The sequence below is a fragment of the Duganella sp. GW821-FHT07F09 genome, assembly GCF_059418705.1.
Genome location: NZ_JBWKQJ010000004.1, coordinates 57,672 through 112,661 on the forward strand (window position 1 = coordinate 57,672; position 54,990 = coordinate 112,661).

The 54,990-nt window shown below is 65.4% G+C and carries 55 protein-coding genes, 1 tRNA gene and 2 pseudogenes (1 of these 58 cut by a window edge); 39 read left to right on the forward strand and 19 right to left on the reverse strand.

All coding sequences use genetic code 11. The annotated features are described in order from the left end of the window. From AC07P1_RS11810 to AC07P1_RS11820, 3 genes are all read left to right on the forward strand, one after another. Window positions 1-975 carry the 3' portion of an NADH:flavin oxidoreductase/NADH oxidase gene (locus AC07P1_RS11810; protein WP_494696001.1) on the forward strand. It extends 126 nt beyond the left edge of the window, so the window shows 975 of its 1,101 coding nt (coding positions 127-1,101); the start codon falls outside the window, past its left edge; the stop codon is at window positions 973-975. A 195-nt stretch (window positions 976-1,170) separates the two neighbouring features. Next, window positions 1,171-2,343, forward strand: coding sequence for a Fic family protein (locus tag AC07P1_RS11815; protein ID WP_494696002.1), 1,173 nt, complete (start codon window positions 1,171-1,173; stop codon window positions 2,341-2,343). Window positions 2,344-2,569: 226 nt separating this feature from the next. After that, the gene (locus AC07P1_RS11820; RefSeq protein ID WP_494696452.1) at window positions 2,570-3,574 is read left to right on the forward strand and encodes an alpha/beta hydrolase; all 1,005 of its coding nucleotides are present in this window, start codon (window positions 2,570-2,572) and stop codon (window positions 3,572-3,574) included. 20 nt (window positions 3,575-3,594) lie between these two features. Here AC07P1_RS11820 and AC07P1_RS11825 read toward each other — a convergent pair whose 3' ends face one another. Further along, a complete protein-coding gene (locus tag AC07P1_RS11825) occupies window positions 3,595-4,488 on the reverse strand; it encodes a LysR family transcriptional regulator (RefSeq protein ID WP_494696003.1) in 894 nt (297 codons plus the stop codon). A 163-nt stretch (window positions 4,489-4,651) separates the two neighbouring features. Here AC07P1_RS11825 and AC07P1_RS11830 point away from each other — a divergent pair, with 163 nt between their 5' ends. The 5 genes from AC07P1_RS11830 to paoC (AC07P1_RS11850) all read left to right on the forward strand — a co-directional run bounded on the left by AC07P1_RS11830 (window position 4,652) and on the right by paoC (AC07P1_RS11850) (window position 10,225). Further along, window positions 4,652-5,851, forward strand: coding sequence for an MFS transporter (locus tag AC07P1_RS11830; protein WP_494696004.1), 1,200 nt, complete (start codon window positions 4,652-4,654; stop codon window positions 5,849-5,851). A gap of 148 nt (window positions 5,852-5,999) precedes the next feature. Continuing rightward, complete coding sequence (locus tag AC07P1_RS11835) at window positions 6,000-6,389, forward strand: cyclophilin-like fold protein (protein ID WP_494696005.1); 390 nt, start codon at window positions 6,000-6,002, stop codon at window positions 6,387-6,389. A gap of 50 nt (window positions 6,390-6,439) precedes the next feature. Further along, window positions 6,440-7,081, forward strand: a complete 642-nt coding sequence (gene paoA / locus AC07P1_RS11840) for an aldehyde dehydrogenase iron-sulfur subunit PaoA (RefSeq protein WP_494696006.1) — start codon at window positions 6,440-6,442, stop codon at window positions 7,079-7,081. Continuing rightward, window positions 7,078-8,031, forward strand: a complete 954-nt coding sequence (locus AC07P1_RS11845; RefSeq protein ID WP_494696007.1) for an FAD binding domain-containing protein — start codon at window positions 7,078-7,080, stop codon at window positions 8,029-8,031. The genes paoA (AC07P1_RS11840) and AC07P1_RS11845 overlap by 4 nt, the downstream gene beginning before the upstream one ends. A gap of 4 nt (window positions 8,032-8,035) precedes the next feature. Next, window positions 8,036-10,225, forward strand: coding sequence for an aldehyde oxidoreductase molybdenum-binding subunit PaoC (gene paoC, locus AC07P1_RS11850; RefSeq protein WP_494696008.1), 2,190 nt, complete (start codon window positions 8,036-8,038; stop codon window positions 10,223-10,225). A gap of 9 nt (window positions 10,226-10,234) precedes the next feature. Here paoC (AC07P1_RS11850) and AC07P1_RS11855 read toward each other — a convergent pair whose 3' ends face one another. Beyond that, complete coding sequence (locus AC07P1_RS11855) at window positions 10,235-11,149, reverse strand: LysR family transcriptional regulator (protein WP_494696009.1); 915 nt, start codon at window positions 11,147-11,149, stop codon at window positions 10,235-10,237. 150 nt (window positions 11,150-11,299) lie between these two features. Here AC07P1_RS11855 and AC07P1_RS11860 point away from each other — a divergent pair, with 150 nt between their 5' ends. After that, window positions 11,300-12,319: a zinc-dependent alcohol dehydrogenase family protein gene (locus AC07P1_RS11860; protein WP_494696010.1), complete on the forward strand. Its 1,020-nt coding sequence runs from the start codon at window positions 11,300-11,302 to the stop codon at window positions 12,317-12,319. A 48-nt stretch (window positions 12,320-12,367) separates the two neighbouring features. Here the strand turns inward: AC07P1_RS11860 and katG are convergent, their stop codons facing one another. After that, on the reverse strand, window positions 12,368-14,611 hold the full coding sequence (katG, locus tag AC07P1_RS11865) for a catalase/peroxidase HPI (protein WP_494696011.1): 2,244 nt from the start codon (window positions 14,609-14,611) through the stop codon (window positions 12,368-12,370). A gap of 140 nt (window positions 14,612-14,751) precedes the next feature. Then, the gene (locus tag AC07P1_RS11870; protein WP_494696012.1) at window positions 14,752-15,129 is read right to left on the reverse strand and encodes a winged helix-turn-helix transcriptional regulator; all 378 of its coding nucleotides are present in this window, start codon (window positions 15,127-15,129) and stop codon (window positions 14,752-14,754) included. Window positions 15,130-15,225: 96 nt separating this feature from the next. Here AC07P1_RS11870 and AC07P1_RS11875 point away from each other — a divergent pair, with 96 nt between their 5' ends. Together AC07P1_RS11875 and AC07P1_RS11880 are read left to right on the forward strand one after the other, a co-directional pair. Continuing rightward, complete coding sequence (locus AC07P1_RS11875) at window positions 15,226-15,633, forward strand: DoxX family protein (protein WP_494696013.1); 408 nt, start codon at window positions 15,226-15,228, stop codon at window positions 15,631-15,633. Between the two features lie 11 nt (window positions 15,634-15,644). Further along, window positions 15,645-16,391: an SDR family NAD(P)-dependent oxidoreductase gene (locus AC07P1_RS11880; RefSeq protein WP_494696014.1), complete on the forward strand. Its 747-nt coding sequence runs from the start codon at window positions 15,645-15,647 to the stop codon at window positions 16,389-16,391. Between the two features lie 4 nt (window positions 16,392-16,395). Here AC07P1_RS11880 and AC07P1_RS11885 read toward each other — a convergent pair whose 3' ends face one another. After that, window positions 16,396-17,445, reverse strand: coding sequence for an NAD(P)-dependent alcohol dehydrogenase (locus tag AC07P1_RS11885; protein WP_494696015.1), 1,050 nt, complete (start codon window positions 17,443-17,445; stop codon window positions 16,396-16,398). Window positions 17,446-17,614: 169 nt separating this feature from the next. Between AC07P1_RS11885 and AC07P1_RS11890 the strand changes: the two genes are divergently transcribed. Continuing rightward, window positions 17,615-18,544 (forward strand): AraC family transcriptional regulator, encoded by a 930-nt coding sequence (locus AC07P1_RS11890; protein WP_494696016.1) that lies wholly within the window; start codon window positions 17,615-17,617, stop codon window positions 18,542-18,544. A 19-nt stretch (window positions 18,545-18,563) separates the two neighbouring features. Here the strand turns inward: AC07P1_RS11890 and paoC (AC07P1_RS11895) are convergent, their stop codons facing one another. From paoC (AC07P1_RS11895) to paoA (AC07P1_RS11905), 3 genes and pseudogenes are all read right to left on the reverse strand, one after another. Next, window positions 18,564-20,774: an aldehyde oxidoreductase molybdenum-binding subunit PaoC gene (gene paoC / locus AC07P1_RS11895; RefSeq protein WP_494696017.1), complete on the reverse strand. Its 2,211-nt coding sequence runs from the start codon at window positions 20,772-20,774 to the stop codon at window positions 18,564-18,566. Then, window positions 20,771-21,722, reverse strand: a pseudogene (locus AC07P1_RS11900) (FAD binding domain-containing protein). The gene paoC (AC07P1_RS11895) and the pseudogene AC07P1_RS11900 overlap by 4 nt, the downstream one beginning before the upstream one ends. Then, window positions 21,719-22,357, reverse strand: coding sequence for an aldehyde dehydrogenase iron-sulfur subunit PaoA (gene paoA, locus AC07P1_RS11905; protein ID WP_494696018.1), 639 nt, complete (start codon window positions 22,355-22,357; stop codon window positions 21,719-21,721). The pseudogene AC07P1_RS11900 and the gene paoA (AC07P1_RS11905) overlap by 4 nt, the downstream one beginning before the upstream one ends. 215 nt (window positions 22,358-22,572) lie before the next feature. Between paoA (AC07P1_RS11905) and AC07P1_RS11910 the strand changes: the two are divergent. Both AC07P1_RS11910 and AC07P1_RS11915 read left to right on the forward strand, forming a co-directional pair. Beyond that, window positions 22,573-22,818 (forward strand): annotated as a pseudogene (locus AC07P1_RS11910) (AraC family transcriptional regulator); the annotation flags it as partial. A 22-nt stretch (window positions 22,819-22,840) separates the two neighbouring features. Continuing rightward, window positions 22,841-23,479 (forward strand): AraC family transcriptional regulator, encoded by a 639-nt coding sequence (locus AC07P1_RS11915; protein ID WP_494696019.1) that lies wholly within the window; start codon window positions 22,841-22,843, stop codon window positions 23,477-23,479. Window positions 23,480-23,501: 22 nt separating this feature from the next. On the opposite strand, the gene AC07P1_RS11920 is transcribed toward AC07P1_RS11915, so the two are convergent. Both AC07P1_RS11920 and AC07P1_RS11925 read right to left on the reverse strand, forming a co-directional pair. Beyond that, window positions 23,502-24,227, reverse strand: coding sequence for a helix-turn-helix transcriptional regulator (locus AC07P1_RS11920; RefSeq protein WP_494696020.1), 726 nt, complete (start codon window positions 24,225-24,227; stop codon window positions 23,502-23,504). After that, window positions 24,206-25,147, reverse strand: a complete 942-nt coding sequence (locus AC07P1_RS11925; RefSeq protein WP_494696021.1) for an NAD(P)-dependent alcohol dehydrogenase — start codon at window positions 25,145-25,147, stop codon at window positions 24,206-24,208. The genes AC07P1_RS11920 and AC07P1_RS11925 overlap by 22 nt, the downstream gene beginning before the upstream one ends. Window positions 25,148-25,279: 132 nt before the next feature. On the opposite strand from AC07P1_RS11925, the gene AC07P1_RS11930 reads away from it, so the two are divergent. The 5 genes from AC07P1_RS11930 (at window position 25,280) to AC07P1_RS11950 (ending at window position 30,434) form a co-directional block, all read left to right on the forward strand. After that, window positions 25,280-25,888 (forward strand): TetR/AcrR family transcriptional regulator, encoded by a 609-nt coding sequence (locus AC07P1_RS11930; RefSeq protein WP_494696022.1) that lies wholly within the window; start codon window positions 25,280-25,282, stop codon window positions 25,886-25,888. Window positions 25,889-26,035: 147 nt separating this feature from the next. Then, window positions 26,036-26,677, forward strand: coding sequence for a M17 family peptidase N-terminal domain-containing protein (locus tag AC07P1_RS11935; protein WP_494696023.1), 642 nt, complete (start codon window positions 26,036-26,038; stop codon window positions 26,675-26,677). A 148-nt stretch (window positions 26,678-26,825) separates the two neighbouring features. After that, the gene (locus tag AC07P1_RS11940; RefSeq protein WP_494696024.1) at window positions 26,826-28,343 is read left to right on the forward strand and encodes a family 43 glycosylhydrolase; all 1,518 of its coding nucleotides are present in this window, start codon (window positions 26,826-26,828) and stop codon (window positions 28,341-28,343) included. 180 nt (window positions 28,344-28,523) lie between these two features. Beyond that, complete coding sequence (locus AC07P1_RS11945; protein WP_494696025.1) at window positions 28,524-29,321, forward strand: SDR family NAD(P)-dependent oxidoreductase; 798 nt, start codon at window positions 28,524-28,526, stop codon at window positions 29,319-29,321. Window positions 29,322-29,357: 36 nt separating this feature from the next. Then, window positions 29,358-30,434: an alkene reductase gene (locus tag AC07P1_RS11950; protein WP_494696026.1), complete on the forward strand. Its 1,077-nt coding sequence runs from the start codon at window positions 29,358-29,360 to the stop codon at window positions 30,432-30,434. Here the strand turns inward: AC07P1_RS11950 and AC07P1_RS11955 are convergent. After that, a complete protein-coding gene (locus tag AC07P1_RS11955; RefSeq protein ID WP_494696453.1) occupies window positions 30,413-31,348 on the reverse strand; it encodes a LysR family transcriptional regulator in 936 nt (311 codons plus the stop codon). The two genes, AC07P1_RS11950 and AC07P1_RS11955, sit on opposite strands and share 22 nt — an antisense overlap. 111 nt (window positions 31,349-31,459) lie before the next feature. Here AC07P1_RS11955 and AC07P1_RS11960 point away from each other — a divergent pair, with 111 nt between their 5' ends. The 14 genes from AC07P1_RS11960 (at window position 31,460) to AC07P1_RS12025 (ending at window position 43,318) form a co-directional block, all read left to right on the forward strand. Then, a complete protein-coding gene (locus AC07P1_RS11960) occupies window positions 31,460-32,446 on the forward strand; it encodes a 2Fe-2S iron-sulfur cluster-binding protein (RefSeq protein ID WP_494696027.1) in 987 nt (328 codons plus the stop codon). 25 nt (window positions 32,447-32,471) lie between these two features. Then, entirely contained in the window at window positions 32,472-33,524 is a 1,053-nt protein-coding gene (gtdA, locus tag AC07P1_RS11965) for a gentisate 1,2-dioxygenase (RefSeq protein WP_494696028.1), read from the forward strand. 87 nt (window positions 33,525-33,611) lie between these two features. Then, window positions 33,612-34,313, forward strand: a complete 702-nt coding sequence (locus AC07P1_RS11970; protein WP_494696029.1) for a fumarylacetoacetate hydrolase family protein — start codon at window positions 33,612-33,614, stop codon at window positions 34,311-34,313. A 2-nt stretch (window positions 34,314-34,315) separates the two neighbouring features. After that, the gene (locus tag AC07P1_RS11975) at window positions 34,316-35,569 is read left to right on the forward strand and encodes an aromatic ring-hydroxylating dioxygenase subunit alpha (RefSeq protein ID WP_494696030.1); all 1,254 of its coding nucleotides are present in this window, start codon (window positions 34,316-34,318) and stop codon (window positions 35,567-35,569) included. Beyond that, the gene (locus tag AC07P1_RS11980) at window positions 35,566-36,045 is read left to right on the forward strand and encodes an aromatic-ring-hydroxylating dioxygenase subunit beta (protein WP_494696031.1); all 480 of its coding nucleotides are present in this window, start codon (window positions 35,566-35,568) and stop codon (window positions 36,043-36,045) included. Before AC07P1_RS11975 ends, AC07P1_RS11980 begins: the two co-directional genes overlap by 4 nt. 10 nt (window positions 36,046-36,055) lie before the next feature. Further along, entirely contained in the window at window positions 36,056-36,370 is a 315-nt protein-coding gene (locus tag AC07P1_RS11985) for a non-heme iron oxygenase ferredoxin subunit (RefSeq protein ID WP_494696032.1), read from the forward strand. Window positions 36,371-36,396: 26 nt separating this feature from the next. After that, window positions 36,397-37,563, forward strand: a complete 1,167-nt coding sequence (locus AC07P1_RS11990; RefSeq protein WP_494696033.1) for an ABC transporter substrate-binding protein — start codon at window positions 36,397-36,399, stop codon at window positions 37,561-37,563. 11 nt (window positions 37,564-37,574) lie between these two features. Continuing rightward, window positions 37,575-38,495, forward strand: a complete 921-nt coding sequence (locus AC07P1_RS11995) for a branched-chain amino acid ABC transporter permease (protein ID WP_494696034.1) — start codon at window positions 37,575-37,577, stop codon at window positions 38,493-38,495. Further along, window positions 38,495-39,514 (forward strand): branched-chain amino acid ABC transporter permease, encoded by a 1,020-nt coding sequence (locus AC07P1_RS12000; RefSeq protein WP_494696035.1) that lies wholly within the window; start codon window positions 38,495-38,497, stop codon window positions 39,512-39,514. The genes AC07P1_RS11995 and AC07P1_RS12000 overlap by 1 nt, the downstream gene beginning before the upstream one ends. Continuing rightward, window positions 39,511-40,263, forward strand: coding sequence for an ABC transporter ATP-binding protein (locus AC07P1_RS12005; protein ID WP_494696036.1), 753 nt, complete (start codon window positions 39,511-39,513; stop codon window positions 40,261-40,263). Before AC07P1_RS12000 ends, AC07P1_RS12005 begins: the two co-directional genes overlap by 4 nt. Next, window positions 40,260-40,982 (forward strand): ABC transporter ATP-binding protein, encoded by a 723-nt coding sequence (locus AC07P1_RS12010; protein ID WP_494696037.1) that lies wholly within the window; start codon window positions 40,260-40,262, stop codon window positions 40,980-40,982. Before AC07P1_RS12005 ends, AC07P1_RS12010 begins: the two co-directional genes overlap by 4 nt. Window positions 40,983-41,002: 20 nt before the next feature. Beyond that, window positions 41,003-41,647 carry a maleylacetoacetate isomerase gene (gene maiA, locus AC07P1_RS12015; protein ID WP_494696454.1) on the forward strand — a complete coding sequence of 215 codons (645 nt, stop codon included), beginning with the start codon at window positions 41,003-41,005 and terminating at the stop codon, window positions 41,645-41,647. A 73-nt stretch (window positions 41,648-41,720) separates the two neighbouring features. Continuing rightward, window positions 41,721-42,821: a porin gene (locus AC07P1_RS12020; RefSeq protein WP_494696038.1), complete on the forward strand. Its 1,101-nt coding sequence runs from the start codon at window positions 41,721-41,723 to the stop codon at window positions 42,819-42,821. A 32-nt stretch (window positions 42,822-42,853) separates the two neighbouring features. Then, the gene (locus tag AC07P1_RS12025; RefSeq protein ID WP_494696039.1) at window positions 42,854-43,318 is read left to right on the forward strand and encodes a cache domain-containing protein; all 465 of its coding nucleotides are present in this window, start codon (window positions 42,854-42,856) and stop codon (window positions 43,316-43,318) included. A 13-nt stretch (window positions 43,319-43,331) separates the two neighbouring features. On the opposite strand, the gene AC07P1_RS12030 is transcribed toward AC07P1_RS12025, so the two are convergent. Then, window positions 43,332-44,222 (reverse strand): LysR family transcriptional regulator, encoded by an 891-nt coding sequence (locus AC07P1_RS12030; protein WP_494696040.1) that lies wholly within the window; start codon window positions 44,220-44,222, stop codon window positions 43,332-43,334. Window positions 44,223-44,327: 105 nt separating this feature from the next. On the opposite strand from AC07P1_RS12030, the gene AC07P1_RS12035 reads away from it, so the two are divergent. Beyond that, the gene (locus AC07P1_RS12035) at window positions 44,328-45,494 is read left to right on the forward strand and encodes a mandelate racemase/muconate lactonizing enzyme family protein (protein WP_494696041.1); all 1,167 of its coding nucleotides are present in this window, start codon (window positions 44,328-44,330) and stop codon (window positions 45,492-45,494) included. A gap of 145 nt (window positions 45,495-45,639) precedes the next feature. Here the strand turns inward: AC07P1_RS12035 and AC07P1_RS12040 are convergent, their stop codons facing one another. Both AC07P1_RS12040 and AC07P1_RS12045 read right to left on the reverse strand, forming a co-directional pair. Next, on the reverse strand, window positions 45,640-46,938 hold the full coding sequence (locus tag AC07P1_RS12040) for an ATP-binding protein (RefSeq protein ID WP_494696042.1): 1,299 nt from the start codon (window positions 46,936-46,938) through the stop codon (window positions 45,640-45,642). Continuing rightward, on the reverse strand, window positions 46,935-47,672 hold the full coding sequence (locus tag AC07P1_RS12045; RefSeq protein ID WP_494696043.1) for a response regulator: 738 nt from the start codon (window positions 47,670-47,672) through the stop codon (window positions 46,935-46,937). Before AC07P1_RS12045 ends, AC07P1_RS12040 begins: the two co-directional genes overlap by 4 nt. A gap of 162 nt (window positions 47,673-47,834) precedes the next feature. Here AC07P1_RS12045 and AC07P1_RS12050 point away from each other — a divergent pair, with 162 nt between their 5' ends. Genes AC07P1_RS12050 through AC07P1_RS12065 form a run of 4 tightly spaced genes read left to right on the forward strand, consistent with a single transcriptional unit; the run spans window position 47,835 to window position 50,606 of the window. Then, complete coding sequence (locus AC07P1_RS12050) at window positions 47,835-48,551, forward strand: cytochrome c biogenesis CcdA family protein (protein ID WP_494696044.1); 717 nt, start codon at window positions 47,835-47,837, stop codon at window positions 48,549-48,551. A gap of 2 nt (window positions 48,552-48,553) precedes the next feature. Further along, window positions 48,554-49,093 (forward strand): thioredoxin family protein, encoded by a 540-nt coding sequence (locus tag AC07P1_RS12055; RefSeq protein ID WP_494696045.1) that lies wholly within the window; start codon window positions 48,554-48,556, stop codon window positions 49,091-49,093. 29 nt (window positions 49,094-49,122) lie between these two features. Then, entirely contained in the window at window positions 49,123-50,142 is a 1,020-nt protein-coding gene (locus AC07P1_RS12060; protein WP_494696046.1) for an alpha/beta fold hydrolase, read from the forward strand. A 38-nt stretch (window positions 50,143-50,180) separates the two neighbouring features. Continuing rightward, window positions 50,181-50,606, forward strand: coding sequence for an organic hydroperoxide resistance protein (locus tag AC07P1_RS12065; protein WP_494696047.1), 426 nt, complete (start codon window positions 50,181-50,183; stop codon window positions 50,604-50,606). A 255-nt stretch (window positions 50,607-50,861) separates the two neighbouring features. Here AC07P1_RS12065 and ligK read toward each other — a convergent pair whose 3' ends face one another. Genes ligK through AC07P1_RS12080 form a run of 3 tightly spaced genes read right to left on the reverse strand, consistent with a single transcriptional unit; the run spans window position 50,862 to window position 53,772 of the window. Next, window positions 50,862-51,575, reverse strand: a complete 714-nt coding sequence (gene ligK, locus AC07P1_RS12070) for a 4-carboxy-4-hydroxy-2-oxoadipate aldolase/oxaloacetate decarboxylase (protein ID WP_494696048.1) — start codon at window positions 51,573-51,575, stop codon at window positions 50,862-50,864. Window positions 51,576-51,586: 11 nt separating this feature from the next. Next, a complete protein-coding gene (locus AC07P1_RS12075) occupies window positions 51,587-52,615 on the reverse strand; it encodes an amidohydrolase family protein (protein WP_494696455.1) in 1,029 nt (342 codons plus the stop codon). Between the two features lie 38 nt (window positions 52,616-52,653). Next, complete coding sequence (locus AC07P1_RS12080) at window positions 52,654-53,772, reverse strand: 4-oxalomesaconate tautomerase (protein ID WP_494696049.1); 1,119 nt, start codon at window positions 53,770-53,772, stop codon at window positions 52,654-52,656. A 118-nt stretch (window positions 53,773-53,890) separates the two neighbouring features. Between AC07P1_RS12080 and AC07P1_RS12085 the strand changes: the two genes are divergently transcribed. Next, window positions 53,891-54,142, forward strand: coding sequence for a helix-turn-helix domain-containing protein (locus AC07P1_RS12085; RefSeq protein WP_494696050.1), 252 nt, complete (start codon window positions 53,891-53,893; stop codon window positions 54,140-54,142). Window positions 54,143-54,169: 27 nt separating this feature from the next. On the opposite strand, the gene AC07P1_RS12090 is transcribed toward AC07P1_RS12085, so the two are convergent. Both AC07P1_RS12090 and AC07P1_RS12095 read right to left on the reverse strand, forming a co-directional pair. Then, window positions 54,170-54,246 (reverse strand) — tRNA-Pro (locus tag AC07P1_RS12090). A 238-nt stretch (window positions 54,247-54,484) separates the two neighbouring features. After that, on the reverse strand, window positions 54,485-54,772 hold the full coding sequence (locus AC07P1_RS12095; protein ID WP_494696051.1) for a hypothetical protein: 288 nt from the start codon (window positions 54,770-54,772) through the stop codon (window positions 54,485-54,487). Window positions 54,773-54,990: the final 218 nt, after the last annotated feature.

A 54,990-nucleotide genomic window follows, 5' to 3' on the forward strand; every position in this document is an offset into this window, starting at 1 on the left:
GGAAATCTTGCGCTGTCCGGCGCCGGTCTGCTGATTCTCGAAGCCACCGCCGTCGCGCCCGAGGCGCGCATTTCTCCCGCCGACCTGGGCTTGTACTCCGATGAAAACGAGCAGGCGCTGGCCCGTGTGCTCGAGGCGGTCCGCAAGCATTCGGACATGCCGGTCGGCATCCAGTTGGGCCACGCCGGACGCAAGGCTTCCTGCGCCGCGCCATGGGACGGCGGGGCGCAAGTGGCGCCGGACGCGGGCGGCTGGACCACCGAGGCGCCGTCCGCAGTGCCGTACGCGGATACGGACCGTCCACCCGTGGCGCTCGACGCCACCGGCCTGGCGCGCGTGCGCGAGGCGTTCGCGCACACCGCGCGGCGCGCCGCCCGGCTGGGGCTGGACATGGTCGAGGTGCACGGCGCACACGGTTATCTGCTGCACCAGTTCCTGTCGCCGCTGTCCAATCAGCGCACCGACCAATACGGCGGCTCGCTGGAGAACCGCATGCGCTTCCCGCTGGAGGTGTTCGACGCGGTGCGCGCCGCCTTCCCGGCGGACAAGCCGGTCGGCGTGCGCATCTCCGCCACCGACTGGGTCGAGGGCGGCTGGGACCTGGCCCAAAGCGTGGCGTTCTCCAAGGCGCTCGCCGCGCGCGGCAGCGCCTATGTGCACGTGTCGAGCGGCGGCTTGTCGGCACAGCAGAAGATCGACGTGGGGCCGGGCTACCAGTTGCCGTTCGCGCAGGAGATCAAGCGCCAGGTCGAGGTGCCGGTCATCGGCGTCGGCATGATCACCACGCCGGAACAGGCCGAGACGGCGATCCGCGACGGCAGCGCCGATCTGGTGGCGCTGGCGCGCGGCATCCTGTACGACCCGCGCTGGCCTTGGCACGCCGCCGCCACGTTGGGCGCGCAGGTCAAAGCGCCCAAACAGTATTGGCGTTCGCAGCCTTCGGCGTACAAGAACTTGTTCGCGACCGGGAAGTGATTTAACTCGAAGTGGCCGTGACCCATGGCGCGCTTGAGATAAGCGACGACGGCCGGTGGCGATCCGCTGGGCGTAACAAAAAAAGCGGCAAGAAAAGCGGCAAAAAAAGCGGCGTGAAATAGTGGAAATGCCGGAAAATACGCCTATAATCAAAGGCTTGCGGTGCAGTCAAACCGGCAAAAAAAGCGGCAAAAAATGTATGATTCGCCACATCAGTTTGAGCCTTTGTTGCTCAGCGCTCGCCAACTGGAGGAAGTCGCTCCTGCAGGCGAGCGTGTGGTGATGGCTTCCGTCAAGCTGACCTCGGTGGCGCATGAAACGACAAGGGCGTCATTGCGCGAGCTTGTCAGGCAAATGAATTCGTTTTACAGCAATCGCATTGAGGGCCAGAGCACCCATCCCGGCAATATCGAAAAAGCCCTGCGCAACGATTTTTTAAATACGCCGGAGGAGGCGCGCTTGCAGCGCATCGCCATCGCCCACATTGATGCGGAGAAAGAACTGGAAGAATGGGCCGGGCAGACTCCGGCGTTGACATCAGCATTTTTGATCGATGCCCATCGTGCGATATATAAGCGGCTGAAAGCGGAAGACCGGCGTTCCGACGAAGGGGAAGTAATCATCCCTGGACAGGTCCGGGATCGCGAGGTGAAGGTGGGCAGGCACGTCGCACCAACGGCGGCGTCGCTGCCCGCATTTTTGAAGAGGCTGGATGACGTGTACGGATCGTCGCGAGGTTGGGAGCGTGTCCTGATCAACGCGGCATGTTCCCATCATCGCGTGGCGTGGGTCCATCCTTTTTTGGACGGTAATGGACGTGCGGCGCGGTTGCAAACGCACTGCGCCCTGTGGGGGCTATCCGCAGGTCTGTGGTCGCCGAGTCGCGGTTTCGCCAGGTCCACCAGAGCTTACTACGCCGCGCTGCATAACGCGGATTCTCCACGAATGGGCGCTTTGGATGGTCGCGGCAATCTCAGCGCATTGGGTCTGCTGGAGTGGGTTCAGTACTTTCTTGCGATTTGTGAGGATCAGGTTTCGTTCATGTCCAAAATGCTCGCGCTGGACGGAATAAAACAGAGGATCGAAGCGCTTGTTACGCTTCGATCCGCGCAGGATAAGAGCATCAGACGCGAAGCGATACTCCCGCTCTGCCATATTTTTGCGCTGGGACCGGTCTCCAGGGGCGAATTCTCCCAGATGACCGGCATGGGTGAGCGCAACGCCCGAACGCTGCTCTCGAAGCTACTCGAGGATGGATTGGTCGTCAGCGACTCTCCGTACGGGCCTGTGCGTTTCGGTCTGCCGTTGGACGCGCTCGGCATACTTTTCCCGAATCTCTATCCCGAAGCGGACCTGCCGCTGCATTAGTCTCCGGTCGATTCATGCGCGCCGTGCATAAAGGCATTCGGGTTCGCGGTCTATATTCCGGTCCTGGTTGAGATTACAGTCGTGTCATCGACGATTACTCAAACAGGAGCACGGCATGAACGATATCGACACCCCGATCGACCACGGCACCGAAGAAAACGAAGGCCTCGATCTGAGCCGCCGCAACATGGTGAAGCTGACCGGCGCCGGCGCGGCCGCGCTGGCGATGACGTCGGTGATCGGCGGCGCGGCGCTGGCGCAGGACATGTCCAACGGCGCCGATAACTTCTACACCAGCGACAAGGTGACCGTGCAGAAGGTCGCCTTCAGGGACCAGTATCAGATGAAGGTCGGCGGCAATCTGTTCATCCCGCGCACCCTGCATCGCAACGCCAAAAGCGCGGCCATCGTCGTTGGCCATCCCATGGGCGCGGTCAAGGAGCAAAGCGCTAATCTGTATGCGACCAAGATGGCGGAGCTGGGCTTCGTGACGCTGTCCATCGATTTGCCCTTCTGGGGCGACAGCGAAGGCAAGCCGCGCAACATGGTGTCGCCGGAGATGTACGCGGAGGCGTTCAGCGCCGCCGTCGATTTCCTCGGCACGCAGCCGTTCATCGACAACAACCGGATCGGCGTGCTGGGTGTGTGCGGTAGCGGCAGTTTCGTCATCAGCGCGGCCAAGATCGATCCGCGCATGAAAGCGATTGCCACCGTCAGCATGTATGACATGGGCGCGGTCAACCGCAACGGCCTGCGGCACGCGCAGAGCGTCGAGCAAAGGAAGCAGATCATCGCCGAGGCGGCGCAACAGCGCTATGTGGAATTCAAGGGCGGCGAGACGCGCTACACCGGCGGCACCACCCATGTGCTGAACAGCGAGACGCATCCGATCCAGCGCGAGTTCTATGACTTTTACCGCACCAAGCGTGGCGAGTTCACGCCGAAAGGTTCGTCGCCGCTGTTGACGACGCATCCGACGTTGAGCAGCAACGTCAAGTTCATGAACTTCTATCCGTTTAACGACATCGAGACGATCTCGCCGCGTCCGATGTTGTTCATCACCGGCGACCAAGCGCACTCGCGCGAGTTCAGCGAGGAGGCATACAAGCTGGCGGCCGAGCCTAAGGAGATCGTCATGATTCCGGGGGCGGGACACGTTGACCTGTATGACAGGACCAGGCTTATTCCATTCAATAAGCTGGCCAACTTCTTTACGCTGCATTTGAAATAGGGACGCTGCGGCTCGGCGTATCAACCTTGGTAGCGCAGCGCGTCGATGACCAAGGTGAAGGCGCGCGATGGATGGCGCCTCGACAGATAGTAGGCGTGCAAACCGGGGAACGGCCGGCACCACTCCTTCATCACGCTGACCAGCCGCCCGTCCCGGACGTATGGCTCGGCGAATTCCGCCGTCACAAACGCCAGACCGACACCGCTTACCGCCGCGTTGAGCATTTGATAGGCGCTGTTGAAAACGGCCTGGCCGCTGACCTTCACTTCGATGGGCCGGTCGCCGTCGCACAGCTCCCATGCATACACGCCGCCGTTGGACGACAGGCGCAAGGTGACGCAGTTGTGCTGTAGCAGCTCCTGTGGCGAGGTCGGGATGGCGCGCCGCTTGAAGTAATCCGGCGATCCCACGATCGCCATCGGCGCGTCGGCCGTCAGGCGCACGGCGATCATGTCCTGCTCGACCTGGTCGCCCCAGCGTACCCCGATGTCGAAGCGCTCGGCCACGATGTCGTGCATCCGGTAGTCGGAGTTGATCTCGATGCGCAGGTCGGGGTATTGCGGCAGCAGGTGGGCCACGCGCGGCCACAGCACGCTGTCGATGATGTGATCGATGGCGGTGATGCGGATCAAACCCGCTGGACTGCCGCCAAGGTCGCTGATGGCGGCGATCTCCGCCTCGATCTCGGCGAAACGCGGCGCCACGGTCTCCATCAGCCGCTCGCCGGCCTCGGTCGGGGCGACGCTGCGGGTCGTGCGGGCCAGCAGTTGCACGCCCATGCGCGCCTCCAGCCCGCGCACGATGTGGCTCAGCCCCGACTGCGACATGCCCAGTTTGGCGGCCGCGCGCGTGAAACTGCGCTCGCGCGCCACCTCGAGGAACACAAGAATGTCGTTGATGTTTTCGCGGGCCATGGGGTCGCTTCCGGGTGGGGTGATCTTGCATTCTAGCAGTTGGACCGCGTCGCCCGGATGGCTGCGATTGATGATTTTCCTGCATAAACCCTAGCAAAACCGCATGGCGTGCGGGCCCGTCAATGCCGCTACCATGCCCGATTGGATTGGAAAGACAAGAACAATGGATATCGCCAGCAACTCCCTGCCCAAGCAGTCCTTCACCGGCCAACCCGCCTGGAGCGCCGTCGGCGCGATGGCCATGTGCGTGGCGCTGCTGATCGCCTCCGAGTTCATGCCCGTCAGCCTGCTGACGCCCATCGCCAGCGACCTGGGCGCCACGCAAGGCATGGCGGGGCAGGCGATCTCCATCTCGGGCCTGTTCGCGGTGGTCACCAGCCTGCTGATTCCGGCCATCGCCAGCCACTTCGACCGCCGCCACGTACTCATGGCGCTGACCGGCGTGATGCTCGCGTCGCTGGTGCTGATCGCCTGCGCGCCCAATTTCGCCGTATTGATGGTGGCGCGCTCCCTGTTGGGCATCACCGTGGGCGGATTCTGGGCCCTGGCCACGGCGACGGTGATGCGCCTGGTTCCAGCCGAGTCAATTCCCAAGGCACTCGGCTTGATGTACACGGGTAATGCGGTGGCGGCGGCGTTCGCCGCGCCCATCGGCAGCTACTTCGGCGCCATCATCGGCTGGCGCGGTACGTTCTGGGCGTTGGCGCCGTTCGTCGTCGCCAACCTGGTGTGGCAGTGGATCAGCTTGCCGTCCATGCCGCCGCAGGCGGCCAATCCGGTCGGCAAAGTCCTCGGGTTGCTGAAGCGCCCGAATGTGGCGTTCGGCATGGCCGGGGTGATGCTCTCGTTCGCCGGCGCGTTCGCCACGTTCACCTACCTGCGGCCCTTCCTGGAGACCTACACCGGGGTGACGGTGCCGCGGTTGTCGATGCTGCTGCTGGGCCTGGGGGCGGCCGGTTTTCTCGGCACCTACGCCGCGACGGTCATGCTGGGCAGCCATTTGTATGGCTTGTTGCGCTGGCTGCCGCTGGCGCTGGGCGCCGTCACCCTGGCGTTGCTGGCCGTCGGCCATGTGTTCTGGGCGGTGGCGCTCGCGCTCGTCGCCTGGGGCGCGCTGAACGCGGCGATTCCGGTGGCGTGGTCGACGTGGCTGAGCAAAGGCATCGCCGACGAGCCGGAGAGCGGAGGCGGCCTGCTGGTGGCGGCGATCCAGCTGGCCATCATGCTCGGCGCCGCGCTTGGCGGCGTGCTGCTGGACCACCTGTCGATCACGGCCACCTTGATCGGCGGCGCGCTCATGCTCGGGATGTCTTCGATCATCGTCGGCGGCGGCGACCGGCTCAAACCACGCGGGACCGCCTGATGCGCCGGCCTACATAGCTCGTTCCGCCGCTTTTATTGCCCGATCCTGCGCCGGCCGGTCCTTTTAATAGGCGGCGGGCCACCTCGGCACTAGAATCCATCCAAGGACCCAGATGCGACCGCATACACTATTTTTTTCATTGATGACTATGACGATGGCACTTATGGCGGCCGCTCCCGTGCACGCCCAACAAATCCGTATGACCGTGGACGGGCAGGTCGTCGCCGCGACCTTGGCGGACAACCCGACCACGCGCGACTTCATCTCCAGGTTGCCGCTCACGCTGACGCTCGGCGATTATGCCGGCACCGAGAAAATCGTCTACCTCGATCGCAAGCTCTCCACCGCCGGCGCGCCCGCCGGCGCCACGCCGACGGTGGGAACCATCGCCTACTACGCGCCGTGGGGCAACCTGGCCTTCTACTACAAGGATTTCGCCTACTCGCCGGGACTGATCCCGCTGGGGCGCATCGACACCGGCCTGGCCGTGTTCAAGCGCGCAGGCGACATCAAAGTAAAGATCGAGCTGGCCGAATAGCGCCGCCCCGTATTTCCACGTTTTTTCACCTGAACACAGATCGGAACCCCATGGACAATTCCAGCGAGATCAAGATAACCCGGCGCGAGCTGCTGATCGCCGGCGCGGTGTCGGCGACGGCGGTGGCAGTGCCCCTGGCGCATTCCCAGGAGCGCGTGGCCACCGATTTCAGCAACGCCCCCTTCATCACCAAGGTATCGTTGCGCGTCAACGACAAGCCGCACACGCTGCACCTGGATACGCGCACCACCTTGCTCGACGCCCTGCGCGAACACCTGCACCTGACCGGCACCAAGAAGGGCTGCGACCACGGTCAGTGCGGCGCCTGCACGGTGATGGTCGATGGCCGCCGCATCAACTCCTGCCTCACCCTGGCGGTGATGCACGAGGGCGCGCAGGTCACCACCATCGAAGGCGTGGGCCAAGAGGACAAGCTGCATCCGATGCAGGCGGCGTTCATCAAGCACGACGGCTATCAATGCGGCTACTGCACGCCAGGACAAATCTGTTCGGCCATCGCGGTGCTCGATGAAATCAAGCAGGGCATCCCGAGCCATGTCAGCCCGTCGCTGACAGTGCGTCCGTTGCTCAGCGCCGACGAAATCCGCGAGCGCATGAGCGGCAATATCTGCCGCTGCGGCGCCTACGCCAACATTCTCGACGCCATCGTCGAAGTGGGAGGTGCGGCATGAAGGTCTTCACCTATCAGCGCGCCGGAACGCCGGTGGAGGCGGCCGTCGCCGCGGCCACGGTTCCAGGCGCCCGCTTCATCGCCGGCGGCACCAATCTGCTGGATCTGATGAAGCTCGAGATCGAAACGCCGGCGCATCTGGTCGATGTCAATGGCCTGGGTCTGGACAAGATCGAGCCGACCGCCGACGGCGGCCTGCGCATCGGCGCGCTGGTGCGCAACACCGAACTGGCGGCCGATGCGACGGTGCGGCGCGACTACGGCGTGCTGTCGCGCGCCTTGCTGGCGGGCGCCTCGGCGCAGCTGCGCAACAAGGCCACCACCGCCGGCAACCTGCTGCAGCGCACCCGCTGCCCTTATTTTTACGACACCAACCAGGCATGCAACAAGCGCAGGCCGGGCAGCGGCTGTTCCGCCATCGGCGGTTTTAGCCGCTCGCACGCCGTCATCGGCGCCAGCGACGCCTGCATCGCCACCCATCCGAGCGACATGGCCATCGCCATGCGCCTGCTCGACGCACAGGTCGAGACGGTGCGGCCCGACGGCGCCGTGCGCACGATTCCGATCGCCGACTTCCATCGCCTGCCCGGCGCCACGCCGCACATCGAAACGGCGCTGCTGCCGGGTGAATTGATCACCGCCGTCACCTTGCCCAAGCCGCTCGGCGGCCAGCACCTGTACCACAAGGTGCGCGACCGCGCCTCGTACGCGTTCGCGCTGGTGTCGGTGGCGCTGGTGGTCCAGCGCGACGGCAGCGGACGGGTGGCGGTCGGCGGCGTCGCCCACAAGCCGTGGCGGGTGGAGGAGGCCGACCGCCTGCTGCCGCGCGGCGCCGGCGCGGTCGCCGAGCGCCTGCTGCAAGGCGCGCGCACGACCGAGGAAAACGCCTTCAAGATCCCGCTGGTGCAACGCACGCTCGCCGCCATGCTGGCCGACGCGAAGAAAGGGTAATGCCATGAAATTCGATAAAGCCGCCACCACCAACCCGATCGACCAGCTCAAGGTCGTCGGCCGCCCGCACAACCGCATCGACGGCGCGCTTAAGACCACCGGCGCGGCCACCTACGCGTATGAGCAGCACAAGGCCGCGCCCAACGCAGCCTATGGCTGCGTCATCGGCGCGGCCATTGCCAAGGGCCGCATCGAGTCGATGGACCTGGCCGAGGCGCGCCGCGCACCCGGCGTGATCGCCATCGTCACCGCCGAATCGGCGGGCAAGTTAGGCAAGGGCAATTTCAACACCGCCAAGCTGCTGGGTGGGCCGGACATCGAGCACTATCACCAGGCCATCGGGCTGGTGGTGGCCGAGAGCTTCGAGCAGGCCCGCTCGGCCGCGCAACTGGTCAAAGTCAAGTACACCGAACAAAAGGGGAAGTACGACCTGGCCGCCGTCAGGGGTTCCGCCACCTTGACCAAGGATGCCCCGCCGGCCATCGGCGATTTCGCCGGCGTTTACGCCGACGCGCCGGTGCGGCTGGACGCCGAGTACACCACGCCCGGCAACACGCACGCGATGATGGAGCCGTACGCGTCGATCGCGGCGTGGAAGGGCGACCAGCTCACCGTGTGGACCTCGAACCAGATGATCGACTGGACCCGCACCGACCTGGCCACCACCTTGGGCATACCCAAGGAGAAGGTGCGCCTGGTGTCGCCGTTCATCGGCGGAGGCTTCGGCGGCAAGTTGTTCCTGCGTTCGGACGCCGTGCTGGCCGCGCTGGGGGCGCGGGCCGCCAAGCGGCCGGTCAAGGTGGCGTTGAGCCGCCCGTTCATCGCCAACAACACCACGCACCGGGCCTCGACGATCCAGCGCATCCGCATCGGCGCCACGCGCGACGGCGCCATCACCGCGATCGCCCACGAGACGTGGACCGGCAACCTGCCCGGCGGCAGCCCGGAGGACGCGGTGCAGCAAACCCGCCTGCTGTACGCCGGCGCCAACCGCTTGATGGCGACACGTATGGCGCTGCTCGATCTGCCCGAAGCCAACGCCATGCGTGCGCCGGGCGAGGCGCCCGGCCTGATGGCGCTGGAGATCGCGATGGACGAAATGGCCGAGAAGCTGAAGATCGATCCGGTGCGCTTCCGCATCATCAACGACACCAAGGTCGATCCGGAAAAGAAGGACCGGCACTTTTCGCAGCGTAGCCTGATCGAATGCCTGCGCACCGGCGCCGAGCGTTTCGGCTGGAAGAACCGCCAGGCGCGGCCGGGCAAAACGCGCGACGGCCGCTGGCTGGTCGGCATGGGCGTGGCGGCCGCCTTCCGCAACAATCTGTTGCTGAAGTCCGGCGCGCGCGTGCGGCTCGACCGCGCCGGCCGCGTGACGGTGGAAACCGACATGACCGATATCGGCACCGGCAGCTACACCATCATCGCCCAGACGGCGGCGGAGATGCTGGGCGTGGGCATGGACAAGGTGAGCGTGCGCCTGGGCGACTCGGCGTTCCCGGTGTCGTCGGGTTCCGGCGGCCAGTTCGGCGCCAACTGCTCGACCTCCGGCGTCTACGCGGCCTGCGTCAAGCTGCGCGAGGCGGTGGTCCAGCGCCTGGGCCTGGGCGCCGGCGAGGCGCTGTTCGCCGACGGCCAGGTGCACGTCGGCGCGCGCTCCGCGCCGTTGGGCCGGGCGGCGGAAAGTGGCGAGATCGTCGCCGAGGACAGCATGGAGTTCGGCGACCTGGATAAGAAATTCCAGCAATCGACGTTCGGCGCGCATTTCGTCGAGGTGGGCGTCGACGCCGCCACCGGCGAGGTCCGCGTGCGGCGCATGCTGGCCGTGTGCGCGGCGGGCCGCATCCTTAATCCCAAGACCGCGCGCAGCCAGGTGATCGGCGCGATGACGATGGGCGTGGGTTCGGCCCTGATGGAGGAGCTGGTGGTCGACAAGCGCGCCGGCTTCTTCGTCAACCACGACCTGGCCGGCTACGAGGTGCCGGTGCATGCCGACATCCCGAAGCAGGAGGTCATCTTCCTCGACGAGACCGACCCGCTGTCGTCGCCGATGAAGGCCAAGGGCGTCGGGGAGCTGGGTTTGTGCGGCGTCGGCGCGGCGATCGCCAACGCCGTCTACAACGCCACCGGCGTGCGGGTAAGGAATTATCCGGTCACGCTGGACAAGCTTCTTCCAGGCCTGCCACCGGTGTAAATCCCCACGTCATCCGGCCTCGGACCCGTGGGCGCGGATGTAATCGATGAACGCGCGCAGCTTGGGCGTGACGGTGCGGCGGTTGGGGTAATACAGCGCCAGGCCGGGAAACGCCACCGCGAAATCCGCCAGCACCACCTCCAGCGTGCCCGCATGGATATTGCGCGCGACAAGGGAGCGTGGCAGCCTGAATAGGCCAACTCCCTGCTCGGCGGCGTGGATGCAGGCGACGACGTCGTCCAGTATCAGGGGGCCGCGTATGGAGACCACGCGGCGCTCGCCGGCGACGTTGAACGCCCATTCGTCCAGCAGCATGTCGGCCTGGCGGAAGACGATGCACGGCATGTGGCCGATGTCGTGCGGCAGTGAAGGACGGCCGTAGCGCGCCAGCAGCGACGGCGCGCCGACCACCACATTCGGTTCCTCGCCGTTGAGCGGCACGGCGACCATGTCCGCCTGCACGAACGAGCGCGGACGCACGCCGGCGTCACAACCCTCGGCGACGATGTCGACCAGCCGGTCGTCGCCGATCAACTCCAGCCGCAGCCCGGGATGGGCTGCCAAAAAGCCGGCCACGTAACGCTCGGTCAGCATCGGCACGCTCGGCCTGGGAACGCTGATGCGCAGCACGCCGGTGACCGAGCTTCCCAGGCTGCGCGCCGATTCTATCCCTTGCAGCAGCTGCTGTGCGGCCGGCCGCACCTGCATCAGCAGCCGCTCGCCGGCCTCGGTCAAGGCGACGCTGCGGGTCGTGCGCACCAGCAGCGCCACGCCTATCCGGTCCTCGAAAACCCGGATCGCCTGGCTGACGGCCGATGGCGTGACGCCCAGGCGCCGCGCGGCGGCACGGAAACCACCTTCCTCCGCGACCGCCAGAAACACCACCACCCCGTCCAGATCGTTACGTCCAATTGTGTAGTTCATCTGTGCAGCATGCTGGCGTAACGGCCGGATGTCAACATTGGATCGGGTGATTGTTTAGCTGTTCTACACAGCTTGATCGCTTGAGACCGGATTGTTTGCGCCGGCCGGATCGGTGAGACTACGATTTTCCACACCGATCAAGGAACCATCATGACTTCAGCAAGCAACGATTCGCGCGTCTACCGTATCGAGAAAATCCGCGTCGGCGTCGACGGCCTGGTGGCCGGCATCGCGCCTGTCCCCACCGTCGGCCCGGGCGAAGTGCTGGTGCGCGTGCGCGCCACGTCGCTGAACTTCCGCGACCTCGCCATCCTGGACGGCAACTACATCGTGCCGGTGCCGCTGGGGCGCATTCCGGTGTCCGATGCGGCGGGCGAGATCGCCGCCGTCGGCGCGGGCGTCACGAAGCTCAATGTCGGCGACCGCGTCACCAACGCCTTCTTCCCCGAGTGGTTGGAGGGACCGTTCGTCGGTCACTACGCCGGTTACTCGGCCGAGCTGGAAGGTTGGCTGAGCGACTATCGCGTGGTGCCGGCCGAAACGTTGACCCGTTTCCCGGATAGCCTGGGCTTTGAAGAAGCGGCGACCTTGCCTTGCGCCGGCGTGACCGCGTGGACGGCATTGAAGGGCGTGCGTCCCGGCGAGACCGTGGTCACGCAGGGCACCGGCGGCGTATCGCTGTACGCGCTGCAGCTGGCTAAGGCGATGGGCGCGCGCGTGATCGCCACCACCTCCAGCGACGACAAGGCCGTGCAACTCAAGGCGATGGGCGCTGACGACACCATCAACTACAAAACCGAGCAGGATTGGGCGCAACGGGTGCGCGATCTGACCGGCGGCAGGGGCGCCAACCGCGTCATCGAAGTGGGTGGCCCGGGCACGTTCGCCCAGTCGGTGAAGGCGATCGCGGCGGGCGGGCAGGTGTCGATGGTCGGCATCCTGGCCGGCATGCAGGGAGGCGTGGACTTCATGTCCATGTTCATGAGCCAGGCGCGCTACCAGCCGGTCGCCATCGGCAGCCGCGAGGACCTGGACGATCTCGCGCGCTTCGTCGTGCGTCACGGAATACGTCCGGCGATCGATAGCAGCTGGGATTTCGACGACGCCAAAAGCGCCTACGCGCGTCTGCTGACGCGCAGCGTGTTCGGCAAGGTCGTGATCACACACTGACCCCGCCGGAAGCGCCCACCCCGGACGCGCATCCGGGGTGGGCCGCTTTTAGACCAACCCGGTGCCCAGGTTCATCACCTTCGTCCATGCTGCCACGAAGTCGCCGATGAACTGCTGCTGGCCATCGGCGCTGCCATACACCTCGGCGACGGCGCGCAACTGCGCGTTCGAGCCGAACACCAGGTCGGCGCGGCTGGCGGTCCATTTGACGGCGCCGGTTTTACGGTCGCGGCCTTCGAAAGCGTCCGCCGCGCGCGAGGTCGGCGCCCACACCGTAGACATGTCGAGCAGGTTGACGAAGAAGTCGTTGCTCAAAGTGCCGATGCGCGTGGTGAACTCACCCTGCTTGGAAGACGCCACGTTCGCGCCCAGCACGCGCAGGCCGCCCACCAGGGCGGTCAGCTCCGGCACCGTCAAGGTCAGCAACTGCGCACGGTCGACCAGCATCGCCTCCGCCGGCACGGCATAGCGCTCCTTCTGGAAGCTACGGAAACCATCGGCGAACGGCTCCATCGGTTCGAACGATTCGGCGTCGGTCTGCTCCTGCGTCGCGTCGGTGCGGCCCGGCGTGAACGGCACCGACACCGAGGCGCCGGCCTGCTTGGCCGCTTGCTCGATACCGGCCGCGCCGGCCAGCACGATCAGATCGGCCAGCGATACGCGCTTGCCGCCGGCGTTGAACGCGCCCTGGATGCCTTCCAGCTTGGCCAGCACCTTGCCCAGTTGCTCCGGCTGGTTGACCGGCCAATCCTTTTGCGGCGCCAGGCGCACGCGCGCGCCGTTCGAGCCGCCGCGCAGGTCCGAGCCGCGATAGGTCGAGGCGGACGCCCATGCCGTCGACACCAGCTCCGACACCGTCAGGCCCGAGGCCAGGATCTGCGCCTTGAGCGCGGCGATGTCCTGCGCGTCGACCAGCGGATGGTCGACCGCCGGCACCGGGTCTTGCCAGATGAAGTCTTCGGCCGGCACCTCCGGGCCGAGGTAGCGCGCCTTCGGTCCCATGTCGCGGTGGGTCAGCTTGAACCAGGCGCGCGCGAAGGCGTCGGCGAATTCGGCCGGGTTGGCCAGGAAGCGGCGCGAGATCTTTTCGTAGGCCGGGTCGAAGCGCAGCGACAGGTCGGTCGTCAGCATCGTCGGCAGCAGTTTTTTCGACGGGTCGTGCGCGTGCGGGATGGTCGCCTCGGCGCCTTTGGCGACCCACTGGTGGGCGCCGGCCGGGCTCTTGGTCAGTTCCCATTCAAAGCCGAACAGATGCTCGAAGAAGTCGTTGCTCCACTGCGCCGGCGTCTTGGTCCAGGTCACTTCCAGGCCGCTGGTGATGGTGTCGCCGGCGTTGCCGGTGCCGAACTTGTTGTGCCAGCCGAAGCCCTGGGCGGCGATGTCGGCGCCTTCCGGTTCGGCGCCGACGTTGTCGGCCGGGGCCGCGCCGTGGGTTTTGCCGAAGCTGTGGCCGCCGGCGATCAGGGCCACGGTTTCCTCGTCGTTCATCGCCATGCGGGCGAAGGTGTCGCGGATGTCGCGCGCCGCCAGCACCGGATCGGGATTGCCGTCCGGGCCTTCCGGATTCACGTAGATCAGGCCCATCTGCACCGCGCCCAGCGGGTTCTCCAGGTTGCGGCTGTGGACGTCGCCGTCGGCGTCGTCGTCGGTCACCAGCACGCCGCCGGCCTTGGCGACGCCTTCGCTGCCGTGGGCGTAGCGCACGTCGCCACCGAGCCAGGTGGTCTCGCGGCCCCAGTAGACGTCCTGGTCCGGTTCCCACGTGTCGACCCGGCCGCCGCCGAAACCGAGCGTCTTGAAGCCCATTGTTTCGAGCGCGACGTTGCCGGTCAAAATCATCAGGTCGGCCCACGAGATCTTGCGGCCGTATTTTTGCTTGACCGGCCAGATCAGGCGGCGCGCCTTGTCCAGGCTGACGTTGTCCGGCCAGCTGTTGAGCGGAGCGAAACGTTGCTGGCCCCGGCGCGCGCCGCCACGGCCGTCGCCGGTGCGGTAGGTGCCGGCGCTGTGCCAGGCCATGCGGACGAACAGGCCGCCGTAGTGGCCGAAATCGGCCGGCCACCAGTCCTGCGAATCGGTCATCAGCGCGGCCAGGTCTTGCTTGACGGCTGCCAGGTCGAGACTGTTGAATTCCTTGGCGTAATCGAAGTTCGCGCCCATCGGGTCGGACTTGGTCGAGTGCTGCAGCAGCAGGTCCAGCCGCAACTGGTCGGGCCACCAGTCGGCGTTGGCGGTGCCGGCGCCGGTGGCCTGGCTGAACGGACATTTGGCTGCGTGATTCTCGGTGCTCATTCGGGGACTCCTCATCGTTTAGGGGAAAAACAACGCCATCATATTCCCGTTCGGAGGAGATTGCTTGAAAGATCGAAATATTAGCTGGACAAGCGGGCGCGCGCGGTGTAGGGAAATTCCGATGCGCCTGTCAGCCCATGCTAAACCTCTTTCGCCTGCCTGCCGCGCGCCGGCTTGGCCGGCACGCTGTTGCCGTATTCGCTCCACCAGGCCATCAGCGCCTGCATCGTCGGTCCCAGGCCGCGCGCCTTGTCCGTCATCTCATATTCCACGCGCGGCGGCACCTCGGCGAACACGGTGCGCGTCACCAGGCCGTCCGCCTCGAGCTCGCGCAGTTGCGCCGTCAACATGTGTTGCGTGATGCCCGGGATTGCCTTGCGCAGTTCGCCGAAGCGGTAGACGCGCTGGTTCAGCAGCCACATGATCTCCAGTTTCCACTTGCCCGACAACAGCGCGAAAGCGCGCCGCATCTCCTCGTGCATGTTGATTTCGACGCCTCCAATAGTCTGCTTTTCCATACTAAGCCTCGGTTTTTCATCCTACTTGCGGACTTTCATCTTAGGCGACATCCTTGCGCCAGTCGATACCGGACGCACTTTTTTCAGGGAAAAATCATGACCGAAATTTATCTGTATTGGATCAGCACGGCCTTGCTATCGCTGCTGTATCTCGCCTCCGCCATCACCCACGTCACCAAGCGCGCTTGGGTGCGCGAGGCGATCACCGGCTTCGGCTATCCGGGCTATCTGCTGCCGGTCCTCGTCGTGGTGAAGTTGCTCGCGGTACTGGCGATATTGCCGCGCTTCAGCGTCGCGCTCAGCGATCTGGCCTACGCCGGCATGTTCTATCACCTGTTGCTGTCGGCGCTGGCGCACATCGGCGTGCGCAAGCCCGCCGGCGCGGTGCCGGCGGCGGTGGGCCTGGTGCTGCTGGTGCTGTCGTTCGCCACGCAGAACGCCGCCCGCGATATGCCTTCCCCTTATGCGCCGCCCATGCCGGCGCATCAATTCAACCCTAACTAAAGGAGTTTTACATGGACCGACTCAAAGGAAAAGTAGCCATCGTCACCGGCGCGGGACGCGGCATCGGCCGCGCCACGGCCAGGCTGCTGGCGGCCGAAGGCGCGAAAGTGGCCGTGCTGTCACGCACCGCCGAAAACGTCGAGCGCGTGGTCGCCGACATCGAAGCGGCCGGCGGCACGGCGCTGGCGCTGGTCTGCGATATCGCCGACCCTGTCCAGCTCAAGGCGTCGGTGGACAAGGCCGCCGCCACGTATGGCGGCATCGATATCCTGGTGAACAACGCGTTCGATCCTTCGGCCGTCACGTCCTCGATACTGGATTTATCGGTTGAAAAACTGCAGCGGAATTTCGAGATGGGACCGATCTCTTATCTGCGCACCATGCAGGCGTGCCACCCGTACCTGAAGGCGAGCGGGGAAGGGCGTGTGATCAACTTCGGTTCGATGGCCGGCGTGGTCGGCCTGGTCGGTTATGGCCCGTACAACATGGCCAAGGAAGCCGTGCGGGCGCTGACCCGCTCGGCCGCCCGCGAGTGGGGCGCCGACCAGATCACCGTGAACAACGTGCTGCCGGTCGCCGACACGTGGGGCGCGGCGGCGAACAACGTCCCGCCGCCGGCCAACGCGCTGGGCCGCTACGGATCGCCGGAGGAGGACATCGCGCCGGTGGTGCTGTTCCTCGCCAGCCGCGACGCGCAGTTCATCACCGGCTACAGCCTCACGCCCGACGGCGGCATGATCATCGACAGCGCGCGCTAGGACCTCAGGCCGCCAGCGTGGCGGTATCGATCACGAAGCGGTAGCGGACGTCGCCCTTGAGCATGCGCTCGTAGGACTCGTTGATCTGGTCCGCCCGCACCAGTTCGATGTCGGCGACGATGCCGTGCTCGGCGCAGAAGTCCAGCATCTCCTGGGTTTCCGGGATGCCGCCGATCATCGAGCCGGCGATCGCGCGCCGCTTCATGATCAGGTTGAAGACGTTGGGCGACGGATGCGGCGTCGCCGGCGCGCCCACCAGGGCCATGGTACCGTCGCGCTTGAGCAGCACCAGCAAGGCGTCGAGGTCGTGCGGCGCCGCCACCGTGTTGAGGATGAAGTCGAAGCTCTTGGCGTGGGCCGCCATGTCGTCTGCGTTTTTCGAGACGACCACCTCGTCGGCGCCCAGCTGGATCGCCGCCTCGCGCTTGGCGTCCGAAGTGGTGAAGGCCACCACGTGGGCGCCCATCGCGTGGGCCAGCTTGATGCCCATGTGGCCCAGGCCGCCAATGCCAACCACGCCGATTTTCTTGCCGGGACCGGCGTTCCAGTGGCGCAGCGGCGAGTAGGTGGTGATGCCGGCGCACAGCAGCGGCGCGACGGCGGCCAGTTGTTCCTCCGGATGGCGCACCTTGAGCACGTAGCGCTCGTGCACGACGATCTTTTCCGAGTAGCCGCCCAGGGTCCAACCCGGCGCGTCCGGCGTCGGGAAGTTGTAGGTGCCGACCATGTTGTCGCAATAGTTTTCCAGGCCGTCGTCGCACTCGGCGCAATGCTGGCAGCTGTCGACCAGGCAGCCGACGCCGACCAGGTCGCCGACCTTGTGGCTGGTGACGTGGGCGCCGACCGCCGACACCCGGCCGACGATTTCGTGGCCAGGCACGCATGGATACTGCGTGCCGGCCCATTCGGCGCGCACCTGGTGCAGGTCCGAGTGGCAGATGCCGCAAAAGGCGATGTCGATCAGGACGTCGTGGGCGCCGGGCGCGCGGCGGGTGATGGCCAGCGATTCGAGCGGCTTGTCGGCGGCGTGGGCGCCGTAGGCTTGTACTTGCATGGGAAGACTCCTTGGTGCGTTTGAACAGATGGTCATTTTCCGGATCCGGGCGTTCGATCGGTAGCCCGTTTCGCCGGATTTCTTGCCTGATCCCGCAGCCGCCCGGTCTTTTGGTAGTCAGCGGCCCGCCCGGGAAGCTAGAATTCGTGCAAGGAGGAAGTGAGTGGAAATGACAGCGACAGACAACACGGCGGCGCCGCGCGGCGCCCATCACCCGGCGCTGACCCGCATCATTGAAAGTCGGGTGAGCGGCACCGGCGACTACGAGACGGCGATTCCGAATCTGCGCTTTTTCCGGCGCGACGAGGTTGCGCCGCCGACGATTTGCATGGTCGAGTCGAGCATCGTGTTCGTCGCCCAGGGGGCGAAGCGCCTGTGGGTCGGTGGCGAGGGATATACGTATGACAGCTCGCGGCTGCTGGTGACGTCGCTGGACCTGCCCGGCGGTTCGGAGGTGCTGGCGGCCAGCGCGCAGCAACCATGCATGGGGCTGGCGTTGAAGCTTGATATGCGCGTGCTCGCCGAGCTCATCGCCCAGGGCGGCTTGCCGGCGCCGGACGGGGCGACGGCCGGCGCCGGCATCGGCATCGGCGCGGCGACGGCCGATATCCTCGCGCCCCTCGAACGGCTGCTGGCGCTGCTGGACGACCCGCAGGCGATTCCCGTCATCGCGCCATTGATCCAGCGGGAGATTTATTATCGGCTGCTGCGGGGCGACCAGGCGGCGCGCCTGCGGCGGATCACGGCCGTGGACAGCCAGGGGCATCGGATCACGAAGGCCATCGAATGGCTGAAATCAAATTTCGCGCAGTCGTTGCGCGTCGAGGACCTGGCGGCGCGGGTGCAGATGAGCGCGACGACGTTCCACCAGCATTTTCGGCAGCTGACCGCCATGAGTCCTTTGCAGTACCAGAAGTGGCTCAGGTTGAACGAGGCGAAGCGCTTGATGCTCAACGAGGATCTGGACGCCGCCAGCGCGGCCTACAAGGTGGGCTACGAAAGCCCGTCGCAATTCAGCCGCGAGTACAGCCGCCTGTACGGCTTGTCGCCCAAGCGCGACATCATGGTGATGCGCGGCCGGGCCACCGAGGGAGCGTAACCCTGGTGGCCGTTGCGCTTTACGCCACCTTCGGTAACTTGCCGATCAACTTATCCAGTGTGATCGGATACTCCCGCACCCGTATTCCGGTGGCGTTGTACACCGCGTTGGCGATGGCCGCCGCCACGCCGCTGATCCCCAGTTCGCCCACGCCCTTCGCCTTCAAAGGTCCGGCGGTGGCGTCGGCTTCGTCGAGGAAGATGGCGTCCAGGTGCGGAATGTCGGCGTGCACCGGCACCTCGTAGCCCGCCAGGTCATGGTTGACGAAGTAGCCGACACGCTTGTCGATCACCATGTCCTCCATCAGCGCGGCGCCGGCGCCCATCGTCATGCCGCCGATGATCTGGCTGCGCGCCGTCTTGGGATTGATGATGCGCCCGGCCGCGCACACTGCCAGCATGCGCCGGATGCGGATCTCGCCGGTGTAGGCGTCCACCGCCACTTCGGCAAAGTGTGCGCCGAAGGTCTGCTGCGCGAAGCGCTGGGCCAGGTCGCCGTACTCCATCTTGTCCTCCCCAACCAGCTCGCGTTGGCGCGCGGCGGACTGCAAGGCCACGCTGCGTCCGCCCCATTTGACCTGGCCTTGGACGAAGGTGGCGTCGGCCACGTTGAAGCCCAACTGTTTCGCCACCGCCTCCCGCAACTGGACGCAGGCGGCGTAGACGCCGGCGGTCGACGAGGCCGCGCCCCACTGGCCGCCGGAACCGGCCGACTCCGGAAAGCGCGAGTCGCCCAGGCGCACCACCACCTGGTCCAGCGCCACGCCCATCATCTCGGCGGCGGTCTGCGCGATGATGGTGTAGCTGCCAGTGCCGATATCGGTCATGTCGGTTTCCACCGTCACCACGCCGCGCTTGTCCAGCCGCACGCGCGCGCCCGAGGCCATGACGGGCGCGCCACGGATGGCGGCGGCGACGCCGTAGCCGATCAGCCAGCGCCCGTCGCGCCGGCTGGCGGGACGTTCGGGACGCCGGCTCCAGCCGAAACGTTCGGCGCCGGTGTTCAGGCAGGCGATCAGCTGGCGCTGAGAGAACGGACGCTTAGGGTCCTCCGGATCGACCTGCGTATCGTTGCGGACCCTGAATTCGATCGGGTCGATCTTCAGCTTTTCGGCCAGTTCGTCCATGGCGATTTCCAGCGCCATCATGCCCGGCGCCTCGCCCGGCGCGCGCATCGCGCTGCCTTCGGCCAGGTCCAGCTGCGCCAGTTTCAGTTGCGTCATGCGGTTGGCGCCGGCGTACAGCAATCGGGTGGGGGCGGTGGCCGCCTCCGGGCGTCCGCCGGCGATATTGCCCGACCAGCTCTCGTGGCCGATGGCGACGATGTCGCCCGCCGCCGTGGCGCCGATGCGGATGCGCTGTATCGTCGCCGGCCGGTGGGTGGCGTTGTTGAACATGAGGGGACGCTGCAGCGCCACCTTGACCGGACGCTTCGCGGCGCGGGCGCCCAGCGACGCCAGCACGGCGTCGCACAAGATCGTGCCCTTGCCGCCGAAGCCGCCGCCGATGTACGGCGACACCAGGCGTATGTCTTCAACCGCGATGCCCAGCGTTTTGGCCAGGTCGCGCCGGCCCCAGTTGACTTGCTGGATCGCCGTCCACAGCGTCAGCTGGTCGCCGTTCCAGGCGGCGACGGTGGCGTGCGGCTCCATCATCGCGTGGGCCTGGTCCGGTGTGGTGTAGGTGGCGTCGAGCTTGACCGCCGCGCCGGCGTAGGCGCCGGCGAAATCGCCGATGCCCGTTTGCGCGGGCGGCCTGAACTTGCCCGGTTTCGGCGGCTGCGCCCCGTCCCGCGCCGCCTCCAGGTCGAAGGCGCCGGCGCTGCGCGTGTAGCGCACGTTGATCAAGCTGGCCGCCGCCCGCGCCTGCTCGAAGGTCTCGGCCACCACCAGCGCGACCGCCTGGTGATAGTGGTCGACGGCGGGACCGGCCAGCGCGCGGTCGGCATAGAACTCACCCTTGTCGAGCTTGCCGGCGTTCTCGGCGGTGACCACCGCCAGCACGCCCGGCGCGGCCTTGGCGCGGGCGATGTCGATGCCGTCGATGCGGCCTTTGGCGATGGCCGCGCCCAGCACATAGCCGTAGGCCGCGCCGGGCGCCGCCGCGTGCTGCTCGTAGGCATAGGTCGCGGTGCCGGTGACCTTGAGCAGGCCTTCGACACGGTCGACCGGTTTGCCGACCACGCGCAACTGGTCGATGGGATTGGTGGTGGCGGGTTTATCGAATTTCATGACTTGGCCTTTCCGCCATCGGCGATGATCGATTGCAGCGTGCGTTCGGCCAGGGCGACCTTGAACGCGTTCTCTTTGGTGGGGGCGGCCTTCCCGAGCAGGCTCGCGATGACGGCGCGGGCGCCTTGGGGCAGGGCGGCGTCTCCCGCCGCGCTGCGCCAGGGCTGGTGCGCCACGCCGCCCAGCGCCACGCGGCCGTTACCGTCGGGTTGGGCGATCGCCGCCACCGACACCAGCGCGAACGCGTAGGAGGCGCGGTCGCGCACCTTTTGATAGTGGTGGCGTCCGCCGACAGGTGCCGGCAGCACCACCGCCGTAATCAGTTCGCCCGGTTGCAGTGTGTTCTCCAGGTGGGGTGTGGCGTCCGGCGGCCGGTAAAAGTCGGCGATGGGAATCCGGCGGCCGGCGCCGTCGGCCCGCACCGTCTCGACGACGGCGTCGAGGGCGCGCATGCCGACCGCCATGTCGCTGGGGTGGGTGGCGATGCAGGCGTCGCTGGCGCCGACCACGGCGAGCTGCCGGCTATAGCCGCCGATGGCGGAGCAGCCGCTGCCCGGCTGGCGCTTGTTGCACGCCTGGTTGGTGTCGTAGAAGTAGGGGCAGCGGGTGCGCTGCAGCAGGTTGCCGGCCGTGGTGGCCTTGTTGCGCCGAGGCCCCGGCCAGCAGCGCGCGCGACAGTACCGCGTAGTCGCGCCGCACGGTCGCGTCGGCGGCCAGGTCGGTGTTGCGCACCAGCGCGCCGACGCGCAGGCCGCCCTCGGGCGTCGGTTCGATCCGGTCCAGGCCGATGCCGTTGACGTCGATCAGGTGGGCCGGCGTTTCGATTTCCAGCTTCATCAGGTCGAGCAGGTTGGTGCCGCCGGCGATGAAGCGGGCGCCCGGGTTGCGCGCCGCCGCCTCGGCCGCCTCGGCGGGATTGCGCACGCGCTGATAGGTGAACGCTCTCATGCCTTGCCCTCCGCCACTTCGGTGATCGCCTCGATGATGTTGGAGTAGGCGCCGCAGCGGCAGATATTGCCGCTCATGCGCTCGCGCAGTTCGTCCGCCGTGACCACGGGGATGGTGGTCAGGCTCGCGCTGACATGGCTGGGCACGCCGCGTTTGATTTCATCCAGGGCGCCCACGGCCGAGCAGATCTGTCCCGGCGTACAGTAGCCGCACTGGAAGCCGTCGTGCTTGACGAAGGCCGCCTGCATTGGATGCAGTTTCGCCGGCGTCCCCAGGCCCTCGATGGTGGTGATCCGGTCGCCATCGTGCATCACGGCCAGGGTCAGGCAGGAATTGACGCGGCGGCCGTTGACCATCACCGTGCAGGCGCCGCACTGGCCGTGGTCGCACCCCTTCTTGGTGCCGGTCAGATGCAAATGCTCGCGCAGGGCGTCGAGCAGGGTGACGCGCGTGTCGAGTTCCAGTTGGCGCGTTTTGCCGTTCACTTCAATCGAGGTTGTGGTCATCGACGGGGCGCTGGCGGTGGTGGCGGTGGCGCCGTGCGCGGCGCCCGGCACCATGGTCGCGGCCACGGCCGTGGAACTGGAGACCAGGAAAGTGCGTCGTGTTACGTCGGGGCCGATAAGGTTTTTCATTGGCGAACTCCGGTGGCCGGTGGCGGAAACGCGTTCGGGCGTGATTGCCTGATCGCGCAGACCAGTGTGACGGCTCACCGGGCTGAACGGTATCCCGTTCCTCTAGATTGATTGCCTGATACTCTGCCCCCGCATGTTCCGCTAGCCAGTTGCCACCCGCACTCGGTATCATCGAAACGAAAACAGGGAGGATCACTTTGTCATCTGGCTCATCAGTGGAGAAATCGGTCGACACGCTGTGCGACGAGCTGGCGCGCAAATGCGCGCCGTTCGCGTTGGCGAAGGAAAATCCCACCGTCATTCCCCAGCTGACGTTGTACCGCCACACGGCCGCCACGCAGCCGCTGCCGATCACCTACACGCCCAGCATCGCGCTGGTGGTGCAGGGGAGCAAGCATGTGCATCTGGGGACCAACACCTTCGTCTACGACCGCTCGCGGTTCTTGCTGACTTCGATCGAGCTGCCGGTGACCAGCCAAGGTGATGGAGGCGAGCGAGGCGGTGCCGTATATGTGTCTGCGGCTGGGGCTGGACATGCGGCTGGTGGCCGATGTGATCGCCGGCACCGAACCCGGCGTTGCAGGCACGGGGAGCGATTCGTTCGGCATGGAAACAGGCGAGGCGACGGCCGACATCATCGGCGCCTTCGGCCGGCTGGTCGACGCGCTGCATACGCCCCGCGACGCGCGTTTCCTCGGTGAACTGCTGCAGCGTGAAATCATTTACCGGGTGTTGCAAAGCGAGGCGGGAAGCCGGCTGCGCGCGATCGCCACCAGTGGCGACCACAGCCACCGGACCGCCAAGGCGGTGGCCTGGGTCCGGGCCAACTTCACCCAGGCTTTGCGGGTGGAAAATCTGGCGGCGGTGGCCGGCATGGGGGTGTCGACCCTGCATCACCATTTCCGCCGGCTCACGTCGATGAGTCCGCTGCAATATCAAAAGCAGTTGCGCTTGCAGGAGGCGCGCCGCCGCATGCTGACCGACGGCCTGGACGCGGCCAGCGCCGCTTTCGAGGTCGGCTATGAAAGCGCCAGCCAGTTCAACCGGGAATACAGCCGCGTGTTCGGGCTGTCGCCGATGCGCGACGTGCGGGCGCTGCGCGACCATGGCGGCGCGCTATGAATAAGTAGCGCGGCCGGCGCCGTCACGCGCAATCGGACCGGTGGCAATGCAGCTTGGCCCGCGTGTGCCATTCCTTGACCAGCTGCCGGCGGCTGGCCTCGTAGCGCTCGTCCAGGAATTCCGCCTTCACGACGCGTGCGGCGTGGAACATGTGGAAGTCGCCCAGCGACTCGCACCAGGCGGCGATGAAGCGTTGCGCGTCGATGAAGCCGAGGATGATGGGCCAGATGACGCGTTCGGCCGCGTTGCCGTCCTCGCCGGTGTAGAGGACGCGCATTTTGCGCTGCTCGCGGATCGCCTCGCGCACGCGCGCCAGGTCGAGGCCGGCGGGATTGTCCGGCTGCCGGCTGATATACAGCGTATTGTCGTTGAGGGCGCGCCGCATGTCCGGCGGCAGCACCGCGTCGATCTTGGCCAACGCGTTTTGCACCGCGTGCGCCAGGCCGTCGTCGGTCTGGCGGCTGACCCACTGTGCGCCGGCCACCAGCGCCTGGATCTCCTCGGCCGTGAACGACAGCGGCGGCAGCAAAAATCCCGGCCGCAGGATGTAGCCGACGCCGGGTTCGCCGTCGATATCGGCCCCCATGCTTTGCAAGGTGACGATGTCGCGCCGCAGGGTGCGGATCGATATGCCGACCTCGCGCGCCAGCACGGCGCCGGCCACCGTGCCACGGTGGCGGCGGAGAACCTGCATGAGGTCGAATAGTCTTTTGCTTCGTGACACGGTCACTCCATTTTGACGAGGCATTTGCCGCCGGTTTTCAGCCCGGCCTCCAGCTCCGCGATCAGCGCGGCGGCCGCCTCCAGCGGCACCACGCGGCCGATCGGCAGGCGCAATTTTCCTTCCGTCGCGGCGCTCGCCAGCTTGTCGAGCGTGTCGAACCTTGGCGCGCCGACGATGGGCTTGAGGCGGCGGTTGAACAGCGCGCGGATGAACTTGCTCGGCGTCGGATGCAGGTCCAGGAAGGCGCCTGTCTTGTTGAGCAGACCCATGGCTTGCTCGACGGTCAATTTTTCGGCGGTGTCGATGACGACATCGTAGCGCTCCCCGATCGCCGACAGGTCGATGGCGCGGTAGTCGTACACGGTTTGCACGCCGAGCGCGCGCATGCGCTCGATATCCGCCGCGCCGCAACTGCCGGCCACGGTGGCGCCATGCATGCGCGCCACCTGCACGGCCGCTTCGCCCACGGCGCCGGCGCAGCCGTTGATGAACACGCGCTGGCCGGCGGCCAGCTTGGCCTTGTCCATCAAGCTGCCCCAGGCCGTCATGCCCGGCGTGCCGAGGCAGGCGGCGTCCTCGAAGGACACGCCGTCGGGTTTTTTGGCCACGAATATTTCCTTGGTGATCAGCGCCTGGCCCAGCGCGCCGCTTTCCTTGAAGCGCGACAGGCCGAAGACGGCGTCGCCGGGCTGGAGGCGCGTCACGTCCGGGCCGACTGCGATGACCGTGCCCGAGAAATCGAAGCCCATGGCGCGTGGAAATTTTTGTCCTGTCATCATCTTCATCACGCCTTGGCGTAGTTTCCAGTCGATCGGATTGATCGCGGCGAAGTGGACCCGTATCGCGACCTCGCCCTTGCCCGGCGTGCCCAGGTCGAAATTTTCAAGCCGCATCAGTTCAGGGCCGCCGTACTGGTGATACTGGAGTCGTTTCATCGTGCTCATGGTGGAATCTCTTGTGTAGTGGAAAGAGATCCAGTGTAGAGCGCCATGGTGCCAGATTATGGCACCATTGTTGGCCACGAGTCGATCCGGAAAATCATAGACGACTGGTCTAGTTGTGCTATAGTGGCGACCATGGGCACAACAACCACCTCCGACAACGTCGATGTTCGCGGGAACATCCTTGCCACCGGCCAGCGCATCATGGCGGGCAAGGGCTTTTCGGCCGTCGGCCTGAACGAGATCCTGGCCACGGCCGGGGTGCCCAAGGGATCCTTCTACCATTATTTCGGTTCGAAGGACGCGTTCGGCGAAGCGATGCTCGAAGCGTACTTCGAGGACTATCTGGCCGACATGGACGCCACGCTCGGCCAGTCCGGTTTGACGATGGCGCAGCGCCTGACGAATTACTGGCAGACGTGGCAGAACTCGCAGTCGTTCCACGATTGCCAGGGCAAGTGCCTGGCCGTCAAGCTGGGCGCCGAGGTGGCGGACTTGTCCGAGGCGATGCGCTTGTCGCTGAAACGCGGCACGGCCGGCATCGTCGGCAGGCTGGCCGGCGCGATCGAGGACGGCGTGGCCGACGGCTCGCTGTCCATCGACGGCGATGTCGAGGAAACGGCGCACAGCCTGTACCAGCTGTGGCTGGGCGCCAGCGTGATGGTGAAGATCGTGCGGGAGACCACCCCGTTCGAGTCCGCGCTGCGGACGACCAGGCAGATTTTGCATTTACCTGCGGCTTGAGCGGGGCATAGAGCCGCCGAGCTATTCAAGCGGATCGGTTACGCACCAAGCAGCACGTCCGGTTTTTCCCGTCCCTGTCTTTTGGAGGGTTCGGTGCGGCGCGTCGCGGCGGTAAGATCGGACCTTCGCCGATATCGAGACCGAGACATGACCGCCACCGACCACGCCGCAGCTTCCGCTCCCGTACGCCTGCCGATCGGCACCGCCGATGGCGTCGTCTTCGACGTGGTCGCCTGGGGGCCGGCTTATGCCGATGTCGACTTCAGCGTCGCCTGCATGTTCGAGCACGAAGTCGGTGGCGCGCCCATCGCCGGAGGATTGCTGGGACTGGACCAGGCGCTGGGCGGCCATTTGACCCGCATGCGCGCCGCCGGCGCCTTCCGTGCGCAGCCGATGGAAACCATGCTGATCGCGTCGCCCCCGCCCGCCATGATCCCGCGCGCGGTGCTGGTGATCGGGTTGGGCGATCCGGCCACGCTCGATGCGGAACGGCTGCGCCAGGCCACCCGCGTCGCCATGCGCGAAGCGATCCGCCACGGCGCCCGTTCGATGGCCTTCGCGCCCAGCGTGCTCGACGCCGGCCACACCGACAACGCCGCGCTCGACATGCCGGCGGTGATGTTGGACGGCATGCTGAGCGCCTTGCGCGCCGAACTGGCGCTGGCCACGGCGGACTTGGCGCCGCCTCCCGCACTCCGCCATTGCACGTTCGACGTGGGTGCGGCGCGCGTGGCCGGCGCCGCGCAGGCGTTTTCCGCCGCGTTTTCAGCCACATCGGCGCGGCGTTAGGCAGGCGACAATATAGAAAAAATCAGAAGATTGATCAGGAACAGTTTGTCGAACTATTACAGTCGGTCAATGCACTGAACGATGAGCGTTCAAAGCCCGCGTAGTCGGGTCGTGCATTTCGAACTGTCTTATTTCCTGGAGAACGACAATGACTACTTTTCTGGCTTTGATGGCCCGTTGCATCGCGGTCGCCGGTGTGGCGGCAGGTATCCTCGGCGCACCGGCGCAGGCGGCGCCCAAGTTGATCAAGAACGACACGTTCTGGAGAGACACCAACAATAACCCGATCTATTCGCAGGGAGGCGGCATCCTCAAGGTCGGCGCGACCTATTATTGGTACGGCGTCAAATACGACGGGGCGGTGACGTACGCGGCCAATCCGGTGTCCTCCAACAGCAACACCGGCTTCAACGCGATCACCGTGTATTCGTCGACCGATCTCGCCACCTGGAAGTTCGAAGGCAACGCGGCGTCCACCGGGCCGGTCGGCGGGCCGTGGGAATCGGGCAACTGGATCGGCCGCCTGGGCGTGGTCTACAACAAGAACACGAATAAATACGTGCTGATTTCCCAGATCTGGTCGCCGACCCTGGGCAGCGGCGTGCTGTTCGCCACCAGCAGCACGCCGGTCGGCCCCTTCGTGTTCGACCACATCCAGCCGCAGATCACCAACGTGGTCACGCCGGCCACCGGCGACCAGACGATTTATACCGATGACGATGGCTCGTCGTATCTGATCTTCAGCAACGCCAACGGCCGCGCGCGCTCCTACGTGGCGCAAATCCGCGCGTCCGATTCGCTCAACATCGAGCCGGCCGTCAACATCGCGCTGAACAGCGCGGGCCGCGAGGGCAACGCCTTGTTCAAGCATAACGGCGTGTACTACTTCTGCTCGTCGGAGCTGCACGGATGGAACGCGTCGCAAACCTACTGCCGCTCGGCCAACGCCATCAACGGCCCGTACACGGCCGAGTTCGTGCTGGACGGCTCGCAGGGGGACTTCTCGCATGTGTCGCAGAACGGCTTCTTCATCCAGGTCAACGGCAGCGCGGCCAGCACGGTGCTGTACGCGGGCGACCGCTGGAGCGATTTCGCCGGCAACGGCATCGGCTACAACCAGTGGGTGCCGCTGTCGTTCAACGGCACCACGCCGCGCTTCAATTCGCTGAGCCAGTTCAACCTGGACGCGGCGACGGGGACCTGGACCGTTGGCGCGGGCAACAACTATGCGATCAATCCAAGCTTCGAGGCGGACCGGGTGCGGCAGAACGCGCTGGCCGGTTGGTCGACGTGGACCAATCTGACCGACGCCAATCCGAATAACAATTTGTTGCGCGGGCATACGGGGCGTTGGAACGCGGAGCAGTATCACACCGCCGCTTACTCGGCCAGCCGCTACCAGGATTTGACGGGTCTGCCGAATGGCACCTACACGCTGACGGCCTGGGTGAAAAGCAGCGGCGGGCAAAGCATAGCCCGCATCTATGTGAAGAACTTTGGCGGCTCGGAGCTCGTCTCGAGCATCAACACGGCGATCCCGAACTGGACGCAGGTCACGATACCCAACATCCAGGTCACCAACGGCAAGGCCACCATCGGCATGTACCAGGTGGCCAACGCCGGCAACTGGATCAATGTCGATGATTTCTCGTTCACCAAAAACTAGCTGGCGCGCGACCGGCCGCCACGTATGCGTGGCGGTCGCGTGCAGGCGTGGGAAAAATAGTATATGATGATCGTCATGTTCAGTAAGGCAACCCCATTCGCCGCAAGCCTCTTACAAGCAACGCGGCGGCTTTTTTAAGTAAAAATATGATGATCGTCATATCCAAAAAAAGGAAAAATCATGTCTACCAATGCTCGTAAAATCGCTGTCGTCACCGGCGCATCCTCTGGCATCGGCGCCGTCTACGCGGACCGTCTGGCCCAACGTGGCTACGACCTGGTGCTGGTGGCCCGCCGAGCGGACCGCCTGCAATCCCTGGCCGGCAGCCTCGCGGCCGCGCATGGCGTCAACGTCGAGCCGCTGGTCGCCGACCTGGCCACTGAAGCGGGGCAGGAGAGCGTCGCCACGCTGCTGTCGACCAATCAGGCGATCGCGGTACTGGTCAATAACGCCGGCCTCGCGCGCCTGGCGCCGGTGGCCGACAGCAGCAGGCAGGATCTGTCGTCGCAGCTGACGCTCAATATCCTCGCGCTGACCAAGTTGACGCGCGCCGTGCTGCCAGGCTTCAAGCAGCGCAACGAGGGCACGATCATCAACATCGCATCGGTATTGGGGCTGCACACGCTGCCTATCAGTTCCGTCTACAGCGGCACCAAGGCTTTCGTTGTGGCGTTCACGCGCGGTCTGGAGCAGGAGCTGGAAGGCACCCGCGTGAAGGTCCAGGCGGTGCTGCCGGCGGCCACCGCCACCGAGCTGTGGGACCCGTCCGGCGTGCCGCTGGCGGCGCTGGCGCCGGAGACCGTCATGACGGCGGAGAACATGGTGGACGCGGCGCTGGCGGGACTCGATCTGGGCGAGGGCCTGACCTTGCCATCGGTCGCCGACACGGCCTTGTTCCAACGCTACGAGGCCGCCCGTGTGGCGCTGTTCACCGCCGCGCAAACCGGCAAGGTCGCACCGCATCTGCAAAAGCGTTGATCGATTCAATCCCCCCAAAAAAAAGGATACCCGAACATGTTATTTGATACTTTCCCGTTGCGTGACGTCAAACTCGCCAACCGCGTGGTGATGTCGCCGCTGACCCGTAGCCGCGCGGTCGACAACAACACGCCGAACACCTTGATGGCCACGTACTACGCGCAACGCGCCGGCGCCGGCTTGATCATCACCGAAGGCACCTCTCCATCGCCGAACGGCTTGGGCTACCCGCGCATTCCGGGGCTGTTCAACGCCGGCCACGTCGCCGGCTGGCGGCTGGTCACCGACGCCGTCCACGCCAAGGGCGGCAAGATCGTCGTGCAGCTGATGCACACCGGCCGCGTGACGCATCAGGACAACCTGCCGCCCGGCGCCGTGGTCATGGGACCGTCGCCCGAACCGTGCCCCGGCGTGATGCACGTCGACGACAAGGGCGACGTGCCGCATACGCCGCCGCGCGCGATGACGGAGGAGGACATCGCCGCCACCGTCGCCGAATACGCCACCGCCGCCCGCCTGGCCATCGACGCCGGCTTCGACGGCGTCGAACTGCACGCGGCCAACGGCTACCTGCTCGAGCAATTCCTGAACGCGAACATCAACAAGCGCACCGACGGCTACGGCGGCACCGCCGAGGGACGCAACCGCTTGGTGCTGGAGGTGGCGCGCGCCGCCGCGAAGGAGATCGGCGCCGAACGCGTGGGCATCCGCTTGTCGCCGCATGGCGTGGTCAATGCCGCCGGCGCCTTCGACGGCGTGGACGGGCAGTACCTGGCGCTGGTCAAGGAGCTGTCGGACCTGGGCCTGATGTATGTGCACGTGCTGGATCATTCGGCAATGGGCACGCCGCCGGTGCCGGCCGCGCTCAAGGCCGATCTGCGCGCCGCGTTCAAGGGACCGTTCATCCTCGCCGGCGGCTTCGACAAGGCCGGCGCGCGGCAGGCGCTGACCGATGGCCTTGCCGACTTGATCGCGTTCGGCCGTCCGTTCATCGCCAACCCGGACCTGGTCGAGCGCATGCGCGCCGATAAACCATTGAGCGCGCCCGATCCGGCCACGTTCTACACGCCGGGTGCGAAAGGCTACACGGACTATCCGGCGTCGTCGGACTGAAGATCCGCCCGTCCATCCGCGAAGTGATCGAAGATCAGGCTGCGCAGCCATTGGCTGACCGGATCCTTGTTGAACTTCGCGTGCCAGAAGACGTTGATGTTAATCTCCGGTAGCTCCAGCGGGTGTGTGATGTAGCGCAGGCCGAACGGCTCGACGCAGGCCATCGCATAACGTTCCGGCACGGTGGCGATCATCGTGCTGTTCGACAGGATGTGTCCCACCGCGACGAAGTGGGGCACCGTCAAGCCGATATTGCGCTTGATGCCCTGGCGCTCGATGGCGATGTCCGCGATGGCGTGGCCGGTGCCGCTCGATACCACCGTCACGTGGTCGGCGTCGCGGAACTCGTCGACCGTCATCGATTCCTTGTCGAGCGGATGCCCCTTTCGGAACATGCACACATAGCGCTGCCGGAACAGGCGGCGCTGGAAGTAGCCGGTCTTCAGCTGCGGCAGCAGGCCGATGGCCAGGTCCACGTGGCCGGCCTCCAGTTCGTCCTGCAGATTGACCGCCGTGTTGCGCACCGTGCTGACCGTGATGCCGGGCGCGTGCCGGCGCAGCACCTTCATCAGCTTGGGCAGGAAGTACACCTCGCCGATGTCCGTCATCCCCAGCGTGAATTTGCGGGTGCTCGTCGCCGGATCGAAATGCGCCACCTCGTTGAGCGTATCGTAAATGGTCGACAGCGCGTAGCCGATCGGTTCGGACAGCCGCAGCGCATACGGCGTCGGCTCCATGCCGCGCGCCGTGCGGACGAACAATTCATCCCCCAGCAGCACGCGCATGCGCTTGAGCGCGTTGCTGACGCCCGGCTGCGTCATGCCCAAGACCTCCGCCACCTTTGAAACGCGCCGCTCGGCGAGTAGCTGGTTGAACACGAGCAGCAGGTTGAGGTCGATATCTTTCAGTTCCATGGCGTGAGTAGTATTGCGGTCAGTGATGTGTTGCATTCGCGGAATGCTATATATTTATATTACTCGCGTTTCTATACTTTGCCCATCACTTCGACAGATGGGGCAGCAGTCATGGAATTAGTCGTGCAACCGTTGGGACGCATCCTGCAGGTGGAGGCCGGCGCTAATTTGCTGGCCGCGCTGCGCGAGCACCAGGTTCCCATTTCCTATAGCTGTACCGCCGGCCGCTGCGGCACCTGCCGCTGCAAGGTGCTGCAAGGCGACGTGCACGAGATGGGCCGCGAAGCGAAGATCACGGCCCCCAATGACGAGGGCTACGTGCTGGCCTGTATGAGCAGCGTGACCGGCAACTGCGTGGTCGAGGTGCCCGAGCCGGACGAGGTGGTGGTCCACCCGGCGCGCATCATCAAGGCCACCGTGCTGGCGATCGAGCCGATGACGCACGACATCCGCCGCCTGCGCCTGAAACCCGCCAAGCCGCTGGACTTCTCCCCCGGCCAATACGCCACCCTGCAATTCGGACCGGAACTGGTGCGCCCCTATTCGATGGCCAACGTTCCGGGCGACGATGAGCTGGAATTCCACGTGCGGCTGGTGCCGGACGGCCGCGTCACCGGCCATATCGACCGCGTGCTCGCCGTGGGCGACGCGGTGCGCGTGAGCGGTCCGATGGGCACCGCCTACCTGCGCCGCAAGCACGAGGGGCCGATGCTGTGCGTGGCCGGCGGCACCGGCCTGGCGCCCGTGCTGTCGATCGTGCGCGCCGCGCTGGCGGACGGTATGGCACAACCTGCCCACCTGTATTTCGGCGTGCGCACACCGCAGGATATCTATGGCCTGGCGTGGCTGGAGCAGCTGCGCGAGCGGCACGCGAACCTGCACCTGCACGTGGTTGTCAGCACCGGCAACGACGATCCGCGCCGACGCGCCGGCGTGGTCACCGCCGCCGTCAGCGCCGACTGGCCAAGCCTGGCCGGCTGGCGGGCCTACCTGTGCGGGGCGCCGCCGATGGTGGAGGCGGCCGCGATGCTGGTCAAGCGGCGCGGCGTGCCGCCCGAGCACGTGTACGCCGACGCCTTCTACGCCAGCGCGATCTAAAAATAATCAACCGAGGAGACCCTATATGAACAAGGACAACGGCGAGCGGCAGGAATTCTACCGGCGTATCGACCAGCACCACATGACCCCATTGTGGGAAGTGCTCGGCGCGCTGGTGCCCAAGCAGCCGGCCAGCCCGCTGCAGGCGGCGCTGTGGCGCTACGCCGACGTGCGCGAACACGTGATGGAGGCGGGCCGCCTGATCACCGCCGCCGAGGCCGAGCGCCGTGTGCTGATCATGGAAAACCCGGCTCTGCGCGGTAATTCCTCGATCACGCAGTCGCTGTACGCCGGCCTGCAGTTGATCATGCCGGGCGAGGTGGCGCCGGCGCACCGCCACGCGCAGTCGGCGCTGCGGCTGGTGCTCGACGGCGAGGGCGCCTATACGGCGGTCGACGGCGAGCGCACCACGATGCGGCGCGGGGACTTCATCATCACGCCGTCGTGGACCTGGCACGACCACGGCAACCTGGGCGACCAGCCGGTGGTATGGCTCGACGGCCTGGATATTCCCACGGTGCGCTTCTTCGACGCCGGGTTCGCCGAGCATGGCGCGCAAGCCACGCAGGAGGCCACGCGGCCCGAGGGCGACGCGCAGGCCCGCTACGGCAACAATATGCTGCCGGTCGATTTCGCGCAGACGGCGGCGCAGCCGACCAAGGTGTTCGTCTACCCGTTCGCCAGGACGCGTGAGTCCTTGCTGGGCATATCGGGCGGCGCCATCGACGCGCACTTCGGCCACAAGCTGCGTTACGTGAACCCTGCCACCGGCGCCTCGCCGATGCCGACCATCGGCGCCTTCGCACAGCGCTTGCCGGCCGGCTTCGAGACGCTGCCATACCGCAGCACCGACAGCACCATCTACGTGTGCCTGGAAGGCGCCGGCAGTGCCGACATCGGCGGCTTGCGTTTCGACTTCGCGCTCAACGATGTCTTCGTCGTGCCGTCCTGGCAGGTGCTGCGGTTGAAGGCCGGCCCCGACACCATCCTGTTCAGTTTCTCCGACCGACCCATGCAACAGGTACTTGGCCTATGGCGCGAAGAAAAAATGGCGTCCGCCGCCACGACCACTAAATAAAAAACCATCCGAGCCACGTAGGGCGGATTGGCGAAGCGTAATCCGCCATGCAAGCGCCGTCCGCGGCACAATATTTTGGAGACAACCATGAAATACGCAGTCGATCCCGCCCCCGTCTACAGCCTCGCCATCGCCGGCAGCGACCAACGCTTTCCCGTCAACCGCATCTTCTGCGTCGGCCGCAACTACGCCGCCCACGCGCGTGAAATGGGCCGCGACCCGGACCGCGAAAAGCCGTTCTTCTTCATGAAACCCGCCAACGCCACCGTGCCAGCGGGCGTCGGCGAAACCACCATCCCATACCCGCCCAAAACCGCCAACTTCCACCACGAGATCGAACTGGTGGCCGTCATCGGCAAGGGCGGCGCCGACATCCCGGTCTCCCGGGCGCTGGAACACGTCTTCGGCTACGCCGTCGGCCTGGACATGACCCGCCGAGACATCCAGCTCGAAGCCCGCGACAAGGGCCGTCCATGGGAGTTCGGCAAATCCTTCGCCAAGTCCGCGCCGATCGGCCCGATCTCCACCGTGGCGGACGTCGGCCACCTGTCCGAAGGCCGCATCGCCGTCAGCGTCAACGGCGCGCCGCGCCAGGATTCCGACATCTCCAAGTTGATCTGGTCGGTGGCCGAATCGATCGCCTACCTGTCGGAGTACGAGGCGCTGGAGCCGGGCGATGTGATCATGACCGGCACCCCCGAAGGCGTGAACGCCGTGGTGGCCGGCGACGTGATGGTCGGCGAAGTGGCCGGGCTGTCGCCGATCACCGTACGGGTCCGGGGAGCGTAACCATGGCCGCCGTGTTTCCGATCAAACCCGTATGGGACCAGCCGGGATCGAGCCGCATTCCGTTCTGGGCATACACCGACGAGTCGCTCTACAAGCGCGAGCTGGAACGCATGTTCTATCAGGGGCACTGGTGCTATGTCGGCCTGGAGGCGGAGATTCCGAATCCCGGCGACTACAAGCGCTCCGTCATCGGCGAACGTTCCGTGATCCTCACGCGCGCCGCCGACGGCAGCGTCAACGTGGTGGAAAACGTCTGCGCGCACCGCGGCATGCAGTTCTGCCGCGAGCGTCACGGCAACAAGAAGGAATTCGTCTGTCCGTACCATCAATGGAGCTACACGCTGAAGGGCGACCTGCAAGGCGTGCCTTTCCGGCGCGGCGTGAAACAGGACGGCAAGGTCAATGGCGGCATGCCGAAGGAATTCGACACCGCCGACCATGGCCTCAACAAGCTCAAGGTCGCGGTGCGCGGCGGCGTGGTGTTCGCATCGTTCGACCATGACGTGGAGTCGCTGGAGGACTTCCTCGGCCCCGACATGTGTCGCTACTTCGACCGGCTGTTCGACGGCCGCAAGCTGACCATCCTGGGCTACAACCGCCAGCGCATTCCCGGCAACTGGAAGCTGATGCAGGAGAATATCAAGGACCCGTACCATCCGGGCCTGCTGCATACGTGGTTCGTCACGTACGGCCTGTGGCGCGCGGATAACAAGTCGGAACTGAAGATGGACGCGCACCACCGCCACGCGGCCATGATCTCCACCCGTGGCCAGCAGGCCGCCAGCAGCGAGGTGACGGCCGGCGTGACCAGCTTCAAGGCCGGCATGGAGATCAACGACAAGCGCCTGCTCGACATCGTGCCCGAGGAATGGTGGAAGGGACCGACCGCCGTGATGATGACGGTGTTCCCGAGCGTGATCTTCCAGCAGCAGGTCAACAGCGTGTCGACCCGCCACATCCAGCCGAACGGCAAGGGCTCCTTCGATTTCGTCTGGACCCACTTCGGCTTCGAGGACGACACGCCGGAGATGACCGGGCGGCGTCTGATCCAGGCCAATCTGTTCGGCCCCGCCGGTTTCGTCTCGGCCGACGACGGCGAGGTGATCGAGCTGTCGCAGAACGGCTTCGAGCAAAAGCCCTACCACCGCACCGTCGCGGAACTGGGCGGCTACGGCGCCGAGAACACCGACCATATGGTGACCGAGACGCTGATACGCGGCATGTACGAGTACTGGAGAAAGGTGATGGACGTATGAGCGCACTGGACTTCGATACCTGGCTCGCCCTCAACCGCCTCTATGCCGAATACGCAGCGGCCGTGGACAGCGCCGACTGGGATAAATGGATAGACCTGTTCGTGGAGGATTGCGACTACCGCATCCAGCCGCGCGAAAATCATGAACGCGGCTTCCCGCTGTCCACGCTGGCGCTGCTCAGCAAGGGCATGCTGCGCGACCGCGCCTACGGCATCAAGGAGACCTTGTTCCACGATCCCTATTACCAGCGCCATGTGACCGGAGCGCCGCTGGTGGAAAGCGTGGCCGATGGCGTGATCGTGGCCCAGGCGAATTACGCCGTGTTCCGCACCAAGCTGTCGCAGGAAAGCTCGGTGTTCAACGTGGGACGTTATCTGGACCGCATCCGCGTCACCCCCGAGGGGCTGCGCTTCGAGCAGCGCCACTGCATTTACGACACCGAGATGATCGCCAATTCGCTGATCTATCCAATCTGAGGAGGCACCCATGGCAAACAACTGGATCGACGCGGCCGCCGAAGCCGACGTGCCGGACGACGATGTGACGTCGGTGGCCGCCGGCGGCGTGGAGCTGGCGCTGTACGGCGTGGCCGGCGAGGTGTTCGCCACCGCCAGCCTGTGCACCCACGGTAACGCGCGTTTGTGCGACGGTTTCCTGGACGGGCACGAGATCGAATGCCCGCTGCACCAGGGGAAGTTCGACATTCGCAACGGCCACGCCACCTGCGAGCCGGCGACCGAGGCGGTGCGCATTTATCCCGTTAAGATAGAAAACGGCCGGGTCTACGTGGACCTGGGCTGATCCAACAACTATAACAAGGAGACAAAATGAACAAAAAAACCATCATCGCCGGATGCGCATTGCTGCTGGCGGCACAAATGCCGGTCCAGGCACAGATCAAGATCGGTTTCTCGGCACCCTTGTCCGGTCCGGTGGCCGTGGTGGGGCAGGACCAGTACGACGGCTTCATGCTGGCGGTGGAGCAGGGCGGCGGCAAGCTCGGTGGGCAGGCCGTGACGGTGCTGAAGGAGGACGATCAGCTCAAGCCGGAAGTGGGCAACCAGATCGCCCGCAAATTCATCGACAAGGAACGCGTGCACGCCATCGTCGGCCTGGGCTTCTCCAACGTGATGATGGCCAGCCACAAGGTGATCGTCGATTCCGGCACCGTCGCCATCTCCACCAACGCCGGCCCGTCGCCGGTGGCCGGCGCTCTGTGCGCGGCCAACGTGTTCTCGGTCGCCTGGCAGAACGACGGCGCGGCCGAAAGCATGGGCAAGTTCATGCAGGAGAAGGGCTACAAACGCGTCTACCTGATGGCGCCGAACTACCAGGCCGGCAAGGACATGCTGCTGGGCTTCAAGCGCTACTTCAAGGGCGAGGTGGTCGACGAGGTCTACACCCAGGTCGGCCAGTCCGACTACTCGGCGGAGATCGCGCAGCTGCAGTCGGCCAAGCCGGACGCGGTGTTCGCCTTCTACCCCGGCGGCATGGGCGTCAACTACATCCGTCAACTGAGCCAGGCCGGGATGCTGGCCAAGCTGCCGAATTTCTCGGTCTTCACGGTCGACGGCACCACCATGCCGGCGCTGCAGGGCGCAGCCGTCGGCACCACCTTCGGCGCCATGTGGGATGCCGCGCTGGACACGCCGGAAAACCGCGCCTTCGTTTCGGCCTTCAGCGCGAAGTACAAGCGCGTGCCGAGCGAGTACGCCGCGGCCGCATACGACGCCGGGCGCCTGCTCGACGTGGCGCTGCGCAAGGCGGGCGCGCAGGCGGGCGACAAGCGCGCGCTGGCCGCCGCCGTGAAGGCGGCCGGCTCGGAGTTCAAGTCTGTGCGCGGTCCGTTCCAGTTCAACAAAAACAATATGCCGGTGCAGAACTACTACGCCTTCCAGGTGGCCAATGTGGGCGGAGTGCCTACCGTGAAGGTGCTTGCCACCCCGTTGACGGCGCATGCCGACAGCTACCAGTCCAAGTGCGCGCTGCGCTAAGGTAGAACGGCATGACCCTCAACCTCCTGCTCACGCAGCTGCTCAACGGCTTGCAGTTCGGCGTGCTGCTGTTCCTGCTGGCGGCCGGGCTGACGCTGGTGTTCGGCATCATGAGCTTCGTTAACCTGGCGCACGGCTCGCTGTACATGCTGGGCGCCTACTTCGCCGCCACGGCCTACCAGCACACCGGCTCCTTCGGACTGGCGCTGCTGGCCGCCGTCGCCGGCTGCGTGGTGCTCGGCTTCGCGCTGGAAAGGGTGGCGATCTCGCGGCTGTACGGGCGCGATCACCTTGACCATGTGCTGGCCACCTTCGGCCTGGTGCTGTTCTTTAACGAGATCGCGCGCATCATCTGGGGCCCACAGCCGTACTTCCTGCCGCTGCCCGCTTTCCTGGAAAGCACCGTTGACCTGCTCGGCATCACCTATCCAAGCTACCGCTTCGCCATCATCGTGGTCGGCCTGGCGGTGGCGGTCGGCGCGCACCTGCTGATGCACAAGACGCGCCTGGGCATGTTGATACGCGCCGGCGCCGTCAATCCGGCGATGGTGTCGGCGCTGGGCGTGGACATCAAGCTGCTCAACGCGGTGCTGTTCTCGCTGGGCGCCGCGCTGGCGGGACTGGCGGGCGTGATGGCCGGTCCGATCAACTCGATCCAGACCGGCATGGGCGAGCCGGTACTGATCACCGCGCTGGTGGTGATCGTCATCGGCGGCATTGGCTCGGTCAGCGGCGCCTTTTACGCGGCGCTCATCGTCGGCATCGCCGACACGCTGGGCCGCGCCTTCCTGCCAACGCTGCTGCGCGAACTGGCCAGCCGCGACACGGCCAACGCCGCCGGACCGGCGCTGGCGTCCATGCTGGTCTATCTGCTCATGGCGCTGGTGCTGGCGCTGCGCCCGCAAGGCCTGTTTCCCGCCGGGAGGACGTGATGACATTCTTCGACAACCTGCGCAAGCCGGCCACGCTGGTGCCGCTGTTGCTGCTGCTCTTGCTGGCGCTTGTGCCGCTGGCGGCCGGATTGGCCGACCAGCCATTCTACGTGGCGTTCTTCGCCCGCATCATCATTTATGCGATCGCCGCCAGCGCGTTGAATGTGGCGCTGGGTTTCGGTGGCCTGGTGAGTTTGGGCCACGCGCTGTTCCTCGGTATGGGCGCCTATAGCGTCGCGATCCCGGCCTACCACGGCATCGACAGTGGCTGGGTGCATCTGGCCGTGTGTATCGCGTCCTGCGGCTTGGTGGGGCTGTTCACCGGCGCCATCAGCCTGCGCACCACCGGCATCGGCTTCATCATGATCACGCTGGCGTTCGCGCAAATGGGTTACTTCGTGTTCGTCAGCCTGAAACATTACGGCGGCGATGACGGCACGCCCATCACCGGCACCAGCCGCTTCTTCGGCCAGGACCTGGGCCAGCCGCTGCTCGTCTACGGCGTGGCGTTCGTGCTGCTTTGCCTGGTGCTGTGGTGGACCGCGCGCTTGCGGGTCTCGCCGTTCGGCATGGTGCTGCGCGGTGCGCGCCAGAATCCGCGCCGCGTCAACGCCGTGGGTTTTCAGGCCAGGCGTTATCAACTGGTGGCGTACGTGATGTCGGCCGTCCTGTGCGGGATCGCCGGCATGTTGCTGGCTAACCTGACGGCGTTCGCCTCGCCGGCCACGCTGAGCTGGATCATCTCCGGCGACTTGATCGTCATGATCGTGCTGGGTGGTTTGGGCACGGTGTTCGGGCCCTTGCTGGGCGCCGTCGCTTTCCTGGGCGCCGAGGAGGTGCTGAAAATGGTCACCGAGTACTGGCCGGCGATCTTCGGCCTGGCGATCTTCATGGTGGCGATGCTGCGCACGGCCGGCCTGGCCGGCCTGCTCGAAAAACTGGGCGCGCGCGGACCGCGGCCGGCACCTGTAACCACACCCGCCGCACCGGCCGACCGCGTCCTGGGAGAACACGCATGAGCATCCTGAGAACCGAAGCGTTGGTCAAGCGCTATGGCGGCATTCTCGTCACCGATTCGGTGTCGATCGATATCCGTCCCGGCGAACTGCACGCCATCATCGGTCCCAATGGCGCCGGCAAGACCACGCTGATCAACCAGCTGTCCGGCGAACTGGCCTCGAACGAGGGCAAGGTCTGGTACGACGGCGAGGACGTCACCGGCCTGCCGATCCATGCGCGGGCGCGGCGCGGGTTGCTGCGTTCCTACCAGATCACGTCCATCTTCGAGGACTTCACGGTGCGCGAGAATGCCGTGCTGGCGGCCATCGGCGCGCGCGAACATGGCTGGCGCTTCTGGCAGCCGATGATGTCGCGCGGCGCGCAGGTGGACGCGGCCGACGAGGCGCTGCGCGACTGCGGCCTGTCCGCGCGCGCAAGCGTGCCGGCGGCGGACCTGGGCTACGGCGAACGCCGCCAGCTCGAACTGGCGATGGCGCTGGCCGCCCGGCCCAAGTTCCTGCTGCTGGATGAACCGATGGCCGGCATGAGCGTGCAGGAGTCGGCCGCCGTGGTGTCCATGCTGGCAGGGCTCAAGGGGCGTTACTCCATCCTGCTGATCGAGCACGACATGGACGCGGTGTTCGCGCTGGCCGACCGCATCACCGTTCTGGTGTACGGCAAGGTTCTGTTCTGCGGCACGCCGGACGAGATCCGCAACCATCCCGAGGTACGCGCCGTGTACCTGGGCGAAGAGGAGGTCGTGGCATGACGACATTATTGGAAGTACGCGACGTGCACGCGTCGTACGGCCACGCGCAGGCGCTGTTCGGCGTCAGTTTCGACGTGCGCGCCGGCGAAGTGGTGACCCTGCTGGGACGTAACGGCATGGGACGCTCCACCACGATCAAATGCTTGTTCGGCATGCTGCCGCCGAAGTCCGGCGCCATCGCATTCGGCGGGCGGCCGCTGGCCGGCATGGCTTCGCACCACATCGCGCGGCTTGGGCTGGGACTGGTGCCGGAAGGGAGGCAAGTGTTCCCCAATCTGTCGGTGGAGGAAAACCTGGTGGCGACGGCGCGCGCGCCGCGCCACCGGCAACCGCAATTGCAGCCCTGGACGCTGGATCGCGTCTACCGTTTCTTCCCGCGCCTGAAGGAGCGGCGCGGCAACCATGGCTGGCAGCTATCCGGCGGCGAGCAGCAGATGCTGGCGATCGGCCGCGCGCTGATGACCAATCCGCTGCTGCTGGTGCTGGACGAGGCCACGGAGGGCCTGGCGCCCATCATCCGCGCGGAGATCTGGGCCGCCCTGGCGGCGTTGAAGGCGGAAGGACTGTCGCAAATCGTCATCGACAAGAACGTGGGCGCCTTGCTCAAGTTCGCCGACCGGCACTTCGTGCTGGAAAAAGGCAAAGTGGTCTGGCAGGGAAGCTCGGACGCGCTGCGCGCCGACCCCGCCGTCGTTCAGCAATATATGGGAGTCTCATGATGGAAGCGTCCAACCCGCAGCTGGTATTGCATAACTATTTCCGCAGTTCGTCGGCTTATCGCGTGCGCATCGCGCTGGGTCTCAAGGGGCTGCCTTTCGACTACGTATCGGTGCATTTGAACCGCGATGGCGGCGAACAGTTCCAGCCTGCCTTCAGCGGACGCAATCCGCAGCAACTGGTGCCGGTGCTGAGCGACGGCGGGTTCGATGTCGGCCAGTCGCTGGCCATCATCGAATATCTGGACGAGACCCATCCCGCCACACCGCTGATGCCGGCGACCGCGCAAGGGCGTGCGCGGGTGCGCCAGCTGTCGCTGGCCATGGCGTGCGATATCCACCCGTTGAACAACCTGCGCGTGCTGAAGTATCTGACCGGCCCTATGGGCGTGGATGAAGGCGCGAAGAATGCTTGGATCAGCCACTGGCACGGCATCGGCCTGACGGCGCTCGAGGCGGAGCTGGCGCGCGTTGCGCAGCGGGGCCGCTACTGCGTCGGGGATTCGCCGACGATGGCCGATTGCTGTCTGGTTCCGCAGCTGTTCGCGGCGCGTCGTTTCGGCATGGACGTGGCGCCTTTCCCCACCCTGCTGGCCATCGAGGCGGCATGCCTGGAATTGCCCGCGTTCGAGCAGGCGCACCCCGGGCGTCAGCCGGACAGCGAATAAATAGTACCCAAGCAGTAGAAAAGCAGCAGAAGTACCCGTAGCACCAACTAAAAACTATAACGGAGAACATGTAATGAAGAAGACAGCATATGCCTGCGCCATCGCCTGCCTCGGCAGCCTCGCCACCCACGGCGCCATGGCGCAAAGCAGTGTCAGTATCTACGGGCTGCTCGATAGCGGCGTGGTGTACACCACCAACGCCAACGCGGCCGGCAACTCGGTCGTCAAGGTGCCCGGTTTGACGGGCAGCCTGCCGTCGCGCATCGGCTTCAGGGGCGTCGAGGATCTGGGCGGCGGCTTGCAGGCCGTGTTCACGCTGGAGAGCGGCGTCAATGTCGACACCGGGACGATGGGGCAGGGGAACCGGCTGTTCGGCCGCCAGGCGTCCGTCGGACTGAAAGGCGCGTTCGGCACCTTGACCTTGGGCCGGCAGATCAACATGACCTTCCTGGCGTCGCTCAAGTCGGACGTGCTCGGTCCGAACCTGTTCAGCATGTCCAGCATCGATTCGTACATCCCGAACGCGCGCAGCGACAACGCGATCGGCTACCTTGGGAATTTCTCCGATTTCACGGTGGGTGCCACCTACAGCTTCGGGCGCGACGCTTCTTCGGCGGGCGGACCGCCAGCCACCGGTTGCGGCGGGGAGGTGGCCGGCAATTCCAAGGCGTGCCGCCAGGTAACCGGTTTGCTGGGGTATGACAACAAGCGGCTGGGAGTGACCGCGACCTACGACATCATGTACGGCAACACCGGCGCGGCGGCGGGGCTGACCACCAGCGAGAGCAGCGACCGCCGCACCACCTTGAACGGTTACGTGATGGCGGGCGAATGGCGCATCGGCACCGGCGTCATGGCGCGCAAGAAGGTGGCCGCCACGCGCGTCAACGATCTTGAGTCGAATTTGTACTACCTGGGCGCGAGTTATCCGCTGATGCCGATGCTGACGCTGGACGCGCAGGTCGCCCGTCACGATGTTAAGCACAGCGGCAACGATTCAACGCTGACGGCGCTACGTTTGACGTACTTCCTGTCGAAGCGCACGGCGGTTTACAGCTCGCTCGGCCGCATGAAGAACGCCGGCCTGGCCGCGATCTCGCTCGACGCCGGCGGCACGGTGGGGCAGGGTATGAGCCAGTCCGGCGTGTCCGTCGGGGTTCGTCATACGTTCTGATCGTCTTTTGTCCATATCCAAGGAGAGTTAACATGCGTGCACAGATACTCAAGATTGTTTTCGCGTTTTTCGCCGTGGCGTTGTCGTTGGGCGTATCGGCCGCCGAGCAGCGGGCCAGCAGGGAGGAGGCGGTCGCTATGGTGAAAAAGGCGATCGACTACCTCAAACAGAACGGCAAGGAAAAGGCCCTCGCCGAGTTCAACAACCCGAAAGGACAGTTCGTCGACCGCGAGGTGTATGTCGTGGTGATGGATATGAACGGGACGGTGCTGGCGCATGGCGTCAATCCGAAGTTGCTCGGCAGGTCGCTCATTGAGATCAAGGACGTCCACGGCAAAGCCTTCGTGCGCGAGCAGGTCGAACTGGCCAAGACCAAGGGCAGCGGCTGGGTGAATTTCGAGTGGAACAATCCGGTGGCACAGAAGATGGAGCCGCGCTCGACGTACCTGGAGCGCACCGGCGACTACATCGTTATCAGCGGAGTCTACGGAAAGTAGGGCGAACAAAGCGTCAGCTGAACTCCTCGACGAGGAAGTCGATGAACGCGCGGACCTTCGCCGGCAGGTTGCTGCGGCTAAGGTAATACAGATACAGGTCCGCGTCCGGCAGCCTGTAGTCCTTCATGATCTCCTTCAAGCGGCCGCTTTCCAGGTATTTCGCGACATCCCATTCCGAGCGCTGGACGATTCCGTGGCCGTCCAGCGCCCAGTTCATGACGATATCGCCGTCGTTGCTCGAGACCGCGCCGCGCACTTTCACCAGTTCCACCGCTTTGCCTTTTTGTAGCCGCCAGGTGCCGTACACGTCGTCGTTCTGGCGGTGCAGGATGCAGCGGTGCCGGTGCAGTTCGGCGGGGTTTTGCGGCTCGCCGGCTTTTTTTAGGTACGCCGGTGACGCGCACAAAAATCGCTTGTTCGACATCAGCTTGCGCGCGGTCAGGCGCGTATCGGGCAGTTCGCCGAAGCGGATCGCCAGATCGTAGGCCTCCTCCACCAGGCTGATAGGGCGGTCGGTCAAATGCAGTTCCACCTCCACCTCGGGGTACGCGTGCGCGAAGCGCGAGACGATAGGCGCGATCCGCGTGCGGCCGAAGCCGGGCGTGGCGTTCACGCGCAGCAGTCCCTTGGGCGCGGCGCGGCCGCTGGAAATCGATTCCTCCATCTCGCGTATCTGGTGCAGGATATGCGTCGATTGCGCCAGGTAGGTTTCCCCCTCCTGGGTCAGGCTGATGCGCCGCGTGGTGCGGTTGACCAGCCGCACGCCGAGCTTTTGCTCCATCAGGCTCAAACGCTTGGTGATGGCCGGCGGCGTGACGCCCAGCTCGCGGGCGGTGGCCGACATGCTACCCAATTTCGCCAGCAGTACGAAAAACGCCAGGTCGGGTGCGGTTTCAATTTTCATTTAAAGTGAATAAAGGTTTTAATTTAGGTTAATTTTAACAGTCAAATTCAAGAGTAAGCTGGCGTCATTGGCTGAGCACAGCGCCCCACACCCAGGAGACTTACCATGAAAATTGTTGAAATCCGCGAAAAAACCGTCCCGATCAGCTCCCCGATCCGCAATGCCTACATCGACTTCAGCAAGATGACCTTGAGCCTGGTGGCGGTGGTGACCGACGTCATCCGCGACGGCAAGCCGGTGATCGGCTACGGCTTCAACTCGAACGGCCGCTACGGTCAGGGCAAGCTGATGCGCGAGCGCTTCATCCCGCGCATCCTCGAGGCCGATCCGCAAAGCCTGGTCGACGACAGCGGCAACAATCTGGACCCGCACAAGATCTGGAACTGCATGTTCACCAACGAAAAGCCGGGCGGGCACGGCGAGCGTTCGGTGGCGATCGGCACCATCGACATGGCGGTGTGGGACGCGGTCGCCAAGATCGAAGGCAAGCCGCTGTTCCAACTGCTTGCCGATCGCTACGGCGACGGCAAGGCCGACCGCAACATCTTCGTCTACGCCGCCGGCGGCTACTACTACCCGGGCCAGGACCACAACAAGCTCAAGGACGAGATGCGCAGCTACATCGACCGTGGCTACACCGTGGTCAAGAAGAAGATCGGCGGCGCCTCGCTGGACGAGGACCTGCGCCGTATCGACTCGGTGCTGAGCGTGCTGCAGGACGGCCAGAAACTGGCGGTCGACGCCAACGGCCGCTTCGACCTCGACACCGCGATCCGGTACGCCAAGGCGCTGTCGCAGTACGACCTGTTCTGGTACGAGGAGCCGGGCGACCCGCTGGATTTCGAACTGCAGGCGACCTTGCGCAACTACTACACGAATCCGATGGCGACGGGCGAAGACCTGTTCTCGATGCAGGACGCGCGCAACCTGATCCGCTACGGCGGCATGCGCGCCGACCGCGACTGGCTGCAGTTCGACTGCGCGCTCAGCTACGGCCTGGTCGAATACCTGCGCACGCTCGACATGCTGCGCGAGCACGGCTGGTCGGCCAAGCGCTGCATCCCGCACGGCGGCCACCAGATGTCGCTGAACATCGCCGCCGGCCTGGGCCTGGGCGGCAACGAATCGTACCCGGACCTGTTCCAGCCGTACGGCGGCTTCCCCGACGGCGTCAAGGTCGAGAACGGCCACATCATGTTGCCGGAACTGCCCGGCATCGGCTTCGAAGGCAAGGCCGACCTGTACCGCGAGATGGTCAAGCTGGCCGAGTAAGCCCCGGTGTCAAACCTTCGGGGTCAGGTCCTAATGCCGCTAAGTTAAGCGTTCATCTACATCACGTAGGGCGGATTAGCGCAGCGTAATCGGCCAAGCTCCGTCGGCGGCTCATGGCGGATTACGGCGTTCCGCCTAATCCGCCCTACGACGGCAAGGTCAGGCTGGCCTCCAGCCCGCCGTCGGGATGGTTGCGCAGGCTGAGCGTGGCATCGATGGCCTGCGCCAGTTGCCCCGCGATCGCCAACCCCAGTCCGGTGCCGCCGGTGTCGCGGTTGCGCGAGGCTTCAAGGCGATAGAACGGTTGCATCACGTTGTCCAACTCCGCATCGGGAATCCCCGGTCCGTGATCCCGCACGCGGATCGTCACCCGGCCGTCGGCAGCGCCGACGTGCAGCTCCGCCGAGCCGGCATACTTGATGGCGTTGTCGATCAGATTCCCCAGCACCCTGCGCAGCGTGTGCGGGCGCGTGACCACGGGCGCGCCGGCTTGGCCGTCCAGCTTGATCGCATGCCCGCCATCCAGATAATCCCCGACCAGGCTCCCCAGCAGCGAGTCCAGATCGACGCGGCACGCCTCCTCCGACGTGCCGTGCAAGGTGCGCGCATAGGCCACGCCGTCGCGCACCAGCATTTCCATCTCGATCAGATCGCGGTTCATTTTTTCGCGTTGGACGTCGTCGTCCATCATGTCGGCACGCATGCGCATGCGCGTGATAGGCGTTTGCAAATCATGGGAAATCGCCGCCAGGATCTGGGTGCGTTCGCCCAGGTGGGCCGCGATGCGTTGTCGCATGGCGTTGAACGCGCGCGCTGCGCGTGCCACCTCCAGCGGCCCGCTTTCGGGCACGGGATCGGATGCCAGGTCCGGCCCGAGCCGGTCGGCGGCGTCGGCCAGTTGCGCCAGCGGGCGGGTGGCCAGCCGCACGCCGTACCACGTGACCACCGCCAGCAACGCGAGCTGCGACAGCAGCACCGCCGGCAGCCACGCCGGAATCGGCAGGCCGGTAGGCCGCATGTCGATGACCAGCGTGGCGCCGTCGCTGAGCGTCACGTGCGCCTGGACGCGGTTAGGATGGCCCGGTACCGCGCTGGCGGTGACCGGATACTGTTTGCCGATGGACTTGACGAACGATGCGGCGGCCCGCTTCGACAACTCGCTGTCGGGCGCATGGCCCGTGTCGCCCGGCCCCAGCGAAAATCGATAGCTGCGGCGTTCCAGCCGTGGCAACCATGCCCCGCGTTCGTCGGCCGGCAGATGGTCCAGCAACGCCACCGAGCTGGCGACGTCCTGCTCCAGATAGCCGAGCATCAAACCGGTGGTCGCTTCGCGCCGCTCGCTGACGATCAGCCAGTACGACATCGCGTGGGCCGCCGCCAGGCCGATGAACAGGATCAGCGTCAGACGCGTGAACAGCGTGCGTGGCCAATGCAGCCGGGTCATGCCGCGCCTCCGGGATCGACCTCGCAGGAGAACACATAGCCTTCGCTGCGCAAGGTTTTAATGTAACGGGGCTCGCGCGCGTCGTCCAGCAGTCGCTGGCGCAGGCGGCTCACCAGCAGATCGATCGAGCGGTCGAAGCTGTCGGCGTCGCGCCCTTGCGTGAGGTTGAGCAGCTGGTCGCGCGTCAGCACCCGGCGCGGATGGTCGAGGAACACGCGCAGCAAGCGGTATTCGGCGCCGCTCAGCGAGACCACCGTGCCGGCGCGGTCCAGCAGGTGGCGGCCGACGGTGTCCAGCCTCCAGTCGCCGAAGGTGATGAACTGCCCCGGCTCGTCGACCTGCATATTGGGTGGCAGCATGCGCGCGCGGCGCAGCACCGAGCGGATGCGGGCGAACAGTTCCCGCACGGCGAAAGGCTTGGTCAGGTAATCGTCGGCGCCCATCTCCAGCCCGACGATGCGGTCGGTCTCCTCGGCGCGCGCGGTCAGCATCAGCACCGGCAGCGCGCGCCATTTGCTGGCGCGCAGTTCACGGCACAGGGTCAGGCCGTCCTCGCCGGGCAGCATCAGGTCCAGCACCAGCAGATCGAAGTTCTGTTGTTCCAGCAGCGCGCGCATCTGGCGGCCGTTCGCCGCCACGGTGGCGCGCATGCCGTTCTTTTCCAGATAAGCGGCCAGCAGTTCGCGGATTTCGCGGTCGTCGTCGACGATGAGGATGTGGTCTGTATTTTCCATGGACGCATCTTAACCTGTGAAAGAGGGTCCTATCGCCCGCTTTGTATCCCAGTGTATCCGGATCGACCCTGTACACACAACATTGCAAAAGCCGGGTTTTTGGACACAGCCGATACACACCGCACCGATTAAATGGAGTCTTCCAAAACAGGAGGACAAGCCATGAACAACCTTATCGAACTGCCGCTGGCGACGCTCGCCGGCGTGCTGACCATCGCCTCTCCCTGCGTGCTGCCTATCCTGCCGATCGTATTGGGCAGCACGTTGCAGGGTACGAACCAGCGCACAAACCGCAGCCGCCCGCTGTTCATCGTGGCCGGCTTCGTGCTGACCTTCGCCGCGCTGGGCATGCTGCTGGCCAGCGCCTCGCAGCACGTGGTCGTCGCCCACGAGACGCTGCGCCTGGCCGGCATCGCCATGCTGATGCTGACCGGCTTGCTGATGTTGTGGCGCCAGCCCTACGAATGGCTGATGGCCCGCATGGGCGGTTTCCTGCACCGCGCCGGCCCGTCGGCGGACGGCAGCAGCGGCAACGCCGGCGGCTTCGTGCTCGGCATGTCCCTCGGCGCCGTGTGGACGCCGTGCGCCGGTCCGGTGCTGGCGTCGATCCTGGTGCTGGTCGCCAAGGCGCAGGACATCGGCTGGTCGGCCACGCTGCTGGTGATGTACGCCCTCGGCGCCGGCATACCGATGCTGGTGATCGCCTACGGCGGCCAGTTCATGGCGACGCGGGTGCGGGTGCTGGCGCGCCATTCCCATCGCCTGATCCAGGTATTCGGTGTGCTGATCCTGCTGACCGGCTTCGCCATCTACTTCCAGTACGACGTTGTGATCTACGCGGCCCTCGCCGACTTTTTCCCCACCCTGAAAGGATATTGAACATGAAATCCGTTTTCCAAACCACCCTGGCCGCCATCGCCTTGTCGTCCGCCGTCTTCACCGCAGCGGCAACGGCGGCACCGGTCGCTCCGACTGTGGCGCCGCAATTCACCGGCATCCAGCAATGGCTCAATAGCGAGCCGCTGGCCATGGGCCAGTTGCGCGGCAGGGTCGTGCTGGTCGACTTTTGGACCTACACCTGCATCAACTGCATCCGCACGCTGCCCTATGTGAAGAGCTGGCACGAGAAGTACAAGGACCAGGGCCTGGTGGTGGTGGGCGTACACACCCCGGAATATCCGTTCGAGCGCTCCACCGACAACGTGAAGACCGCGATCAAGCGCTTCGGCATCACCTATCCGGTCGCCCAGGACAACCAGTACGCCACCTGGAGCGCCTACAACAACCAGTACTGGCCCGCCGTGTACCTGATCGACAAGCAGGGGAAGGTGGTTTACCAGCACTTCGGCGAAGGCGCGTACGCGGCGACCGAGGCCAAGATCCGCACCTTGCTGGCCGAGCCGGCGCTCGCGTCCAAGTAATCCGTATTCATACATCGAAAGGAATCGTCATGACTGAACCTACCAACATGAAGCGCCGCGGCTTTTTGAATACGGCCGCGCTGGGACTGGCCGCGAGCCAGATCGGGCATGCGGGTGTCGCTTTTGCCGCCACCTTGTCGCCGGCGAACGCCTTCCCCGCGATCCGGCAGATTAACGCCGGCCTGCTCGACGTCGGGTACGTCGACATGGGGCCATCCGACGGCACGCCGATATTGCTGTTGCACGGCTGGCCCTACGACATCCATGCCTTCGTCGACGTGGCGCCTGTCCTGGTCGCGGCGGGATACCGCGTGATCATTCCTCACCTGCGCGGTTATGGCAGCACGCGGTTTCTATCGCCGCACACGCCGCGCAACGGCCAGCAGGCGGCCTTTACCGCCGATGCGGTCGCCTTCATGGACGCGCTGAAGATCGATAAGGCCATCGTCGCCGGCTTCGACTGGGGCGCCAGGATCGCCGGCACACTGGCGGCGTTGTGGCCGCAACGCTTCACGGCGCTGGTGGCGGTCAGCGGGTATCTGATCGGCAGCCAGGAAGCGAACCGGGCGCCGCTGTCGCCCAAGGCCGAGCTGCAGTGGTGGTACCAGTATTACTTCGCCACCGAGCGAGGCGAGCTGGGCTACCGCGCCAACACCCACGCGTTCGCTCGGCTGATCTGGGAACTGGCCTCGCCGCAATGGAAATTCGACGACGCCACGTTCGTCCGCTCGGCCGCGTCGCTCGACAATCCGGACCACGTCGCCATCTCGATCGGCAACTACCGCTGGCGGCTGGGCCTGGCGCCAAGCGAAGCGCGCTATGACGATCTGGAACGGCAGTTGGCGCGCTTCCCCGACATCGGCGTGCCGACCATCACGATGGAAGGCGACGCCAACGGCGCACCGCATCCCGATCCGAAGAACTACGCGAAGAAATTCAAGGGCAAGTATGAACACAGGTTGCTGACCGGCGGCATCGGCCACAACCTGCCGCAGGAAGCGCCACAGGCCTTCGCCCGGGCCATTCTCGATGTGGCGAAGTTGAACTGAGCCGCACACACATTTATTCACATACAAAGGAAACGATCATGAACCACACTGAAAAAACGCTGTACACCGGCAGCACCCACACCACCTCCGGCGGCCGCGACGGCGCCGCCCGCAGCGCGGACGGACGCCTGGACATCAAACTGTCTTCGCCCGGATCGGCCGGGACGGGCACCAATCCGGAGCAATTGCTGGCGGCGGGCTGGTCCGCCTGCTTCATCGGCGCGATGGGGCTGGCCGCCGGCAAGCTGGAGGTGCGGTTGCCGCCTGAATTGTCGGTCGACGCCGGGATCGACCTGTGCCACGGGGAGGGCGGTTACTTTTTGCGGGCGCGGTTGAACATCAACATGCCCGGCGTGGAGCGCGGGATCGCGCAGGCGGTGGTCGACGCCGCGCATCAGACCTGCCCGTACTCGAAAGCGACGCGCGGCAACATCGACGTCGAGCTGAAGCTGAACACCATTTAAAAATCACATAACAGCTAGCGTGTTATTGCTATTGTTTAGTTTCGTGGCTGTGCCAGAATCAGTTGTCCTTTGCTAAATACATGGGTATTTCACCGCCGAACCACAACGCCGTGCTATCGAACAGGCGGCGAGCTGGTCGACCTGTTCCATGAGTTCACCGGCGATCCGGCCTTGCAACGCCAGATCCTGGTCGACAATCCCGCCCGTTTGTACGGTTTTGAATAGCGGTTGGGCGGGGCCGGCGGTGCCGCCGGCTCAATCGAGGTAGCGCAAGCCGGCGTCGGCCAGCGGTTGGCGCATGTTGTACATGTCCAGTCCGAGCACGCCGGAGGCCAGGCGCGCGCGCTTGCCGGTCTCGTTGGCTTCGCGCGCGGCGGCGGCGTCGGCCACCTGCCGCGCCAGCACCGCCGGCACCACCACCACGCCGTCGTCGTCGGCGACGATGACGTCGCCTGGATTAACCAGCGCGCCGGCGCAGACCACGGGAATGTTGACCGAGCCCAAGGTCGCCTTGATGGTGCCCTTGGCGCTGACGACCTTGGAAAACACGGGAAAGCGCATCGCGGCCAGGTCCTTGACGTCGCGCACGCCGCCGTCGATGACCAGGCCCAGCGCGCCCCGGGCGCGGAACGAGGTGGCCAGCAAATCGCCGAAAAAGCCATCGCTGTTGTCGGCGGTGACGGCCGCCAGCACGACGTCGCCCGGCTGCAACTGCTCGGCGGCGACATGCATCATCCAGTTGTCGCCCGGTTGCAGCAGCACCGTCACCGCCGGCCCGCACAGCGCGGCGCCCGGATAGATCGGCCGCATGTACGGCGCCAGCAGGCCTACCCGGCCCATGGCCTCGTGGATGGTGGCCACGCCGAACTTCGACAGGTCGGCCACGGCGGCCGGATCGGCCCGCACGATGTTGCGTTTGACGATGCCCAGCTGGTTCAGGGGGGCGTGGTTTGAACCGGTGTTGTCCATGTGGTGTCCTTTTATTTGTTTTGCCGCGCGAGGGCGGCATCGAGGCGGGGGAACACGCGGCGCGCGTTGCCCTCGTAGATCTGGTAGCGCTGTTCAAGGCCGAGCTGGTCGGAGGCCTCGATATAGCGTTTGGTGTCGTCATAGTAGTGGCCGGTTTCCGGGTCGATGCCGCGCACCGCGCCGATCATTTCGGACGCGAACAGGATGTTCTCGACCGGGATCACCTTGGTCAGCAGGTCGATGCCGGGCTGGTGGTAGACGCAGGTGTCGAAGAAGATGTTGTTGAGCAGATGGTCGCGCAGCAGCGGTTTTTTCATTTCCTGCGCCAGGCCCCGGAAGCGTCCCCAGTGGTAGGGCACGGCGCCGCCGCCATGCGGGATCAGGAATTTCAGCGTCGGGAAATCGGCGAACAGATCGCTCGTCAGGCACTGCATGAAGGCGGTGGTGTCGGCGTTGAGGTAGTGGGCGCCGGTGGTGTGGAAGCAGGCGTTGCAGCTGGTGCTGACGTGGATCATCGCGGGGATATCGTACTCGACCATTTTCTCGTAGATCGGGTACCAGGCGCGGTCCGACAGTGGCGGCGAGGTCCAATGCCCGCCGGACGGATCGGGATTGAGGTTGATGCCGACGAAGCCGTAATCGTTGACGCATTTTTCCAGCTCGGCGACGCAGCCGCGCGGATCGGCGCCCGGCGATTGCGGCAGCATGGCCGCGCCGATGAAGTGTTCGGGGAACAGCGCCGCCACGCGCGCGCATAGCTCGTTGCAGATGGCGGCCCAGGTGGCGCTGGTCTCGGCGTTGCCGATGTGGTGCGCCATGAAGCTGGCGCGCGGCGAGAAGATGGTGAGGTCGGAACCGCGCTGTCGCATCAGCCGCAGCTGGTTCGATTCGATCGATTCGCGCAGTTCGTCGTCGCTGATTTTCAGCTCGGAGGCCTTCGGTCCCAGGTGCGGCGTGTTGAGGTTGTCGATCTGGCGCTTGCGCCAGTCCTCCAGCGCCTTGGGCGCCGTCGTGTAGTGTCCATGGCAATCGATGATCAGGGGATTGTTGAGCGGATCGCGTTGTGGTGTGGGCATGTTTATTCCTTGCTGGCGGGAAGCATCACTTCGCCGCGCATGATCAGGCGCGCGGTGCGCAGCAGGGCGGCGCGGGTGACGCGTTGCGGGTTGGCGGGATCGAGTCCCAGTTCTACGCTGAATTCGCCAGACGGGTGTTCCACGGACACGGTCTTGACGTCGCCGCGCAGCGGGGTGGCCATGGCGCCGGCGACGCTGCCGTCGAGCACGCAGGCGGTGGCGACCGTGACCGCGGCCAGCACGCCGATCGATTCATGGCAGACATGGGGGATGAAGCAGCGGGTGGCGATGCCGCCACCATCGCGTGCCGGCGAGAGCAGGCACATCTTTGGATAATTCTTGGCGCGCACGTCGCCCAGGCCCATCATCGGTCCGACCGCCAGCCGCAGCGCTTCGAGTGCCGCCTTCAGCGCGCCGTCGGCGTTCAGTTCGGCCACGCTTTCGGCGCCGGTGCGGCCCAGGTCGGCGGCCCGCACCAGCACCATCGGCATGCCGTTGTCGATCAGCGTGGCGTCGATGGTAAAGGGCGGGGCGCCGTCGGGGGCGACGTCGATCCTGTCGAGCACGTTGCCGGTGGGCAGCAGCGCGGGGCAGACCGAACCCGCGGTGTCGAGGAAATTGATGCGCACCGGCGCTGCCGAGCCCGGCACACCGTCGATGCGGCAATCGCCGCCGTATCGCAGCTTGCCGCCCGGGGTCGGCAAGGTGACGTCGCACTGCATGCCGGTGTTCAGGGTCAGGATGCGGGCGGTGGTGCTGTCGCCCTGCGGCCGCAACAATCCGCGCTCCAGCGCGAACGGCAACACCGCCGCCAGCATGTTGCCGCAGTTGGGCGTGGTGTCGACGCCGTCGGACTCCGGTTGCAGCTGGGCGAACAGGAAGTCGAGGTCGACGCCGGGCGTGGTGCTGGGCCGCACGATGCCGGCCTTGCTGGTCAACGGGTGGGCGCCGCCCAGGCCGTCGATCTGGCGCCGGTCGGGGGAACCCAGCGCCGCCAGCAATATCTGGTCGCGCGCCGCGAGGTCGCCCGGCAGGTCCGATTCGAGGAAAAACGGGCCGCGCGAGGTGCCGCCGCGCATCAGCATGCAGGGTATCGCGCGCTGGTCGGAAAGGGAGGTCATGAACAAGTCCTTGGCTGGTGTCGGTGCTGCCAGTATCGCCACAAGCGTCCGGGGGCGGGTTGCTATGTACTGTGGATGCTGTTCTAATATTCTTATCGACCTATCACAGGGATGACCCATGGAGAGCGCCGCCGACGCGCCCCCCGTCAGTCTGCATCACTTGCATGTGTTTGCTTCCGTCGCGGCCAGCGGAGGGGTGCGGCGCTCGGCCGAGCTGCTGTTCCGCGCGTCGTCGGCGGTGGCCCGCTCGGTCGCCGCGCTGGAGCACGACCTGGGCCGGCCGATCGGCATCACCTCGCGCGGCGGCGCGCAAATGTCGGCTGGCGCCGCCGAGCTGCAACGCTATTTACGGGGTGCCGCCAGCGCATAAGCGGCTCCGTTTTCGCGGGAATGGGATTGGTCGGGGTGAGAGGATTCGAACCTCCGGCCTCTGCGTCCCGAACGTAGCGCTCTACCAGGCTGAGCCACACCCCGACTGCAAATCGTGATTCCTGTACCTACCAAAGCTTTGTAAAAACAATGACTTGATGACCGCTTCGCTTTCTTGCGCATAATTGCGCGAAGCCGCAACCAAGGGCTCTTTGGTATGCATTGGTATTCATTTTAACGAAGGCGAAGACGGATTACAAACGAAAAAGCCGCCCCATTGGGGCGGCTCGTCTATGCATGTTCAGTGCGCGCGATGGTCTATCTTGCTGACCTCTGCGAGTTGCTACACGTCGCCATTTACCCAGCGCTTGCCTGCCTCTTCATAGGCCTCGTCTAGCCAGCCGAGCAGCTTATCGCAGAGGTCAACCTCTTCGTCGTAGAGATTGAGTTCCTCAATATCTACACGTGCGGTTGAAGTGTGCATGCTGAGTTCTGCGGTCGAGCCCTGTCTTGACGCTTTCTCGTCGAAGAGCTCCACGACCAGATGTGGCAGCCGCTCGTCTCCATCGAACGATTGAAGCATGTAGTCCTTGGAGGCCTTCCAGCCGAGCGCAATGTCAGTTTTAATCATGTGTTTTCCTTTAAATTTGAGGTCGAGTTCTGAAATGAACTCTGATGTTGAAATGAGTGTAGCTAGGCCACTTAAACGGCAGAGTAGCCTTTGGAAATGGGGGAGTTACGCTAGCGCCGGTCCGCAACCACATGGCTCGGTAAACGTGCCAGAGGCGGAGACTGCCTATATGTCACTAGGGACTAGATGCGCGCTAGCGCAGCTGCTTTGGCTCGCAT

Coding starts and splice junctions, on each gene's coding strand:
- AC07P1_RS11815 (WP_494696002.1), top strand. CDS start 1,171: ATGTATGATTCGCCACATCAGTTTGAGCCTTTGTTGCTCAGCGCTCGC.
- AC07P1_RS11820 (WP_494696452.1), top strand. CDS start 2,570: ATGACGTCGGTGATCGGCGGCGCGGCGCTGGCGCAGGACATGTCCAAC.
- AC07P1_RS11825 (WP_494696003.1), bottom strand. CDS start 4,488: ATGGCCCGCGAAAACATCAACGACATTCTTGTGTTCCTCGAGGTGGCG.
- AC07P1_RS11830 (WP_494696004.1), top strand. CDS start 4,652: ATGGATATCGCCAGCAACTCCCTGCCCAAGCAGTCCTTCACCGGCCAA.
- AC07P1_RS11835 (WP_494696005.1), top strand. CDS start 6,000: ATGACGATGGCACTTATGGCGGCCGCTCCCGTGCACGCCCAACAAATC.
- paoA (WP_494696006.1), top strand. CDS start 6,440: ATGGACAATTCCAGCGAGATCAAGATAACCCGGCGCGAGCTGCTGATC.
- AC07P1_RS11845 (WP_494696007.1), top strand. CDS start 7,078: ATGAAGGTCTTCACCTATCAGCGCGCCGGAACGCCGGTGGAGGCGGCC.
- paoC (WP_494696008.1), top strand. CDS start 8,036: ATGAAATTCGATAAAGCCGCCACCACCAACCCGATCGACCAGCTCAAG.
- AC07P1_RS11855 (WP_494696009.1), bottom strand. CDS start 11,149: ATGAACTACACAATTGGACGTAACGATCTGGACGGGGTGGTGGTGTTT.
- AC07P1_RS11860 (WP_494696010.1), top strand. CDS start 11,300: ATGACTTCAGCAAGCAACGATTCGCGCGTCTACCGTATCGAGAAAATC.
- katG (WP_494696011.1), bottom strand. CDS start 14,611: ATGAGCACCGAGAATCACGCAGCCAAATGTCCGTTCAGCCAGGCCACC.
- AC07P1_RS11870 (WP_494696012.1), bottom strand. CDS start 15,129: ATGGAAAAGCAGACTATTGGAGGCGTCGAAATCAACATGCACGAGGAG.
- AC07P1_RS11875 (WP_494696013.1), top strand. CDS start 15,226: ATGACCGAAATTTATCTGTATTGGATCAGCACGGCCTTGCTATCGCTG.
- AC07P1_RS11880 (WP_494696014.1), top strand. CDS start 15,645: ATGGACCGACTCAAAGGAAAAGTAGCCATCGTCACCGGCGCGGGACGC.
- AC07P1_RS11885 (WP_494696015.1), bottom strand. CDS start 17,445: ATGCAAGTACAAGCCTACGGCGCCCACGCCGCCGACAAGCCGCTCGAA.
- AC07P1_RS11890 (WP_494696016.1), top strand. CDS start 17,615: ATGACAGCGACAGACAACACGGCGGCGCCGCGCGGCGCCCATCACCCG.
- paoC (WP_494696017.1), bottom strand. CDS start 20,774: ATGAAATTCGATAAACCCGCCACCACCAATCCCATCGACCAGTTGCGC.
- paoA (WP_494696018.1), bottom strand. CDS start 22,357: ATGAAAAACCTTATCGGCCCCGACGTAACACGACGCACTTTCCTGGTC.
- AC07P1_RS11915 (WP_494696019.1), top strand. CDS start 22,841: ATGGAGGCGAGCGAGGCGGTGCCGTATATGTGTCTGCGGCTGGGGCTG.
- AC07P1_RS11920 (WP_494696020.1), bottom strand. CDS start 24,227: ATGCCTCGTCAAAATGGAGTGACCGTGTCACGAAGCAAAAGACTATTC.
- AC07P1_RS11925 (WP_494696021.1), bottom strand. CDS start 25,147: ATGAGCACGATGAAACGACTCCAGTATCACCAGTACGGCGGCCCTGAA.
- AC07P1_RS11930 (WP_494696022.1), top strand. CDS start 25,280: ATGGGCACAACAACCACCTCCGACAACGTCGATGTTCGCGGGAACATC.
- AC07P1_RS11935 (WP_494696023.1), top strand. CDS start 26,036: ATGACCGCCACCGACCACGCCGCAGCTTCCGCTCCCGTACGCCTGCCG.
- AC07P1_RS11940 (WP_494696024.1), top strand. CDS start 26,826: ATGACTACTTTTCTGGCTTTGATGGCCCGTTGCATCGCGGTCGCCGGT.
- AC07P1_RS11945 (WP_494696025.1), top strand. CDS start 28,524: ATGTCTACCAATGCTCGTAAAATCGCTGTCGTCACCGGCGCATCCTCT.
- AC07P1_RS11950 (WP_494696026.1), top strand. CDS start 29,358: ATGTTATTTGATACTTTCCCGTTGCGTGACGTCAAACTCGCCAACCGC.
- AC07P1_RS11955 (WP_494696453.1), bottom strand. CDS start 31,348: ATGGAACTGAAAGATATCGACCTCAACCTGCTGCTCGTGTTCAACCAG.
- AC07P1_RS11960 (WP_494696027.1), top strand. CDS start 31,460: ATGGAATTAGTCGTGCAACCGTTGGGACGCATCCTGCAGGTGGAGGCC.
- gtdA (WP_494696028.1), top strand. CDS start 32,472: ATGAACAAGGACAACGGCGAGCGGCAGGAATTCTACCGGCGTATCGAC.
- AC07P1_RS11970 (WP_494696029.1), top strand. CDS start 33,612: ATGAAATACGCAGTCGATCCCGCCCCCGTCTACAGCCTCGCCATCGCC.
- AC07P1_RS11975 (WP_494696030.1), top strand. CDS start 34,316: ATGGCCGCCGTGTTTCCGATCAAACCCGTATGGGACCAGCCGGGATCG.
- AC07P1_RS11980 (WP_494696031.1), top strand. CDS start 35,566: ATGAGCGCACTGGACTTCGATACCTGGCTCGCCCTCAACCGCCTCTAT.
- AC07P1_RS11985 (WP_494696032.1), top strand. CDS start 36,056: ATGGCAAACAACTGGATCGACGCGGCCGCCGAAGCCGACGTGCCGGAC.
- AC07P1_RS11990 (WP_494696033.1), top strand. CDS start 36,397: ATGAACAAAAAAACCATCATCGCCGGATGCGCATTGCTGCTGGCGGCA.
- AC07P1_RS11995 (WP_494696034.1), top strand. CDS start 37,575: ATGACCCTCAACCTCCTGCTCACGCAGCTGCTCAACGGCTTGCAGTTC.
- AC07P1_RS12000 (WP_494696035.1), top strand. CDS start 38,495: ATGACATTCTTCGACAACCTGCGCAAGCCGGCCACGCTGGTGCCGCTG.
- AC07P1_RS12005 (WP_494696036.1), top strand. CDS start 39,511: ATGAGCATCCTGAGAACCGAAGCGTTGGTCAAGCGCTATGGCGGCATT.
- AC07P1_RS12010 (WP_494696037.1), top strand. CDS start 40,260: ATGACGACATTATTGGAAGTACGCGACGTGCACGCGTCGTACGGCCAC.
- AC07P1_RS12020 (WP_494696038.1), top strand. CDS start 41,721: ATGAAGAAGACAGCATATGCCTGCGCCATCGCCTGCCTCGGCAGCCTC.
- AC07P1_RS12025 (WP_494696039.1), top strand. CDS start 42,854: ATGCGTGCACAGATACTCAAGATTGTTTTCGCGTTTTTCGCCGTGGCG.
- AC07P1_RS12030 (WP_494696040.1), bottom strand. CDS start 44,222: ATGAAAATTGAAACCGCACCCGACCTGGCGTTTTTCGTACTGCTGGCG.
- AC07P1_RS12035 (WP_494696041.1), top strand. CDS start 44,328: ATGAAAATTGTTGAAATCCGCGAAAAAACCGTCCCGATCAGCTCCCCG.
- AC07P1_RS12040 (WP_494696042.1), bottom strand. CDS start 46,938: ATGACCCGGCTGCATTGGCCACGCACGCTGTTCACGCGTCTGACGCTG.
- AC07P1_RS12045 (WP_494696043.1), bottom strand. CDS start 47,672: ATGGAAAATACAGACCACATCCTCATCGTCGACGACGACCGCGAAATC.
- AC07P1_RS12050 (WP_494696044.1), top strand. CDS start 47,835: ATGAACAACCTTATCGAACTGCCGCTGGCGACGCTCGCCGGCGTGCTG.
- AC07P1_RS12055 (WP_494696045.1), top strand. CDS start 48,554: ATGAAATCCGTTTTCCAAACCACCCTGGCCGCCATCGCCTTGTCGTCC.
- AC07P1_RS12060 (WP_494696046.1), top strand. CDS start 49,123: ATGACTGAACCTACCAACATGAAGCGCCGCGGCTTTTTGAATACGGCC.
- AC07P1_RS12065 (WP_494696047.1), top strand. CDS start 50,181: ATGAACCACACTGAAAAAACGCTGTACACCGGCAGCACCCACACCACC.
- ligK (WP_494696048.1), bottom strand. CDS start 51,575: ATGGACAACACCGGTTCAAACCACGCCCCCCTGAACCAGCTGGGCATC.
- AC07P1_RS12080 (WP_494696049.1), bottom strand. CDS start 53,772: ATGACCTCCCTTTCCGACCAGCGCGCGATACCCTGCATGCTGATGCGC.
- AC07P1_RS12085 (WP_494696050.1), top strand. CDS start 53,891: ATGGAGAGCGCCGCCGACGCGCCCCCCGTCAGTCTGCATCACTTGCAT.
- AC07P1_RS12095 (WP_494696051.1), bottom strand. CDS start 54,772: ATGATTAAAACTGACATTGCGCTCGGCTGGAAGGCCTCCAAGGACTAC.